This is a genomic window from Mariniphaga sp. (assembly GCF_041687215.1).
Classification (GTDB): domain Bacteria; phylum Bacteroidota; class Bacteroidia; order Bacteroidales; family Prolixibacteraceae; genus Mariniphaga.
On the sequence record NZ_JAWLCI010000046.1, the window covers coordinates 1 to 42,438 of the forward strand.

The 42,438-nt window shown below is 39.9% G+C and carries 39 protein-coding genes and 1 pseudogene; 7 read left to right on the forward strand and 33 right to left on the reverse strand.

What is annotated here, in order from left to right; all coding sequences use genetic code 11:
- Nucleotides 1-223: 223 nt before the first annotated feature.
- The 16 genes and pseudogenes from ACESMA_RS14940 to ACESMA_RS15015 form a co-directional block, all read right to left on the reverse strand.
- Nucleotides 224-346 (reverse strand): annotated as a pseudogene (locus ACESMA_RS14940) (IS66 family transposase); the annotation flags it as partial.
- Nucleotides 301-816, reverse strand: coding sequence for an FAD/NAD(P)-binding oxidoreductase (locus tag ACESMA_RS14945; RefSeq protein WP_372949690.1), 516 nt, complete (start codon nucleotides 814-816; stop codon nucleotides 301-303). The pseudogene ACESMA_RS14940 and the gene ACESMA_RS14945, both read right to left, overlap by 46 nt.
- A 24-nt stretch (nucleotides 817-840) precedes the next feature.
- Nucleotides 841-1,725 (reverse strand): PPK2 family polyphosphate kinase, encoded by an 885-nt coding sequence (locus ACESMA_RS14950; RefSeq protein ID WP_372949653.1) that lies wholly within the window; start codon nucleotides 1,723-1,725, stop codon nucleotides 841-843.
- Nucleotides 1,726-1,993: 268 nt separating this feature from the next.
- The gene (locus ACESMA_RS14955) at nucleotides 1,994-2,590 is read right to left on the reverse strand and encodes a chemotaxis protein CheB (protein ID WP_372949654.1); all 597 of its coding nucleotides are present in this window, start codon (nucleotides 2,588-2,590) and stop codon (nucleotides 1,994-1,996) included.
- Between the two features lie 113 nt (nucleotides 2,591-2,703).
- Entirely contained in the window at nucleotides 2,704-4,131 is a 1,428-nt protein-coding gene (pyk, locus tag ACESMA_RS14960; RefSeq protein ID WP_372949655.1) for a pyruvate kinase, read from the reverse strand.
- A gap of 87 nt (nucleotides 4,132-4,218) precedes the next feature.
- Complete coding sequence (glgP, locus tag ACESMA_RS14965) at nucleotides 4,219-6,765, reverse strand: alpha-glucan family phosphorylase (RefSeq protein WP_372949656.1); 2,547 nt, start codon at nucleotides 6,763-6,765, stop codon at nucleotides 4,219-4,221.
- A gap of 12 nt (nucleotides 6,766-6,777) precedes the next feature.
- Nucleotides 6,778-7,950 (reverse strand): glycoside hydrolase 100 family protein, encoded by a 1,173-nt coding sequence (locus ACESMA_RS14970; RefSeq protein ID WP_372949657.1) that lies wholly within the window; start codon nucleotides 7,948-7,950, stop codon nucleotides 6,778-6,780.
- 18 nt (nucleotides 7,951-7,968) lie between these two features.
- Nucleotides 7,969-8,667 carry a VIT family protein gene (locus ACESMA_RS14975; RefSeq protein ID WP_411289413.1) on the reverse strand — a complete coding sequence of 233 codons (699 nt, stop codon included), beginning with the start codon at nucleotides 8,665-8,667 and terminating at the stop codon, nucleotides 7,969-7,971.
- Complete coding sequence (locus ACESMA_RS14980; RefSeq protein ID WP_372949659.1) at nucleotides 8,664-9,422, reverse strand: SDR family NAD(P)-dependent oxidoreductase; 759 nt, start codon at nucleotides 9,420-9,422, stop codon at nucleotides 8,664-8,666. Before ACESMA_RS14980 ends, ACESMA_RS14975 begins: the two co-directional genes overlap by 4 nt.
- 35 nt (nucleotides 9,423-9,457) lie before the next feature.
- Nucleotides 9,458-10,600, reverse strand: coding sequence for a glycosyltransferase family 4 protein (locus tag ACESMA_RS14985; protein ID WP_372949660.1), 1,143 nt, complete (start codon nucleotides 10,598-10,600; stop codon nucleotides 9,458-9,460).
- Entirely contained in the window at nucleotides 10,597-11,241 is a 645-nt protein-coding gene (locus tag ACESMA_RS14990) for a PIG-L deacetylase family protein (RefSeq protein ID WP_372949661.1), read from the reverse strand. The genes ACESMA_RS14985 and ACESMA_RS14990 overlap by 4 nt, the downstream gene beginning before the upstream one ends.
- Before the next feature lie 260 nt (nucleotides 11,242-11,501).
- A complete protein-coding gene (locus ACESMA_RS14995; RefSeq protein ID WP_372949662.1) occupies nucleotides 11,502-11,687 on the reverse strand; it encodes a hypothetical protein in 186 nt (61 codons plus the stop codon).
- Between the two features lie 58 nt (nucleotides 11,688-11,745).
- Nucleotides 11,746-11,943 carry a hypothetical protein gene (locus ACESMA_RS15000; RefSeq protein WP_372949663.1) on the reverse strand — a complete coding sequence of 66 codons (198 nt, stop codon included), beginning with the start codon at nucleotides 11,941-11,943 and terminating at the stop codon, nucleotides 11,746-11,748.
- Nucleotides 11,944-11,946: 3 nt separating this feature from the next.
- Entirely contained in the window at nucleotides 11,947-12,447 is a 501-nt protein-coding gene (locus ACESMA_RS15005) for an outer membrane beta-barrel protein (RefSeq protein ID WP_372949664.1), read from the reverse strand.
- 20 nt (nucleotides 12,448-12,467) lie between these two features.
- A complete protein-coding gene (locus ACESMA_RS15010; RefSeq protein ID WP_372949665.1) occupies nucleotides 12,468-12,905 on the reverse strand; it encodes a hypothetical protein in 438 nt (145 codons plus the stop codon).
- Nucleotides 12,906-13,082: 177 nt separating this feature from the next.
- A complete protein-coding gene (locus ACESMA_RS15015; RefSeq protein ID WP_372949666.1) occupies nucleotides 13,083-13,607 on the reverse strand; it encodes an RpiB/LacA/LacB family sugar-phosphate isomerase in 525 nt (174 codons plus the stop codon).
- 330 nt (nucleotides 13,608-13,937) lie between these two features.
- On the opposite strand from ACESMA_RS15015, the gene ACESMA_RS15020 reads away from it, so the two are divergent.
- Together ACESMA_RS15020 and ACESMA_RS15025 are read left to right on the forward strand one after the other, a co-directional pair.
- The gene (locus ACESMA_RS15020; RefSeq protein WP_372949667.1) at nucleotides 13,938-15,233 is read left to right on the forward strand and encodes a hypothetical protein; all 1,296 of its coding nucleotides are present in this window, start codon (nucleotides 13,938-13,940) and stop codon (nucleotides 15,231-15,233) included.
- A 12-nt stretch (nucleotides 15,234-15,245) separates the two neighbouring features.
- Nucleotides 15,246-15,971 (forward strand): zinc ribbon domain-containing protein, encoded by a 726-nt coding sequence (locus ACESMA_RS15025; RefSeq protein WP_372949668.1) that lies wholly within the window; start codon nucleotides 15,246-15,248, stop codon nucleotides 15,969-15,971.
- Nucleotides 15,972-16,056: 85 nt separating this feature from the next.
- Here the strand turns inward: ACESMA_RS15025 and ACESMA_RS15030 are convergent, their stop codons facing one another.
- The 3 genes from ACESMA_RS15030 to ACESMA_RS15040 all read right to left on the reverse strand — a co-directional run bounded on the left by ACESMA_RS15030 (nucleotide 16,057) and on the right by ACESMA_RS15040 (nucleotide 17,713).
- A complete protein-coding gene (locus ACESMA_RS15030) occupies nucleotides 16,057-16,446 on the reverse strand; it encodes a HEPN domain-containing protein (RefSeq protein ID WP_372949669.1) in 390 nt (129 codons plus the stop codon).
- Nucleotides 16,443-16,766 carry a nucleotidyltransferase domain-containing protein gene (locus ACESMA_RS15035; protein WP_372949670.1) on the reverse strand — a complete coding sequence of 108 codons (324 nt, stop codon included), beginning with the start codon at nucleotides 16,764-16,766 and terminating at the stop codon, nucleotides 16,443-16,445. The genes ACESMA_RS15030 and ACESMA_RS15035 overlap by 4 nt, the downstream gene beginning before the upstream one ends.
- A 311-nt stretch (nucleotides 16,767-17,077) precedes the next feature.
- A complete protein-coding gene (locus tag ACESMA_RS15040) occupies nucleotides 17,078-17,713 on the reverse strand; it encodes a type II CAAX prenyl endopeptidase Rce1 family protein (RefSeq protein ID WP_372949671.1) in 636 nt (211 codons plus the stop codon).
- Nucleotides 17,714-17,861: 148 nt separating this feature from the next.
- Here ACESMA_RS15040 and ACESMA_RS15045 point away from each other — a divergent pair, with 148 nt between their 5' ends.
- The gene (locus ACESMA_RS15045) at nucleotides 17,862-18,548 is read left to right on the forward strand and encodes a murein L,D-transpeptidase catalytic domain family protein (RefSeq protein ID WP_372949691.1); all 687 of its coding nucleotides are present in this window, start codon (nucleotides 17,862-17,864) and stop codon (nucleotides 18,546-18,548) included.
- Here ACESMA_RS15045 and ACESMA_RS15050 read toward each other — a convergent pair.
- The 5 genes from ACESMA_RS15050 to ACESMA_RS15070 form a co-directional block, all read right to left on the reverse strand.
- Nucleotides 18,535-20,304: a murein L,D-transpeptidase gene (locus ACESMA_RS15050; protein WP_372949672.1), complete on the reverse strand. Its 1,770-nt coding sequence runs from the start codon at nucleotides 20,302-20,304 to the stop codon at nucleotides 18,535-18,537. The two genes, ACESMA_RS15045 and ACESMA_RS15050, sit on opposite strands and share 14 nt — an antisense overlap.
- A gap of 19 nt (nucleotides 20,305-20,323) precedes the next feature.
- Nucleotides 20,324-20,458: a hypothetical protein gene (locus ACESMA_RS15055; protein ID WP_372949673.1), complete on the reverse strand. Its 135-nt coding sequence runs from the start codon at nucleotides 20,456-20,458 to the stop codon at nucleotides 20,324-20,326.
- A gap of 138 nt (nucleotides 20,459-20,596) precedes the next feature.
- Entirely contained in the window at nucleotides 20,597-21,160 is a 564-nt protein-coding gene (locus tag ACESMA_RS15060) for a hypothetical protein (protein ID WP_372949674.1), read from the reverse strand.
- A gap of 3 nt (nucleotides 21,161-21,163) precedes the next feature.
- Nucleotides 21,164-24,085 carry a chemotaxis protein CheB gene (locus ACESMA_RS15065; RefSeq protein ID WP_372949675.1) on the reverse strand — a complete coding sequence of 974 codons (2,922 nt, stop codon included), beginning with the start codon at nucleotides 24,083-24,085 and terminating at the stop codon, nucleotides 21,164-21,166.
- Nucleotides 24,086-24,231: 146 nt separating this feature from the next.
- Nucleotides 24,232-24,453 (reverse strand): hypothetical protein, encoded by a 222-nt coding sequence (locus ACESMA_RS15070; protein ID WP_372949676.1) that lies wholly within the window; start codon nucleotides 24,451-24,453, stop codon nucleotides 24,232-24,234.
- A gap of 285 nt (nucleotides 24,454-24,738) precedes the next feature.
- Here ACESMA_RS15070 and ACESMA_RS15075 point away from each other — a divergent pair, with 285 nt between their 5' ends.
- The 4 genes from ACESMA_RS15075 (at nucleotide 24,739) to tnpA (ending at nucleotide 27,206) form a co-directional block, all read left to right on the forward strand.
- Nucleotides 24,739-24,909, forward strand: coding sequence for a hypothetical protein (locus ACESMA_RS15075; protein WP_372949677.1), 171 nt, complete (start codon nucleotides 24,739-24,741; stop codon nucleotides 24,907-24,909).
- A 64-nt stretch (nucleotides 24,910-24,973) separates the two neighbouring features.
- Nucleotides 24,974-25,645: an OmpA family protein gene (locus ACESMA_RS15080; protein ID WP_372949678.1), complete on the forward strand. Its 672-nt coding sequence runs from the start codon at nucleotides 24,974-24,976 to the stop codon at nucleotides 25,643-25,645.
- Nucleotides 25,646-25,802: 157 nt separating this feature from the next.
- Entirely contained in the window at nucleotides 25,803-26,480 is a 678-nt protein-coding gene (locus ACESMA_RS15085) for a porin family protein (RefSeq protein WP_372949679.1), read from the forward strand.
- Nucleotides 26,481-26,759: 279 nt separating this feature from the next.
- The gene (gene tnpA / locus ACESMA_RS15090; protein WP_372949680.1) at nucleotides 26,760-27,206 is read left to right on the forward strand and encodes an IS200/IS605 family transposase; all 447 of its coding nucleotides are present in this window, start codon (nucleotides 26,760-26,762) and stop codon (nucleotides 27,204-27,206) included.
- 385 nt (nucleotides 27,207-27,591) lie between these two features.
- Here tnpA and ACESMA_RS15095 read toward each other — a convergent pair whose 3' ends face one another.
- From ACESMA_RS15095 to ACESMA_RS15135, 9 genes are all read right to left on the reverse strand, one after another.
- Nucleotides 27,592-28,146: a helix-turn-helix domain-containing protein gene (locus ACESMA_RS15095; RefSeq protein WP_372949681.1), complete on the reverse strand. Its 555-nt coding sequence runs from the start codon at nucleotides 28,144-28,146 to the stop codon at nucleotides 27,592-27,594.
- Nucleotides 28,147-28,542: 396 nt separating this feature from the next.
- The gene (locus ACESMA_RS15100; RefSeq protein ID WP_372949682.1) at nucleotides 28,543-29,052 is read right to left on the reverse strand and encodes a sigma-70 family RNA polymerase sigma factor; all 510 of its coding nucleotides are present in this window, start codon (nucleotides 29,050-29,052) and stop codon (nucleotides 28,543-28,545) included.
- 177 nt (nucleotides 29,053-29,229) lie between these two features.
- Nucleotides 29,230-30,048 carry a flagellar motor protein MotB gene (locus tag ACESMA_RS15105; protein ID WP_372949683.1) on the reverse strand — a complete coding sequence of 273 codons (819 nt, stop codon included), beginning with the start codon at nucleotides 30,046-30,048 and terminating at the stop codon, nucleotides 29,230-29,232.
- Nucleotides 30,049-30,326: 278 nt separating this feature from the next.
- Complete coding sequence (locus tag ACESMA_RS15110; RefSeq protein WP_372949684.1) at nucleotides 30,327-32,639, reverse strand: BamA/TamA family outer membrane protein; 2,313 nt, start codon at nucleotides 32,637-32,639, stop codon at nucleotides 30,327-30,329.
- Entirely contained in the window at nucleotides 32,636-37,621 is a 4,986-nt protein-coding gene (locus ACESMA_RS15115) for a translocation/assembly module TamB domain-containing protein (protein ID WP_372949685.1), read from the reverse strand. The genes ACESMA_RS15110 and ACESMA_RS15115 overlap by 4 nt, the downstream gene beginning before the upstream one ends.
- Nucleotides 37,622-38,215: 594 nt before the next feature.
- On the reverse strand, nucleotides 38,216-39,274 hold the full coding sequence (locus tag ACESMA_RS15120) for a class I fructose-bisphosphate aldolase (protein WP_372949686.1): 1,059 nt from the start codon (nucleotides 39,272-39,274) through the stop codon (nucleotides 38,216-38,218).
- Nucleotides 39,275-39,451: 177 nt separating this feature from the next.
- A complete protein-coding gene (locus ACESMA_RS15125; protein ID WP_372949687.1) occupies nucleotides 39,452-39,922 on the reverse strand; it encodes a universal stress protein in 471 nt (156 codons plus the stop codon).
- A gap of 17 nt (nucleotides 39,923-39,939) precedes the next feature.
- Nucleotides 39,940-41,067 (reverse strand): DUF6600 domain-containing protein, encoded by a 1,128-nt coding sequence (locus tag ACESMA_RS15130; RefSeq protein WP_372949688.1) that lies wholly within the window; start codon nucleotides 41,065-41,067, stop codon nucleotides 39,940-39,942.
- Nucleotides 41,068-41,473: 406 nt separating this feature from the next.
- On the reverse strand, nucleotides 41,474-42,438 hold a 965-nt coding region (locus ACESMA_RS15135), incomplete at its 5' end, for a T9SS type A sorting domain-containing protein (protein ID WP_372949689.1).

Consider the following 42,438-nt stretch of genomic DNA (forward strand, 5'->3'; position numbering starts at 1 on the left):
CGTTTTTACTGTATTTTGTTTTTAATTTTTGGTTTAATGCTTTGTGAATTCCTTCAGCATTATTGGTTTCAATTTTTACTATCATTTTTTAAACATTATATGTACGCATTGTAATTATTTACCTGGTACTTTTTCCAGTTATAAAATTATGTCCTTCAAAAGTAGCACATAATTCTGAAAAAACATTTCGCTGATTCTTTCAGACAGTCCCGATAGCTACCGGGATGAACCCTTCAATTCCTGCATATATTTCGGCACCCTTGAAAGTACGAAAGTAGTTTGATATTTTTTGTTTGACCTTTACCGGCCTGATATCCCTTTCTGCAAGGTTGTTTGTAAATGGTACTTCCGGGTTGCCAGTTCAGCGTTGGGTTTTACACCCATTCCCAAAATAACAATATTGGCAGGAATGGTTTGTTTATCCGTTATTACCGATTTTATGCTGCCACCGGCATTTTTTTCAAACTTCACCAATTTCTCTTTCAGAAAAACCTTTACATGTTGCTCCGTCATGCACTTCAGAATAAGGTCAGCCATCTCAAGACCAATATAGCCACCACCCAACACTACTGCCCTGGTAGGTTTTTTCTTCTTTATGAAGTTGAAAACATTTATTCCGCTTTGAAGGGTAGAAAGGGCAAAAATTCCACTGGCATCCATATTCTCCATGTTGGGCACAAAGGGGGAGGCTCCTGTTGGAATAAGCAGGTCGTCCCAGTGTTCCCAAAAATCCTTTTCTTCATCAAAATTCCTGACCTTTACGCGCTTATTCTCAAGGTCAATTTCAATCACTTCGTGGCGAATTCGCACGTCAATATGCTGTTTTTGAAACCGTGTTAATCAATCATCTTTCTTTGAAAGTATTTCCTTGTATTTATCTATATTTTTCAGAAGATTAGCATCAGGTTGAGGTTCGGTTATATCATTATATTGTACCATTTTTTCATAAATGATTTTTGCCACAAGGTATCTTGCTGTGCGTTTGTCGTCGGCTGGTATAATATTCCACGGAGCTTGAGGAAAGGATGTTTTGTTTATAGCTTCTTCATAGTATTTCAGATACTCATCCCAAAGCTCTCTTTCGGTTAAATCGCCGGGTGCAAATTTCCAGTTTTTATCTTTTTTTTCCAGCCTTCTCAGTAACCGTAATCTTTGTTCCTCTTTGCTCAGGTGCAGAAAAAACTTAAAAACAATAATTCCGTTTTGGGCAATATGTTCCTCAAAATTTCTGATTTGGTTAAATCGTTTATCCCAAAAATCAGGTGGTATATCTTCCTCTTTTTCGATGCCCGGGATATTCTCGTAAAGCAAATACTGAGGATTTACCCGTGTTACCAGCACATTTTCATAATGACTGCGGTTAAAGATTGCGTACTTGCCTTTTTCCGGCAAAGCAACGCAGTGTCGCCATAAATAATCGTGTTGCAGTTCTTTTCTGGTTGGTGATTTAAAACTGTGAACCACCACGCCACGTGGATTAAACTTACTGAAAACTTCTCTTATCAGACTATCTTTACCCGATGTATCCATACCCTGCAGGCACACAAGCACCCCATAACGGTTGTGAGCGTACAAGGTGTTTTGCAGTTTAGCAAGCTTCTTCCCGACTTTTTTAAGTGCCTTTTTCTTTTCCTTTTTCGATTTGCCGGTTTCCAGTATTGTTGGAATTTCATTCAGCTTAACCGGGTTTGTAACGATAAAATCGGAGGTATTTACTTCTTTCATAAACATTAAAAATTAATTTATCAGATGAGTTTCCATAATAAACTGGTTTGAGCTAAGAAATTACAATTTATATAAAATAGGCAGCTAAACCAAGGATTATCAAAACTATAATAATACCTGTTTCCAATATTTTTAGTTGAGTTGTGAGTATTAAATTAACTGGATTACCTAAAAGATTATCAAAACTACTGCAATTTTATTAAGAATATTTCTCACTGTTTATAATCTATTGTTGTAGCGTGAAATCTATTCTTAATATCACAACTTACTAATCAGACGAGGATTCTGTATTGGCAATTTTTATAATTTTTTTGGCAATCTGCTCAGGTGAAAGAATAAAATCGATGCACCCGCTATCAATTGCAGTTTCAGGCATATCCGGATGTCCGGCTGTTTCGGGTTTCTGCGCAATGGTAACTCCCCCAACTTCTTTTATGCCACATAACGCATCTGCTCCGTCGCCATCATAACCGGAAACAATGACGGCGATAAGTTTGCCGTCCCAGTTTTTTGTTATTGAGCGCATAAAAACGGTAATCACATCGGGCCATCCCCAGGGTTTTGATATTGGTTTTAGCCGGAATTCTCCATTCAGAATATGTAAATCTCTTTTTTCAGGGATGATGAAAACATGGTTGGGTTCGATGACTAACTTTTCCGTTATCAGTTCAACCGGCATCTCAGTGTATTTTGGAAGAATCTCGTGTAAAAGAGTAGCTACCTCTCTCAGGTGGTTAACAATTACTATCGCAACACCCATATCAACAGGTAAATTTTTCAGCAGCCTGATATAGGAATCAAGTCCGCCGGCTGAACCGCCCACACAAACTACCGGGAAGTTTTTTGCATTATTTTTTGTTTTCATGTTTGCTAAATATTTTTTTGAGATAACTAAATTAAGCCTTAGAAAACAGGAAATTGTTACATAATTATTGAAAGAAGTTACATTATTCACACATTATCCGCTTACAAATTTCTTTACACATAACTAACCTTCATCATATTTGTGCTTCCCTGAAGTTTCAACGGAGTAGTTCCAACAAAAACCACACAGTCACCTTCGGAGAGCAATTTTTTATCTTTCAGAATTTTTACTGCCTCGGGAATAGCCTCATTTAAATAATTGTAAGTGTCTAAAAAGAAAGGCATTACACCCCAAACCAACGAAATTTTTTGCACGATATTTTTGTTATTGGTAAAAGCGAATATTTGGGATTTTGGCCGATGACTAGATATCCGGATTGCTGTATATCCTGAATGTGTAAATACTATGATTGCTTTAGCTCCCACTTGTTTGGCCAGTTTTGTTGCATTTAAGCATATCGAATCAGCCAGAAAAGTGGAATTTCCCCTTATTGGTTCGTGTTGTTTGTCAAACGGATTACCCTGGAATTCAGTATGAAAAATAATCTGTTGCATGTTTTTTATGGTTTCAACCGGATATTTTCCTATGGAGGTTTCACCGCTTAGCATCAATGTATCAGCGCCGTCAAGTACGGCATTGGCCACATCGTTTGCTTCGGCGCGGGTAGGTCTGAAATTGGTAATCATACTTTCCATCATCTGGGTTGCAATTATCACCGGTTTTGATTGCCTGATACATTTTTCAACAATTTGTTTCTGGTGCAAAGGAACCTCGTCAAACGGCACTTCCACACCCAGGTCACCCCGCGCAACCATAATACCATCGGCCGCATCAATAATCTGATCAATTTCAAGGAGCGCTTCCGGTTTTTCAATTTTGGCAATTACGCCGGCATCGTTGTTACTTTTGCTGATAAGCTTTTTTAATTCAGGAACATCCGAAGCCTTTCTGACAAATGACATGGCAATCCAGTCCACACCGTTTTCCAGCGCAAACATAGTGTTCGAAATATCTTCTTCCGTCAGGCACGGCAGCGAAACTTTGGTGCCGGGCAGGTTTACCCCTTTGTACGAAGAAAGCGGCCCGCCGTAAATAACTTTTGCCCAAACAGCATCTTTTTTATTGGTTTCAATCACTTCCAGCTTTATTTTACCATCGTCAATTAATATGACTTCACCGGCATTTACATCATTCGGGAATTCCTGATAGCTCATGTAAATATGATCTTTTTGCCCGACACGATTTTCATTAACAAAGGTTATCACATCACCTTCATTTAACAGAATCAAATTGTTTTCAATTGCGCCCACCCTTAGCTTTGGCCCCTGCAAATCGGCCAAAATGGCCACATTGGTGCACAATTCCCGGTTTAATTCTTTAATCAGACTGGTTAACCTCAAATATTCCTCTTTTGAAGAATGCGAAAAATTTATCCTAAAAACATCAACTCCCGACGTTATTAAATCAGAAATAATATTTTTAGAGGAAGTTGCCGGCCCTAAAGTCGCGATTATCTTTGTTTGTGATCTGATTTGCTTCATAGTGTTTTGTTTTATTCAGGAACGAATAAATACGTAGTTTGGTTGCCTAAATAAGATTTTAAATGTCTTAGCCGGGTGTTATCCACATTAATGTTGCCAAAGAATAAGAGCTGTTTCCAGAGGACCCGAAACACCGGAAAGGTTTGGTATTACACGTGGTGTATAATCTGTTGCAGGTCGGTTTGAGTTGACTGATGCGACAAAATGATATCCATTAGCTGTGCCATCTGATTTTTTACCTCGCTCCATATTTGTTATTTGCGGTGCGTTGCCGTTCATGCCTTCGGCAAAAAGTTCTACGCGCACGGTATCCGGGTTTACATCATTAAAATAAACCTGAACATCGAATGTATGCTGCTTTTCTGATGTTGCAATTTTTGTTTCACCAAAACGGATCGAATCCCAGTTTTCCTGAAGGTTTTGCAACTCGTTCATCATTTGTTTTCCCTTTAATCCCTTTTTGGCAACGCGTTTAAGATATGTTTTGGCAGCAGGCAGATAGTGCTGTTCAGTATATTCCCTTACCGTTCTGTCGGCTGAGAACTGCGGGGTTAATTGTGCCATACTTTCACGCATTCGCGCAATCCAGGATGAAGGGATTCCTTTTTCATTCCGGGTATAAAATTCAGGTACTACTTCATTTTCCAGTATGTTGTAAAGTTGTTCAGCTTCCAGGGCATCCCAGAAAGGATCATCTCCATGTTCGTTGCCATCACCCAGCGCCCAGCCAACTTCGGGATTGTATGCTTTGGCCCACCAGCCATCCAGTTCCGAAAGATTAATGCCGCCATTTACCAATACTTTCATACCACTGGTTCCGCTGGCTTCCCAGGGCCGGCGTGGTGTATTCAACCAAACATCAACTCCCTGAACCAGATTTTCTGAAACATGCATATCGTAGTCGCTGAGGAAAATTACAGGAGGATTCAGCTCATTCCGTCGTATAAATTCCATCCATTCCTTAATCAAGTCCATCCCTTTTTGATCGGCAGGGTGAGCTTTGCCTGCAATGATGAGTTGCACAGGGAATTCCGGGTTTGTTAACAAACGCAGCAATCGTTCGGGGTCGTGCAGCAATAAATTTGGCCTTTTATAAGTAGCAAATCGTCTGGCAAAACCTAATGTTAAAATGTTGGGATCAAACAGATTTTTTGCCTGTTCAATGGCATAGGTCGAATGCCCGGAGCTAAGCAATTGTTTTCTGAAATGTTCGCGGGCAAATTGAATAAGCGCTTTGTTTGCGTTGGTGCGCATTTCCCAAAGCCGTTCATCAGAAACCTTGCGGATGTCTTGTTCCAGGGTTTTGTTCATGCCCAGCCAACGGTCTTTTCCGCAAGCTTCAGTCCATATTTCGTCTGCCTCTTTTGAATCCCATGTTGGCATGTGCACGCCATTGGTAATATGACTAACCGGTACCTCGTTTGTTGGCCAATTCGGGAATAATGGTTCAAACATACTCCGGCTGACTTTCCCGTGAAGCCAGCTAACCCCGTTAACCGCTCCGCTTCCACGGATAGCCAGGTAGGCCATATTGAAACTTTCAGATTCATCGCCGGGATTTTTCCGGCCTAAACCCAGCAATTGCTGTCGCGATATACCAAGATTTTGTTCTGCGTATTCACCAAGGTATTGTTCTACAAGCGTTGATTTGAAAAGATCGAAACCGGCCGGCACAGCGGTGTGTGTGGTAAACAGGTTCCCGGCCCTGGTAACAGCCAGTGCAACATCAAAAGGTTGCCCGGTTTTCTGCATAAAACTATACGCACGTTCCAAAATGGCAAAAGCAGCATGACCTTCGTTTAGATGGCATACTTCAGGATGAATATTCAGCTCCTCCAGCAAACGCCAGCCACCAATTCCAAGAATCAATTCCTGTTTAAAACGAATTTCTGCATCACCACCATACAATTCAGCAGTTATCCCCCGATGAACAGGGAAATTTGCTACATCGTTGCTGTCGAGCAGATACAGATTTACCCTGCCAACCCGGGCCTGCCAAACTCTTAGCCAAACAGGATAACCGGGCAGTTCGATTTTTAAACGCAACCATTCCCCGTTGGATTGGCGCAATGGCCTTACAGGCAATTGCCCGGGGTCGTTAAACGGATAAAGGGCATGTTGCACACCATCGATATCAATTTCCTGGCGGAAGTAGCCTTGCTGATAAAGCAGGCCAATGCCAACAACCGGAACACCCAAATCGCTGGCTGCTTTTAACTGATCGCCGGCAACATTTCCCAAACCGCCCGAATATATGGGGAGGGCTTCACTTAACATGAATTCCATACAAAAATAAGCCACGCAGGTAAGGGATGATTTTGGATGTTGTTTTTGGAACCAGGCAGGCGCTGCATTTGATTTTTTCATTGATTTCAAGAGGAAATTAATCTTTCTCCGGAATTTCGGGTTATCGGTTACGGATTGGAATTTGTCCCTTGAAATGGTTTGTAAAACTGCCCATGGATTATGTGTGATATCCCAAAGTTCAGGGGCCAGTTGCCGCCAGACTTCATCGGCGGAGTGATCCCACGACCATCGCAGGTCGAGCGCCAGTTCGGAAAGTATGTTGACCTCTTTTTGCTTTTTGGGCAAATAACTGTAAACCGGTTTTTTTATTTTGTTTTTTTCCTTCATAATGTTTGAATGTTATTGTTTTCGCATTTCATCGAAAAATGGTGTACTTTTTTCTTCCACACATTTTGCGGCATAGAGGTACATTGAAGCGCTCCAGGTTTGCCAGTCGTTTCCTTTAGGTTTTCCGTCCTGAGCTTTAATCCACTCGTTAAATCCGAATTCGAGTTTGTCTGACCGTGTTAATTTGATGCATTGAGTGAGTGCAACCAGTTTTTCTTCGGCAAGTTTATACCTTTTTGCAGCAACAAGTGCAGCGATATAAAATCCGGCAATAAAAGGCCAAATTCCGCCATTGTGGTAATCGCCCGGTTGATTAAAAGTTGAATATCGTTCGTGCCAGTCGGGGTCTTCAGGCTTGATAAAAGGGAAAAAGTTGGGTGGAAGATTACCTGTTAATTCGCCTCTTTCGCACATTCCGGCACATTCTGCTTCAATCCACGAAACCATTTCTTCGGCCCGCGAAGGTGAAGCAATTCCTGAAAGAATAGCCAGACTGTTGCCAAGCAAATCGAAGCGCTCGCTGCTAAAAATTTTGTACGACCAAAAAGCGTAGTAAGGTTTGTATTTTACCACCAGACCTTCATGAACATGCCGGTGCATGGTTCCCCCGGTAACGGTGAACCGGCTCATGGCGTGGCGCATATTTTCTGCCGACTCGTGTTTGCCGAGCATTCGGAGGTAACTGTAAACCAATGTGTTTACAAACAGCCCGTACCCAATCACCCATTGCTCATCGCGCCAGTCGCTGGTGGGTTGTTGTGCAATCAAAAACCGGTCGGAAGGGCTCTGGTAATTCATCCAAACCAATGATTTTTCAACAGCTTCAGCAAGAAAATCAGCTTCACCTGTAACTTTTCTGAATATGCCGGTTGCCAATAAAAACAGTGGGGTAGTGTCACTTGCCCCACGATCATCGTTGTCGTGCACCAGCGATGGAATATGACCATGTCCGGTTTGGTTTTTTGCCAGTGTTTCCAGTACTTTACGAATGCTGTCCAATAATTTTTGATTACCGGAAACAGCTATCCCAAGAACAGAAATCATCAGATCCCTTGTATAGGGTTCCGGATATCCCCAGCCTGCTGTTCGGGGCAAACCGTGAAAAGGTCCGTGAGCATTATGAAGTAAAATTTCAAGTGCAGCTTTTTTTGCTTGTTCAATTTCTTTTATGTTAGTGATTTGCATGATTTTTATTGTTACAACCTAATTTACACTCACTCCAAACAAATATCCAATCAATGCTGACATAATCATGGCAATGGTTCCCCAGATACAAATTCTCACTACTGATTTGCTGATTGGAGACCCTCCAACTTTTGCTGCAACAGTTCCTGATAGAGCAAGAAACATAATTGAGAATCCATATTGGAAATATATCATTTGACTTAACGGAGCAAAAATTGAAATCAGAAGTGGAAATATTCCACCCACTATAAACGATGTTGCAGATGCAAAGGCGGCCTGCAAAGGTTTTGCCCTGGATATTTCATTAAGACCCAATTCATCCCGTGCATGCGCTTCCAAAGCATTATGGGCTGTAAGTTGTTTTGCAACCTCAATGGCTAAATCGCTGGTCAGTCCTCTGTTTTCGTATATTTTTGAAAGCTCATTCAATTCAATTTCCGGAATACTGTCAAGTTCATGTTTTTCCCGTTTTAAATCTGCAGTTTCAACATCCAATTGCGAACTTACAGAAACATATTCTCCGGCAGCCATTGACAAGGCTCCCGCAACCAGGCCTGCCAGGGTTGCCAGTATGATTGGCTCCCGTGCCACACTTGCAGCAGCAACTCCAATGGCTAAACTGGTGGTGGAAAGAATTCCATCGTTGGCTCCCAATACAGAAGCTCTTAGCCATCCGCTTCTTTTTACAAAATGATTTTCACGTTTCACTCTATTTATTTGCAGGTATAACCCCCATCGATAACCAATTCGCTTCCGGTAACAAATTTTGATTCGTCGGAAATCAGATAAATTATTCCGTAGGCAATGTCGATGGATTCGCCAACATGTCCTATCGGGTGCAGGCTATCCAACTGTTTTCTGAATTCCGGATTTTTTTTGCCTAACGCTTCAACCAGCGGTGTCCAGATAAAACCCGGATGTACAGAGTTCACCCGTATATTATCTTTGGCATAAATAAGCGCATCGGTTTTCGACATTAACCTGACCGCACCTTTTGAGGCATGGTAGGGAGGTAAATCTGCGGCACCGACCAAACCGTAAATGGAAGAAAGGTTTACTATGCTTCCGCTACCCGATTTTTGCATGTACGGAATGGCATGTTTCGTGCAGAAGAAGACTCCTTTTACGTTCACATTCATTACCGCATCCCATTCTTTTTCGGTAAGTTCATGGGTTGGTTTGTCAGCGCCTGCAATTCCGGCATTATTTACCAATGCGTCAATTTTCCCAAATTCCCCGACTACTTTGGCATATACTTTTTTAACTTCTTTTTCGTCTGCAACATCAAGATGCCAGAATTTTGCCACTCCTCCTGAATGGTTAATTTCTTCCGTTAATTCCTTTCCTTCTTTGTCAAGAACATCAGTTACGGCAACTTTGGCACCTTCTTTTGCCAGCAAAAGGCAGGTTTCGCGGCCAATTCCCAATGCGCCACCGGTAACGATGACTACTTTGTTTTCTGTTCTTTTCATGATTAACTTGTTTAAAATTGAATTATTATTCCCAATCAATATATTCCCAATCTGTCGTTAATAATCTGTACAAACCGTTTGGCAACCACCCGGTAATCGAAGTTTTCCACAACTCTCTCCCTGCCAGCTTTTCCCATTTTATCACGAAGAACATTATCTTTCATAAGTTTTAATAAATACCTGGCAATATCCTGCACATTTGCGCGGTAGTCCACTGTTCTGGGCACATTGAAAATTACTTTATGCTGATCTTCAAATCCCGATTCTTCGCCAATCATAACTTCGTTTACTGCAATTTTACGGGCAATTTTTGCCAGAAATGCGGTTTCGCCATGAATAAGTGTATCCAACATTCCCATAGCTTTTAAGCTGACAACAGGTTTCCCGCATGCCCCGGCTTCCACCTGCGGCATTCCGAAACCTTCCAGCCGGCTGGGCGCTGCATAAATATCACATGCGCCAATCAAATAAGGCATAAAGTTGCGCGAAATGGTATTGGTGGCATACGTTACATTTTTTTCAATTCCCAAATCGGTGGCCAATTGCAAATCGGCCAGGTTTTGTGTTTTGGTTCGTGGCTGCGGCCAAACTTTGCATACATATTTCCAGTCGGGCGCTTTGGTGTCGATAATAGCAAGCGCCTGCATCACTTCCTGGGCGCCTTTTGAGGCTGCATCACCGCCAACGGTGAGAATCATTAATTGTTCGGGAGAAACACCCAACGCTTCACGTACGGCCAGAATTTTTGGATCATTCTTTTCAAAAGGAATAAAAGTATCCGTATTACAACCCACAGGAAGCACTTCAATTTTATCGCCATCAATCCCATCGCGGACATACATTTCCTTTACCCAGTTTGATGTTACCAGAATCAGTGGAAGTGCGTTCAAAACTTCCTGATAGTTTGCAATGTAACCATCGGCAACCAGCCACGGAACAGGTTGCACACCATATCGTTGCGGATGCAGCACCAACTGTGGCGTGTGCCCCCAGTATCCAACTCCAACTACTACATCGGGCTCAAACCAGCGGTAATACCATTCCTTTTCCTGTGCCGATTCAAAATGCACCGGGTGGGCATCAATTCCCATCTCAACAAGTCCTTTGTATAAAAGGTCTCCCTGGGTGGCAAGTCCCCCGGGCGAGGGCGGATAATCATATAAAACCAAAACCTTCATCGGTATATTCCTCCGTTGTTTAACCATTTCCTTGCAAGAAACGGGTTGGTAAATTGCCAGAAAGCTTCTTCGCGGGGAGTTGTTTGAACTTCCCAACTCTCTTTTTCAAATCCGTAAGTTTCTCTTAGAATACTGTATTTTCTGAGCCAAATTCGTTTTGTAAGTGTACGGTATATTGCTGCGTTTTCCATTGGCCGCGGATAGTATTTTTTCTGACCATCTTCGTAAGCAAAAGTTCGTAGTTCATCGGCAGCAATTTTGCTTTTGTTCCAGAGTGTAATAACTGCTTTGCTTACTTCTTCGTGCCGCAAATGGCGGGTATATTCACCGTTTGGATTGTGAGAAAAAACAAGATCGTAATGTTTTTCGGGCAGCAAATTCAGAATAGTTTGTTCAACTTCTTCTTCATCCAGCGGATTTTGGTCGGGGCCGTCATCAAGGTCTCCCATATTTCCTTCCGATTTCAGCACTTTTAATGCGTTGTAAAATTTTGACGCACGATCAGTATCATCTCCCCGGCAAACCGAAACAATAAAACAATTCCATGACGGGTGGCTCAAAATTGTTCCACCGGCCCATAAAGTTTCGTCGTCGGGGTGGGCAACAATTATGGCAACGTTTTTAGGTGCTGGTTCATCCATTATATATTTTTCAGTGAGTAGTAAGAAAATTTTTAACCAAAATCTGTTGTTGATTATCGTTTGAATGGCCACTACAAATTCTTGTCTGTTTTATTAATTTCATTGCTTTTTGTTTTGTTGTTCAACTTTAACCCGTTGTGTGGCCCATAAAATTTTAATCCCCAGCAGCAAAAAAATTACTATGGGAATAATTAGATAAATGTAGATCATTTTAATGTTATAATGTTATTACTTTGTTTATTTATATTCAGGAATTATCCTCAAAATGAATCAATTACATCGATTATTTCTTTTCGGGTTTTCCCCAGTTTGCTTGAAATCATTTCCAGCAAATCATTTCTTGATACACGCCCCCAAATTAGATCAGCATTGTTAAGTTTCGGATATTTTTCCTGTAGTTTATCCTTGATTAATCTCCACTGGTTCATGTCAAATTTTGTTTCCATTTTTTCTGTTCTATATTCATTTTCCATTTTTTAAATAAAATGCTTGCTCATTTTTGATTTAATAAGTACGGTCCAGCGTATCAATTGCCTCTTCAAATTGTTTCTGTGTTTTTCCCAGTTTTGTTGCAATCAACTTAAACAAATCGTTTTTCGTTTCATGCCGCCAAAATAGATCGGCATTGGTCAGTTGTGGAAATTCATTTTTGAGTATTGGTTTTAGGTGGTCCCAATAGTCCAAACTGAAATTTGTTTGCATTTTTTAAAGTTTTATTGTTAATCCGAATTTTCCTCCTGAGAAGGCATTGCCACCGCCAAATTCTAAATTAACTCCTACCTTGTTGGAGAAATAGTACCGGCCACCAATTTGTCCGCCAAGTCCAAGTCCCGATGTGTGAGTACCTTCATAATCGTCTGGCGATCTCCAACTGTAAAAGCCAAGATTTAGCCCTGCATAAAAATCCCATGGCGATGGAATATTCAATACTCTGTTAAAATGGTAATTGGCATTTCCCTGAATTCCAATGACCGAATGTTTGTATTTATGATCGCGCCAGTTGTCGTTGTAAGAACGGAAAGATGCTTCGGCCCCGAGAGTTATGTCGGGATGTACTCCATAATCGAATCCAATATAAACGGGGACGCCCCACGATGAAAGCCCAACTCCTAAATTAATTTGAGATTCGCCTTTTGAAATGGGACTTTGTGCAAAAGCAAAGCCGGTTGCTAAAACCAGGATAATAGTAAAAATTTGTTTCTTCATTTTACAATTTTTCATTTTGATTATTTTACTTTAAAATTTTCGGTGGTTAATACTACCTGGCGGCCAGGAAATTGAGTATTGACGCCTTCTTCGGTGGTTATAAATATTTTTACAGGTTTATAAGAAGATACCGTTTCCAGCGATGCATTATGGCGTTTTGAAAAAAAGCTGGTCGAGCTTTTTAACTGTCCCAGATTTTCGGCATTTCCCTCGTCGGTTTCCATCCACACCACATACGTGGTTTTTGATGCCTGAACCCTTTCTACTTCTGCCAAATCCGACACTTCTACATTAATAATATAATTCTTGTTTTTGTCTTTTTCCACTTTAACATAACCATCGGCTCCCGGAACAACAGTTGAGTTGAGAAACGTGAATTTTTTTGCGCATGATGTGAATGGTATGATTATCATTACCGCAAAAATTGCTAAAAGGATACTTTTTACCGATCTGTTCATTTTTTGCGTTTTCATTATTTCTGTGCTTTAAATTTCCGCAACTGGCGGAACAGTCGTGAATGAATTTTCACCATTGCAAGTTCACAACTTTAAGGTTATAAAGCATTACATAATTCTTAATAAGAGTTACATCATTCCCACATTCATGACTGTTTACCAAAATATTGACTTTGAGAATTAAACCAAACTCTTTTCCGCTGATCGTGTTTTGTTTTCTCTTTTCAACGCCTTCACTTTTGCCAGACGATGGTTGGACGGTATGCCTGAAGAATAACCGGTGTTAAGAAAATTCATTACTTTTTTATCGGACAATGCGTAACCTGTGATCTGTCCACCCAAACACCTGACATATTCATCCTCATCTTCTTCTGCATTATTTGGCAAGTGTTCTTTTATTAAAACGGCAAACACCCCGGGTATTTTGTTTGCAGCCGCACAAGCTTGAACGCTGTTTCTGGCAGCCGGGTTCTGTATATCTTCACCTTCTGAAACCGCTTTTGCCAGTGGAATCACAAAATCAGGATAGTCGTTTCCGGCAACCAACTCATAAGCGCCAATGTCTGCTATCTCATACCCTGCTGCATTTAGGGCTGCTGTTAGTTTTGCCTTTATTTCAAACCATCCAAAATCGGTTGCAATACCTATACGCATCAATTCTCTTGTTTTGCTACCTGCCCTATTTTTATGCATTGCTGTTTCCATGTTTTTATTGTTTTTGCTGCTCTTTCATTGCGGTTTTTTACTTTTTATGCTTTTTACATTTTACTAAAAGATTTTTGTTGAAACCAAAGTTAAACCTCCGCGTTCGAATTTGGGTTACACATCTTTTTATATAAATTACATAATTCACACATTTAGGGTTGATATTGTTCAGTAAAACTTTTTATTCGTTGTATTGCAATATGAAAGCATTAACCTCTAAATCGCCGGGGAATTAAATACACTCAAAACACCTGACCGGTTTCTCCGTAAAATTCATAAATTTGAACAGCGAATGCGATATGTATTTTTTTTATCTGTATAATTGATTTCTTGAAAAATAAAAGCAGCAATACGGCAACAGAACCCGGCAAATTTTGGTTTGCGCTTGATAATGCTGCGAAAATATTTCCTGCTGTTATTACCAGTGAGGTTACTTCTGTCCTCCGCGTAACGGCTGTTATGAACCACCCGGTGAATATAAAAAATTTACAAATAGCAGTTTTGCAGGCTGAAAAGCGTTTTCCGTTTTTCAGGGTACAACTTAAAGAAGGATTTTTCTGGTATTACCTGGAGCATCTCCCGCAACACATTCCCATTGAGCCTGATGACAAACCACCCTGCAGGAAATTTCCCAATGGAAGCCTGTTAACACGAATCGCGGTTAAAGGCAATAGCCTCAGCATTGAATGTTCGCACATTTTAACCGATGGGAGTGGGGCGCTGGAATTTTTCAAAACCATACTGATTGTGTATTCAGGTGAATGCGGCGCTAAAATTCCGGCAGAATATCAGGTTAACAATAGGGTTGACCGGATTTCGGAAGAAGAATACGAAGATGCTTATAGCCGCTATTTTAAAGCAGAAATCCCGCCAATGGTAAAACGGTCTATGGCTTTTCATCTTCCTTATCCGTTAAAACCTGTACCCCGCTTTACGGTGCTCAAGGCCATTGTTTCGCTGGAACAAATAAAAGAGGTTGCTCACAAAAAGGAGGTAAGCATAACGGTCTATCTTACATCGGTTTATCTGTATATTTTGCAGGAAATTTTTGAAGGTTTGAATAAATACAGCAAGTACAAAAAACGAAAAAAGCTTCGGGTTCAGGTACCGGTAAATTTACGCAATATATTCCCCTCGAAAACCATGCGGAATTTTACCCTGTTTGTAATGCCTGAAATTGATTTGCGTCTGGGGCATTACACGTTCGATGAAATTATTAAATCGGTTTATCACCAAACAAAATTGGAAACCGATGAAAAACTGATTCATAAGAATATTTCGAGAAATGTAGGAAGTGAAAGAAAGCTGTTTGTAAGGGGAATACCTTTGTTTTTGAAAAGTTTGATCCTGCGCATGAAATACTACTCGCTCGGAACTAACCAGTACAGCGGAGTGCTTACCAATTTGGGTAAAATAGATTTGTCCGATGAAACCGGCAGGTTAATTGACTATTTTGTTATGACACCGCCACCACCTAACAAAAAACTGAAGTTAAATTGCGGTGTTGCCGGATTTGGCGATAAGCTGGTGCTGAGTTTTGGTAATATGACACAATCGTTTGAATTTGAAGAAAAGTTTCTGCAGTTTTTGCGCGAACAGAAGATTACAGTTGAATGGGAAACATAAAATTAACAGATTATGAAACGATGTCAGAATTGCGGAGTGGAATCAGAAGAAAATGCCAATTTTTGCTCGTTATGCGGGGAACCGCTTCTGGATAAAATCACTGAAAATTCATCCCTGATAAGATCGGGCAAAACACACCGGGAAGAAAAACTGTTGACGGATTATCAGCGCCTGACCGGTTTTCAGAAAAGAAAAATATTCTGGCAAATATCCGGGTTGATTCTTATTTCCGGTATAATTATCACCCTACTTATCGATTTTATTGAAAACAGAACCATTACCTGGTCGAAATACCCGGCGACGATTAGCCTGGTTTTATTTATCAATTTTACACTGAATACATTTCTGCGCAATAAAATTACACTTATGGTGGCTCTCAGTTTTTTGTCGGTTACCGGACTATTTATTCTGTTCGATGTGTATGCCGGCGACACCGGTTGGGAGATAAAACTGGGAATTCCTCTGTTGCTGGCTTTTTATATTACTTTAATTATACTCATTTACTTGATTCGCAATGCGAAACAAAAGGGTATGAATGTTATTGCATATTCAATGATTGCCGCTGGAGTGCTTTGTATTTGTATTGAAGGAATGATTTCCATTTATTTCCGAAGCTCAGTTTATGTCGGGTGGAGCCTGATTGTGATGGTTTCCGTTGTGCTAATTGCCATGCTTTTGTTGTTTATTCATTACCGGTTAAAAAAAGCCACCGACCTGAAACGTTTTTTTCATATTTAAATAAGTTACATTTTTTGGGAACAGATGATTTTTTGAGGGAACTGTTCGTTGTGGTGACAAAAAAGTAATTCTATTCAGACAATATTCAAAGAAAGGAGTTAATTCGTTCTATGAAATTAATCATATCTTTCTGCATGTCCTGAACATCTTCTTTTGAGAATGATATAAACGGTGCGTAATCGCCATCACTTCTGTTTTTGTATGCATCTCTTATAATTTTTCCATACTTCACGTCAATTTGCCGGGTTTTAATAAAAGTTTGGTTAAACCAGCCTATTAACTGCCCGTGCTTTGACGAAGAGAATTCGTATTTTAAAGCCAATGCGGTTAAGCTGTAAAAAATGCCATAATAAATTCTGTTTACTGCCACATTCAGCAAATCCATTTCTATCAATTTACTTACCTCGCCAATGGCCTGCTTTGCCTGGTCAAGTCTGTATTGAATTAGGATTTCGCGGTCGCTGTTACTTATCATGCATGTAACCCTTCTTTTAAGGCATTTCTAAAAACAGGATGTTTGCCTCGTATGCTATTTTTAAGTTCGAATTCAGAAATAATTTGTGTGTCAAGAAATATATTGTATTTCAGATCAAAATCGTAACACAAATCGTTGATGGCTCTTTGAACCTTACGATCATAGTTGGTATTGAGAACAACCAAAACATCGTAGTCGGAATTTTCAGTTGCATTTCCCTTGACTCTTGATCCGAAGATTACAACATCTGAAACAATATTGTTCAGCGATTCATTTAAATGCTGTTTTATTTCTTTTGCCAACTGCTTAGCACCAATCATATAATGTCATATTATTTGTTCAAAGATACTTCATTTACGGTTTTGCAACATTCTCTTGTCCTTCTGTTTTTTCGTAACGGTATCTAAGTTTTTTATTTTTAAACTAAATTCATATTGAAACAAACAAATATAAATAATTTGAAAGACTTTTTTACAAGTCAAAACATGACTTTGACCGGCTACTCAGGTCGTTAAAAAAATAAGGTTTTTTAGTGTTTGTTTTGTCTGCCAGATAGACACAAATTACAAATAAGAACCAGCAGTGGCGAATCTTCCAAAAGAATCTTCGGTGGGAGAATTCCCGCACCCTTTTAAAACACCGTCCATAGTTCATTCCACAAATCACGTCCCAGCACAAAAAACAAAAGCAAACTGGCCACCCAGCCGTGATACAAACCCAAAACCCAAAGGTTTCGCCATTTAAAATATGCAGCCAAAAATATAAGCTCCATAAAAAAAGTAAAAACCATTAAAGGCAGGCTGGGGTAATGAACCCAGGCAAATACCAGGGAGGTCAATAGAAAAATTCCGGATTTACTAAGATTTACCACTTTTATTTCCTGCAAATTTCCTGCAACCAGCGCCACCACCAGAAACTGCTGAATGATACCCCACGCCGGATAAAACACAAAAACCGGAATGACATGCCAGTTCAAAAAGATGGCATTGTAAAAAATGCCGTACCAAACAATGCCTGCAACCATTACCAACGCAAATGGTAAAAGAAATAGAAATGCCTGTTTGAAATGATTTTTCCGGAATCCCCATTCCTGCAAAATGAAGTTATTCTGCCGGTATCTTTTATAAATGTAAACCGACCAAAAAATGCATGCAGCCGCAATATAGAGCGCACGGAAATTCAGCCAGTCCATTAAAACATATTTAAGTAAACCTGTTGCCAAAACTGCTGCTATCTCAATCCATCGTCTTTTATCAGTTGTAATCACTTAAATATTAATTAACTGAATAAAAGTAGGTTAATAAAAATTAAAAAATGGGAAATGGCTGAAATATATTTTGGTACACGACGTTTGAATTGAAATAAACAATTACTTTTAGCCCATGCGGACAAAAAAAATCGTTTTAGTTTTTTTGATGTTGGTTCTGGTTTCTTCGGTAAATGAGTGGAGTGGTGCATCCAACAGAGCGGATAACCCAACGCTGTTGATTGAAAAATTTGAACGAACCATTACTGAAAATGCTTCCGGACTTCCTTCCACCGACTTACTTCAAACCGCACTTTCCGGTTACGAAATCCTGAAAAAAGAACAAACTATAACCCGACCCGAAGTGATAACCATTATTGATTTCAGCCTGCCGTCGAACCAGGAAAGACTTTGGGTGCTCGACCTTGCTGAGGCGAAGGTGTTGTATCATTGCCTTGTATCTCACGGGCGAAATTCGGGCGATGTGATGGCCGAAAATTTTTCCAACAAGCCAGGTTCCTACGCCAGCAGTCCCGGTTTTTATACCACGGGTGAAACTTATTTCGGAAAACATGGCTTTTCCCTCCGGCTTAACGGTATAGAACACGGAATAAACGATAAAGCACGGGAACGCGCCATTGTTATTCATGGAGCAGATTATGTGTCTTCTGAATTTATTGAGAAAAACGGCAGACTTGGCCGAAGTCTGGGGTGCCCGGCTGTGCCTGAAGAATTGAGCGCTGAAATTATTGAAACCATTAAAGAAGGAACATGCCTTTTTGTTTACGCTCCCACAGAAAGCTATCTTTCAAAATCGCCGGTTATCAGAAAATTACCTTCTTTTAAAAAGGGATAATTTTTATTTTTTCTGCTTGCGGTTTTTGTTTTAAGGCATTCATTATCAAATCATCCCTCAAATAAATGTCTTTTCTGAACTGTACACGTCTGTTGCCGTCGGTCCATGCAGTGAGGTACAATATCAGCACATCAACAGGGGTTTTAAGGCTTGCTATTTGTTCTTTGTTCTGCTGCATGGCCGTATGAATTTTTACGGAAGGCCACTCCGGTGAATCGGCCAGCAGCAATTCTGCCAGTTCAAAAGGTTTTTCAACTCTTATGCAACCCGAGCTCATGGCCCGGTCGTCGCGTGCAAAGTATCCCCTCGATGGAGTATCATGTATATAAACGTTATGGCTATTCGGGAACATAAACTTCACTTTGCCCAGTGCATTTTCAGAACCAGGGTTTTGGCGTACCATATAGGGGAAATTATTTCTGGATATTTTTATCCAGTCAATTTCGCTGTAGGCTATTTCTGAACCGTTGTACCTGAGCAGTTTCATATTTTTTTGTTTCAGGTATTCAGGTCCTTTGCGCAGTTCGGGAATTACATCGTTCCATAAAATAGTTGGGGGAACGGTCCAGTTTGGACTAAAAACAATGTATGTCATCCGTGCATCAAAAACAGGCGTTTCGCGGTAATCTTTTCCCACAATGGCCCGCATGTAAATAAGGGTATCAATTCCCTCAATCAGAACCATGTCAAAACCTGCAATGTTTACCATCAGGTACTTTCGGGGTTCATCTAACGGAAGCCATCTGAACCGTTCCAAATTAACCCTTAACTGGTTTATAAGTAAGCGCGGCCTGGTGTTCAGTGCAAGCAACGTTCCCTTTCCAATTACGCCGTCGGCATTTAAACCCCAGTCTTTTTGAAAATTCTTCAGTTGTTTTTCAAGTTCTTTATCATAAGTTACAGAAACACTGTCTGATAACGGATACCTCAGTTTTATCAGCCGTTTTTTTATTTTTGGAAGTAAAATGTTTGACTGGCCCGGATTAATTGTGGTATCTGAAATTAAGACCGGCCAGGGTTCATTTTCCAACCCAAGAAAAAATGCCAAATCTTCTTTCATCATCCAGTAGGAGCGGTACCTCGGTGCAAGCAAATTCAAACCGTTGGCAATATCACCGGCTGTCAGCGCTTCATCCAATTTGCGGTTTAACTGCAATTCCGGTTCTTTGCGTTGTATCGTCCAGGTTTCACCTTCTTTTTCTGAATCAACCTTGCCGTAATACAAGTGCAGTCCCAGCAATAAAAATGCATCGGTTAGCAAAACATCCAGTTTCATCATTTCTTCGTTATCCATTGCCTTAAACAACACGGTTTGATCGATGTACTTTTCGAGCAGGAATAAATGGTAATCGGATGGATGCAGTCCATGCCTGGTTGCCTGCCGGATATATTCCAAAAGCACGTAACCATTTTTTCCAAGCGCATTGGAGTTAATTCTGACAGGGATATCGGATTCAATCCAGGCAGGAGAATCTGAATTAATACGAACGGGTGAATTTGCGTTAATCCAGGGTGGAATATTCGAATTTATCCATATTGGGGCTTTGGAATTAATCCATGCCGGAGCATAATTGCGGTTTTGATAAAATTGCTGAAGTGCCTTGCCTGAATAAAGGTTTTCATTATCAATTTCGTACGATAAACCTGCGGGTTTATTATTTATGAATAGGCTAATGGATTCTGAAAGTTCATCAGCAGTAAGTGTGTAAGTTGTCAGCAAAATACATGCTGAAATTATAATTTTTTTTATTTGCAATTGGCGGGTTTTATGCGGTTTAAAAATTGTTGGCAGTAAAAATAATCTGGTTTTCCTGGTAAAAAATAGTTTTACCATTTTCGGCTGTTACAACTATTATATCAGGTAAAAACGAAGATGCCGTTTCCAGGGAGGCTGATTTTTGTGCTTTCATCTCTTTCAGTTTTAAATTTTGAAATTACTTCGATAAGCTAAAGGTAATTCATTCAGAATCCGAAAGCGTTATACAATTTGGGGAAAGAGTTACATCATTCACACATTTTAGAATTGCAAATTTATTATCGAAATTTAATTATGATTTATTTTTCAATCCAATTTTCGAAATATCGACGACCGACAACAGGCATTTTTGGTCATCCTCGGTAATTACGCCTTCCATATAAACCCGGCACAGAGGCTCTTTGTTATAGCCAAGCAACACTTCGCACGATTCTTTTGTGTTGCTGGTATATACTTTACTGAAAAAATCATTAAAAACCGGCCTTGATTCTTCTGAAACAAAAAGTTTAAAATTGCTGTTTATCAAGGTAAAGCGTCTTTCACCAAGCATTTCGGCACCGGTAAAGTTTAACTCGCAAATGGTTCCGTCAGATTCAAGAGTGAAATATCCTATCAGGGATAATTCAAATATTAAAATATATTTTTTCAGAGCCGATTCCGCTTTTTCGTAGGCCTGTCGCAACTCTTCATTTTGCATTTCCAGTTCAATCTGATGCACATGTAATTCGTGCAGAAGTTTATTTGCATTGATTTCCTTAAATGCATCGTTCTCTTTTTTATGTTTTTCAGTTAGTAGCTTTTCAGCTCTCTCACGCAATATTTTTGCATCGGTAAAATCAATTTCCTCGTTCATCATAACTTAATTGTTTTTTGTGAATATTATTATTTCTGAAGGTATTTCAAGTTGATTAAATAAAACATTAACCGACCATTCTGTTTCAGGTTCTTTTTCATCGGCTGCCATTACCTTCATTTTAATATCGTAAATTCCAGGTTTTTTTAGCAGTTTATTCATTTTTTGTTCCGTCCTTTTTCGAATTGCCTTAGGTATAAATAATTCTATAAAATTATGCTCTGTAACATCTTCCCGCTTTTTGCCAAAAAATGTTTCAGCCGCTGAATTAAATTCCATAATTTTCCAGTCGGCTGATATTTTAAGAATTACCCTGGAAGAAGTTTCAACGAGCAGCCGGTTTTCCTGATTCATTTTTAGCAATTTTTCTTCCACCAGTTTCAATTCTGAAATATCTATAAACGTAATAACCAGTCCGTCAATCCGATCGTCGAAGGTGCGGTAGGGCATAATGCGGATGGAAAACCACCTCCCGTCTTTGGTTGGAATTTGCTTTTCAATAAAAATGAGCGTTCTCAGAACTTCGTTTGCATCTTCTGGCAGGTCGGGGTAAATAAGTTGTGAAACCTGGTCGGTAAATGGACGTCCAATGTCGCTTTTTATGAGCTTAAATATTTTGGTTGCCTGATTGGTGTAGCGGCGGATATTTAATTCCTTGTCGAGAAACAACGTTGCAATATCGGTGCTGTTAAGCAGGTTTTTCATGTCGTTGTTTACCCGCGAATAGTCTTCCACTTTCGCCATTAATTCGGCGTTTACCGTCTGAAGTTCTTCATTCAGGCTTTGCATTTCTTCTTTAGAGGTGGTGAGTTCTTCGTTAGTTGATTGCAGTTCTTCGTTGGTTGACTGCAATTCTTCATTGGTCGATTTCAACTCTTCCTGCGAAGTTTGCATCTCTTCCGTAATATTTTGCATCTCTTCGCGGGTATGCTGCAACTCTTTCTCCAATTCGGCCTCCCTAATGCTGGCAACTGTTTTTCTTCCTTTTTTCTCTGGTAGTTTGGTGTTGGCAAGCTGCGGAACATCAGTAAAAATTATCAATAGCTTACCATTCAAAGGTTCCGGCTTACTAATCCAATGAATGGTTACATTTAAACTGATTGTGCCTCCGTTTGTGCCTATTTTAACGTGATGCAACACTACGGCTTCTTTGTTCCTTACCGCCTTACGGAATGCAATGGCAAAATCGTTTTCGAAGCCAGGCCGCAGCATGGCAAAAATATTCATGTTTGCTTTACCCACTGCGGGTTCCAGGTATTTTCCCGTTCGTCCGCTAATGTATAAAATATCGCCGTTTTCGTTTACCAAAACCCCGGCAGGCGAAAATTGATGCAGCAGCAGTTGATCGGCAAGTGTTTGAATGTTTGTCATTGGTTTTTCAGATTCAGTGTTTTCAAAGTTACCAGGTTTGGTTCGGGTAAATGAAGAAGGAAAGTCTAATAATTGTGGGTTCAGGTTGGCATCAGATCGTTTGAAAATTTTCTGTGATGAATCAACCGGAGTAAAAAGATGGCTTTGTTCACCAAGTGTTTCTGACGTTCCGAGCATTAAAAATCCTTTTTGGTTTAGGCTGTAGTAAAACAACCCGAGCAATTTTCGCTGTAATTCCGGGTCCAAATATATAAGCAGATTCCGGCACGAGATAATATCTAAATTGGTAAAAGGCGGATGCATAATAATGTTGTGTTGCGCAAACACAATCATTTCCCTTATTTCGGTATTTATTCGGTAACCTTCATCTGTTTTGATAAAAAACCGGTTCAGCCTTTTGGGCGACACATCGGTGGCAATATTATCAGGGAACAATCCTTTGCGGGCAGTATCAATCGCATCGCTGTCGATATCGGAAGCAAAAATTTGTAATGATATTCCTGCATTTGGGTTAATTTTTTCCAGCGTTTCCTTAAATATAATAGCCAGTGAATAGGCTTCCTCTCCTGTAGAGCAACCAGGTACCCAGGCCCTCAGTTGCGAATTGGGCTTTATTTTTTCAATCAGTTCAGGAAATACCTTTTCTTTCAGTTTTTCCCAGGCTGGTGCATCGCGAAAAAAGTTAGTTACTCCAATCATTAACTCTTTAAACAGGATGTGTACTTCCTTTGGATTTTCCTGCAAAAAATGAACATACGAAAATATTCCATCAATTTTATGAACGCTCATTCGCCTTTCGATTCGCCGGTAAACCGTATTTTTTTTATACAGCGAAAAATCGTTTCCGGTATGTGTTCGCAGCAAAATGATAATTTTTTCCAGTGCGCTTTTGTCTTTTACTTCACTATTCAGGTTTGATTTAATTAAAGGAATATGTTTAAGGAAATTAATAAGTTCAGCAGACAATTTTTCCGCCGGAGCCACTAAATCAACCAACCCAGAGTCGATGGCATTTCGGGGCATGCTGTCGAACCGGGCCGTTTCGGGTTCCTGCACCAGTGCAGTTCCGTTTTTTTCTTTTATGGCCCGAATTCCGCTGCTTCCGTCGGAGCCCATTCCTGAAAGAATAATGCCAACAGCATCCTCCTTCTGATCATCGGCCAGCGAGCGCAGAAAAAAATCGACTGGAAGACGAAGGCCCCGGGCTTCAACCGGATCAAACAAGTGGAGTACTCCTTTGTAAATGGACATACTTTTATTTGGTGGAATTACATACACACAGTCAGGTTTCACTTTCATAAGGTCTTCAGCCTGAAAAACCTTCATATTGGAAACCCGCTGAAGCAATTCAGGGAGCATTCCTTTTTGTGTAGGATCCAAATGCTGAACAACCACATAGGCCATTCCGCTTTTTTCGGGTACATTTTTCAGAAATTGCTCCAATGCTTCCAGTCCACCGGCCGAAGCACCAATTCCAACTATTGGAAACTTACTTGTTTTTATACCAGCAGCCTTTTTTACAGTAGAAACTTCTGGTTTTATTTTTTTAGTTTTCAATGTATATGATTTAATAAAATACTATTACTAAAATATCAAAAATAGATTTTTTTGTGGTATTAAAGTTACAATATTCAATACATTTAATATTACTGGCAGACAGAAGATTTCCTTTGCGCTGGGGAAAGTATTCCTATTAATTATGCCTATAACCATTTTCTTCTTCTTTTTGATACAATTACCCCGAGCAAAAAACCAAGAATTAAACCTATCAGTATCTGAATCCAGTTTAAATTGGCCAATGATCCTCCTCCATGCATTGCACCTGTTATCCACTTTGTTCCGCCCAGGAGCAGAAACGCAACAATTATTACAAGCACTGCAATAACATATACGGCACTCCGGTTAGATAAAATTCCCCTGCTCATCTTTTCATTTTTAAAATGCGAAAATTAGAAAACTTGTATAATTCAGGCGTTATATAATTCCTTGAAAAGTTTACATTATTCCCACATTTTTAAGAAACACCGCCGGAATGCGGCGTTTAAGACAAATTCCAAATTAAAATATGATGTTAACATAGAATTTGCCGTAACCTATAATGTGTGAATAATGTAACTCTTATTCTGAATTGTGTAACATTTCGCTGTTTTGGGCAGCTTACCTTTGATGAAAATAAATTAACTGTAAAGTATAATTCAAAATGTATTGATATGGCAACTACAAATAAATTAAAAATAAGCTGGAAAAATGATTTGCAGAAGTCAGTTGTTGAACAGGATGTACTGAAACTCAGGAACCAGTTAAAAACCATTCAAAATTCACCTGAATTAAAAATGGAAGATTACAGATTGAATACGCAGTTACGGGAACAAAAGATGTAAGAATTGTCCGGCTGTTTGGAAATAATGTATTTAAACAAATGTTATAAAAATAAAAAAACAGAAAATGAAAAAGTTAAGAATGGGTTTACTCGTGGTTTTAAGCACAGTGTTCCTTTTTACGGGTTGTGCTTCGTGGAATAAAACACAAAAAGGAGCAGCTATTGGAACTGCCTCGGGAGGTGCTGCCGGTGCAGTAATAGGTCGTGCTTCGGGAAATACTGCCCTTGGGGCAATAATTGGAGCTGCCGTTGGTGGTGGCGCAGGCGCTGTAATTGGCCGTCAAATGGACAAACAGGCTGAAGAAATTGCAAAAAATGTACCCGACGCAAAAGTTGAACGCGTTGGTGAAGGTATTGTAGTAGAATTCAGCAGTAATGTTTTGTTTGGTTTCGATGAATCGAATTTGTCGAATGAAGCCAAAACAAACCTGGATAAACTGGTTACCGTACTGAATAGTTATGCAGAGACCGATATTGAAATTCAGGGACATACTGACAGTAAAGGGAGTGTAGCTTATAACCAGACCTTATCGGAGCAACGGGCAAGAACAGTTTCAGGTTACCTGACGGGAGAAGGAATTGCAACTGACCGTTTAGTGATTAAAGGTTTTGGCGAAGAATTACCTAAATATGAAAACAATACAGAAGATGGCCGTACTCAAAACCGCAGGGTTGAATTTATGATTACTGCCAACGAAAAAATGAAGGCTGAAGCTGAAAAAGAAGCATCGAATTAATTTTTAATACCGATTAGCAATTGAATTGAGCCTTAAAATCGCTTCACTCTTTAAGTCTTTTCAATTGTCTATCGGCATTAACCATTCTAATTTAAAACTTCGCTTAAGGCTCAGTTTGAAAAATAATTGGTATAACACGTTACAAATATTTATAAAAATGAAAAAAAGACTATTTTCTTTGATTTTAATTTTTGCACTTACGGGTTCTATGGCATTTGCCCAGGGACTTGCCGGTTCAAAAACCTCCTTTGCAGTTCTTGGTGGCGTTAATTTACAAAACCTGAACGGAAAGGACATGAGCGGCAACAAACTTGAAAATGACATGCTCATTGGTTATCATGCCGGAGTCAATATTCAGCTTCCTGTTGCCCCTGAGTTTTACTTTCAACCGGGGTTGATGTTCAGTACCAAAGGAGCTGAAAATATAGGAATATTAAACAGCACATACAAGCTGTCGTACATTGAATTACCGTTGAATTTTGTTTATAAAGCCCCGGTGGGCAGTGGTTATTTTATGCTCGGATTCGGCCCTTATGTGGCTTATGGAATTGGTGGCAAAGCCATTTACGAAGGTGGCGGTGTTTCAGTTGAGAATGATATTGAATTTAAAAAGGAGGTGGCATCGGGCGACCCGCTTACCACAGTGTATGTAAAACCGTTTGATGCCGGTGCCAACCTCTTTTTCGGTTATGAGTTACCGGCCGGTTTGTTCTTGCAACTGAATACACAACTCGGATTGCTCGATATCAATCCTACAGACAACCGCATTACCGGTGAAAATAATTCAATACTTAAAAATACAGGTTACGGACTTTCGCTTGGTTACCGTTTTTAGTTCTATATATTTCAAGTTCACAAAAAAAGGCTGTCGTTGTTTTTCAACGGTGGCCTTTTTAAATTAAAAAAACCTTATTTTCAATCCTTAGCCTCAGTAACAATGCCAGTTTATAAGCTTATTATTTATCAGCAAAAATACCTTATTTCCAATTTTTAACCTCAGTAAAATGGCAAACCTCCGAATGACCTTGACCTTATTCCCTTATTTTGTATCTTTATGTTCTTAAAATAACACAAGTTAACACGAATCTTTAAAACTATTAAAAGTCAAACTGTTATGAAAATCGAATACAATAACCTTTATACACATTTCGTGTTTGTTACTCATCACAGAATAGCAATGATAAAACCACAATTCAGAGAGCGAATTGAAAAGTATATAACAGGAATTGTGAATAACAAAGGTTGTAAGATGTATGCCATTTATGCTAATCCTGAACACGTTCATTTTTTAATTTCCCGTTCTCCGGCCATCTCCGAAGAAACTATTGCTACGGTAATTGCAAACAGTTCAGAAAATTTTATAAACGATAATAATTTGTGTAGCGGGAAGTTCTCTTGGCAGCAATCGGCTTCTGCTTTTTCCGTCTCCAAAGGAGATATTGAAAATGTTTGCAGATATATTTTAAATCAACCAGAACACCATCGTAACAAAACTTTTGAGGAGGAATATAATGAGTTTATTCGTTATTATCAGAAAACGATAAATCCTTCAATTAGGTAATAAGGTTATGGTTTAGTGGAGTTTCGGGTGGTTACTAAGGTTGATAAAAGAAATAAGGTTTTAGTACAAAGAAAATTATTTTGCCTTGTGAAAATTCAGGATTCATAAAACCTTATTTTCAATTCATAACCTTAGTAATTTAGCAGACCCCGAACTGACTTTGACCTTATTCCCTTATTGTTTATCTGATTATTACAAAAGAAACAGAAACTTTTCAATTAGGTAATAAGGTCTTGATTCAGTGGAGTTTTTAGGCTGGTTACTAAGGTTAATAAAAGAATAAGGTTTTTTATTATGTGTTTTTACCATAATGAGCTACACTCCTAAAAAAAATAAAAATCTAAACAGAGTTGAAATTTGTTGGATACAGGAACAATAAATAGGTTTAAGTTAAATAATTGGAGTGGGGATTTCTATGTTTTCTATAAAAAGAAGGAGTCATTCCGGTAGATTTTTTAAACTGATTTGAAAGATGAGCCACACTGCTGTAGTGTAATTTAAAAGCCATGTCATCCAAAGTGTTGTCGGTGTAAATAAGCAATTCTTTAATTCGTTCTATTCGCTGTTCAATAATATATTTTTCAATGGTTGTTCCCTGCGTTTTCGAAAAAGTATTGCTTAGGGATGTGTAACTGAGATTGATTTTTTGACTGATAAAATCTGAATAATTAGGTTTGGGAATGTCATCCGTATGATACACCAACTCATGAACAGCCGCTTTAATATCTTCCACCAGGTGGTGTTTTTTATCTTCAAGTAATTCCAATCCGGCGCTCCTGAGAGCAATGTCAAGTAGCCGTAATTTCTCTTCGGGTAAATTCTCACTTAACTCCACTTCACCCAACTCAACGGTAATGCTGTAAACTCCCAGTCTGTTCATTTCTTCCTGAACAAAAGTTTTACAACGACTACTTACCATATTTTTAATTTTCAGAATCATTTATGTTTTTCACGTTCCAGCATCCTGCATTGTTATTGTACCTATTTTTATATTTTGAAACAGATGCCAGTAACCCAATTTAAAATTATAGTATTTGCAGTTGAAAAACATTACACAATTCTTTTAAAAATTTACATAGTTCACACATTGCCTCAACAAATAACAATTGACAAAAACCAAATTTCAAATAATCACGAAAATCAAAAAAACAGCAATTCCCGAAACAATCTTATTTTGAAAAATTTCGAATTTGAATTATTGGACCATTGGGATTTGTTTGCTATTTGTATTTTGGATTTTACTGTCATCCCCTCATTATTCCTAACAAAAATAATCAGGCAAAAACCCGCAATGACAATTCCTGCAATTCATACTTAATCCGACACCCGATTAGTATTAATTATCCGAATATTCCTTCAATGATTTTTTCAGCTTTTGTCGGGTGAAAAAGATTCTGCTTTTAACGGTACCAAGGGGTAAATCAAGCTCTTCCGCTATTTCTTTGTATTTGTATCCTTCAAAAAACATAGTAAAAGGGATTCTGTATTCGTCTTCAAGCGCATCAATGCTGTTGTGTATTTCTTTGGAACGGTAAAAAGAATCGGGCGCCGGATAAACTTTATCGTTTGAATATATTAAATGGAAATCGTTGTTTGAATTATCGAACGTGTTTCTTGTTTTTAAATTCCTTCTGTATTCATTAATAAATGTGTTTTTCATGATGGTATAAACCCATGCTTTGAAATTTGTGTCTTGCTTAAATTTGTCGCGGTAAGTCAGCGCTTTCAGCATGGTTTCCTGCAACAAATCGTCTGCGCGTTCCGCATCGGATGTTAAACGGAGTGCATAATAATACAGCTTGTCCCTAAAATTATTAAGTGCGTTATTGAATTGAATTTTGGTCATTACGTTTTAATTTTTAAATGCAAATCATAAATCAATCCCATAAAAATAAGCTAATTTGCAGGTTCACTACTTACACAATTTTCATCTGGATTTACATCATTCACACATTAACAAAAAAACACCGCACCCCAATACTGGAGTGCGGTGATGCAGCTTTTTAATACCAGCAATAAAATTTTACTGGTACAAAAGCTTATATATCTCCTGCAAATCAGGCGAAAGAATAATTTCAGTCCTGCGGTTTCCTGCGCGATCTTCAACTGATTTGTTAAGGTTTACCGGGTGAAACTCGCTTTTACCGGAAGCTGTAATACGCGCCGCATCAAAACCATAATCTTTGGTAAGAATACGAACGATGGATGAAGCCCGGGCGGTACTTAAATCCCAGTTATCTTTAAATCTTTGGGTTTTTATAGGAACATCATCTGTATGTCCTTCAATGTCCACTGTGAAATCGTTGGTGCTGTTCAGTACATTTGCCAGCGATTTTAGCGCTTCTTTCCCTTTCGGGTCAACCACATCGCTGCCCGATTTGAACAGCAGTTTTTCCTCGAGCGAAACATAAACTTTTCCGTCTTTCTGGTAAACATTCAATTCGTCTGTTTTATAATTTAACAGCGCTTTTGAAATTGAATTTTTCAGACTGGTGGTTTTGTCGTTTTGAGATTGAATAATATCCTGAAGTTCTTTTAAGCGCGTGGCCTGGTCCCTGATGGTCATATTTGATTCGGAAGAGAGCAACATCAGGTCATTTTGAATGGCATTATATTCTTTTTGAAATGTATCTTTTTCTTTTTGAAGGGAAGCCATTTCATCTTTTAATTTCATCTCCGCCATTTTGCTTTCATTCAGTTGGTTCAGTGCTGTTGTTTTCTCCATTTGCAGCTCATCTGCTCTTGTTTCGGAGGCTGCAAATTTTTTGCCCGATACGCAGGATGTAAATGCCAAACCAACTATCAGGGCAATAAAAGTAAGGTGGTAAATCGATTTTTTCATTTTGAACTTTTTAAGTGAATAATAATGAAAGTAAGGTGAGAACATTTGGAAAATTAAATGTTACATAATTTGAAATATTAATTACATAATTCACACCTGAACAAGAAATGACAATTGACAAAAAACAAATCACAAAAAATTTCCAAATGTCAATTCATTAAATTCCAATAATCTTCATCTTACCTGGAATTTTGAATTTTCGAAATTGGAATTTATTTGTTATTTCATGATTGATATTTGAATATTTTGACAAAAACACAAAAATTATTGTCAAGGCATTAAAACGGGTATCCGATGGCCACATTAAGAATCAGGTTGTCTTTTCGCCAGGCAGAACTGCCAAAGTCAATCTGTTTGGCAACCCAGCGGTGGTTTTCTTCGAGCCAGGGTTTTCTTAGCGGAAAGGCCAGATCGAACCGCAAAAGGAAGAAAGAAATATCGAACCGGATACCAGCACCTGCGCCTACAGCAATTTCATTCATAAACTGCGAAAACACAAACGGACTTCCAATGCTGGCAGGGCTCGACTTATGCAACCACACATTTCCGGCATCGGCAAAAAGGGCGCCTTTGAAAAACCGGTAAATGGTAAAGCGGTATTCTCCGTTTAGTTCGAGCTTAATGTCGCCTCCCAACTGAAGAAAACCCCTGGTGCTTCCATCCTGAAAGTGAGTGCCCGGCCCAACAGAATTGATTTGAAACGCACGCAGGCTATTGGCGCCGCCACTGAAAAACTGCTTTGAATAGGGCAGTATAGAAGAGTTTCCGTAGGGTTTGGCCACACCGGCAAAAAAACGCATGGCCAGCTTGTTGTTTGCATCAAGCGTATAATAACCGCGAAAATCGGTACTCAGTTTGGCAAACTGGGAATAGATGGAACCTGCTATGGTAGCCGGATTCCCGGACGAGGGTTTTTCGCCGCCGATTATCTTTGCCAGTGTAAATGCATTTCCTGCCGTTTCGGCCGTACCCTGAAAAAAGAACTGCATTTTTTTAAACGGCATAACCTGCTCGTTGTAAGTAAACGAATAGTTGGCACCGGCTACAAACTGCTCTTCATAACTTTTCTTTAAATACGGATTGGCTGCCAGCAACTCTTTGAAAACATCAGATTCATTGGCCAGTGAAGTAAAACTTAAACTTACCGGGCTAAAATCATGCTGTTTCCTTATATTTTCTCTCCACCGGTAGCCAAAACCCAATTGAAAAGTCTGCATATCGAAATAGTTTACCCTTTTCAGATAATTGTAGGAAAGCGAAAACCGTGTAGTGGGTATAAAGAGGCTGTTTTTAGTGCCGGGATTAAAAGGAGCAAGCAGTTGCGGAAAAGTGATTTCGAGCTGAGGATTAAAGGAATAGGAATATAAGTTTTCGGATTTACCGCTCAGTTGGGCTTCGTATGATCCTCCCAGGTTCAGGTTTAACAACTCGGCTCCTCTGAATGTATTCCGGTTCAACAGGCTCAGGTTTATCCTCGGCCCGGCAAAATTGTTCGATTTCGACACCATATCCATTTCTGCCCTGAATGTTCTGCGGGGCATGGTGGTCATCAAAATATCCACATCCAGCAAACCTGCAGCGGTTGAATCGCTATCGGCAAATTTTACCTGCACAAATTTGAAATTACCCATCGACATCAACCGGTTTAGCGTAATGTTATGATTTTGCCTCGAATAGACTTCGCCATTCCTGAGATAAACCGATTTTAATATAACCCGCTGCCTGATATTCTGATTTGAATTTGAGCCCCGAAACACAAAATTGCTGTATTGCAAAGTGTCTGCATATTTGTCTGAAATTTCCTCGGTTAAGGTGTAATCCTGATCAATAAAAACACGATTGATGCTGTAAACTGTCAGTGCTTCATCCGGAATACTGTCTTTTAATGTAAGTTGGACTGATACGACACGGTCGGCTGAGGATGTGTCGGCTTTAAAAAGCAAATAGTCGGGATTGAAATAGAAATACCCTTTGTTTTTCAGCACGGCATCAATCCGGCTTCTTTCGGCGCGCAAAAGTTCGAGATTATAATCATTGCCAGGTTTTATCAAGGTTTTTTCTTTTTCTGAAAGTATTGCCTGCTTCAAACTGTCGTCAGTAATGGCATAAGTTTGTTCGCCAAATGTATAAGGTTTGTGAATATAACTGGTGTAGATTATTTTGGCTTTGTGTTCTTTCTCAACAACCTCATAACCGGTAATCCCGTTAAAAATGCCAATATTAAACAGCCGCGCATCTATGATGCCGGAAGTTGCTCCTGGTTTTACATGGCTCAGATATACCGGTGCTTTTCCTCTTTTTCTGAGCCATTTTCCAAACCAGGTATGTGGGTTGTCGCTGGTTACCATATACAACCACAACCGGGGGCGCATTCCCAGATAACTTTTATTTGGTTCAGGGCGAATGCCGGTTTTAGCAACATTTTCAATAAATCTTGTTTTCTTTTTATTCAGATTTTCGTTGTATTTCAGTTCAACATCGGCGCCGGTATAAAGCTTTTCACCGGGTGGCAAATGCTTTAACCCGCTGCATGCCGAAAGCAGCAAACAGGCAAAAATAGAAATGCTGATATTTCGGATGTTTCGTTTCATGGCTTTTCTTCGATTTGGATTGAATCACTTTTCGTTTTCAGCCTTCTGAAAAAATTCTTCCAACGGCTGAAATCACGGACATAAACGATTCCAACTCCGGTTTCCACCAACTGGCCTTCGATTGCTCCTTCGTACTGGTTATGTCTGAACCCTTTTAGCCGGTAGCGGCCATCTTTTGTTAACCGGTATTCTATCTGAACATCGCTGGCAATGTCGGTTGCCTGGTTATGCCTGGCCCTTTCCCCTTCCACATCAATGGTGCCTCCGAGCTGAACCGAAAGCCGTTCATCAAAAAGTTGTTTTTTTAGGCCAATTTCCACCTGGGTTCGGCCTTCTGCCTGGCCCCCCTGATAATCTTCGTACGATTGGATATCAAAATTCATCTCGACACCGGGTATTAATTTCGAAGTCAACTGATTTAACTGGGCAGATAAGAATTTTCCTACCGTTGAGCGCACCAGAGTTGAAGTGCCACCCGATTCCGTTTGCAATGGATTTTCCTGAATAAAGCGGCCCAGCACCAAAAGGGCAAAAACCTGTTTGTTCAGCGCCGATTCATCTTCGTTCAGCAAGTTCAGCTTTTGGTTTACAGCGCCCCCTAAAATTCCTTTTTCATCAGGCGGCAGTTCTATTTCGAAACTTATAACAGGTTGCAGAATCGGGCCTTTCAAATTTAACAACACCCAAAACGGGTACTGTTGTTTATAGCCACCGCTTTCAGCCGCTGTCATTCCCGACATTTGAAAAGCTACAAGGTCGTATGGCGCAGCTCTTACTGTATATCTTGCATTGATAGCTATTACAGCATCCAATGGATCGCCGTTCCAGATGATGGTGCTTCCGGGCAAAATGTCAAATTTGCGTTTGACCACCGATTCGAGCGACACCAGATAACTACCTTCATCTAAATTATAGGCTCCGGTAAGGCTCATTTTTCCGCTTCTGTCAATCGAAAAACTCAAAGCAGCTTCGCCTCTCACCACCAGCGAATCGGTGGATGTTGGATCCATTAAAAGCCGCAAAGTTGCTTCTTTATCAATTTCAACAATGGTGGACAGGTCAAATCCCGTAAAACCTGTTGCCGGCGCTTCCGGTTTCACATCGCGGTAAAGAATCGGACTCATAGTTTCAGGACTGTTGAATTCAATAACATCTTCACCCTTATCGGTAGTAAGCCTGTCTTCGGGAACAACAAAAGTGAAATTGGAACCCCGCTTAATTCGCACATTTCCGTTGATAACCGATTGAGCCATTGGGCCGTTTATATTGATTCTGCTGTCGATGATCATGCGACCATAGTAATTTTCATTGTCACGCGAGGTGGTGTTGAGCAACAAAAAGTCGGTTGCCTCTACCCGCAGGGCAAAAACAAAATCGCTGAATTTATTCATCTGAACAGAACCATCGATAGTTGCTTTATTCTGACGGGAATCGGACAGGGTAAACGAATTAAAATAAATGCCTCCGGATTTAAACTGAATGGTTTCATTACTCAGGTGAAGCCGGTTATTCAGCACTGCCGGATTTACAAACACATCATTAAAAACCAGGTCACCGGTAATATCAGGTGAACCGGCAGCTCCCTGAATGGTTAAATCTCCTGACAATGTTCCCGAAGCTTCGGATATTTGTCCCATTGAAAATGCCTCGATGGTTTTCATCGAAAGCGACTGAATGGCTGTTTTTACATGTATTGAATTGTTATCGCCATCGGCCATAAAGTATCCCACGGCAGACAGGTTGTTGTCAGGCCCCGACAAATTCACATCCAGATCAAATCTTCCGGTTTCGGGGTTGGTTGCTTTAATGGTTACGTCGCCCACCGGAACCTCTCTGACCAGCAGGTTGCCGATTTTTGCATCGGCAATTACTCCATAAGAATTGTTTACCCGCTTAAGCAATGCACGTCCATCCACCGTTCCCTTTACAAAACTTGTATCTTTTTCGATAATCCGGGAAATATCATCCAGTTTGAAATTATTGAGTTCAATATTCAGGTCATCATTAAACTGCTGATTTACAGAAGCGACTCTGACCTGACTTACCTCATTTTTTATAAACAGGTTATGTATTAAAAACCCTTCGTCACCAAATTCTATATAGTTTTCCGGGTCTATTTCCCATTGATTATACATCAGGTGGAAATCGTCAGGCTCGAAGGCAAGTTTGTAGTTGCCATCCGATTTGGTTATTTGCGAACGGATTACAAACTTTTTTCTTTGGTCATCATCAATTGACGAAAGGCCGGCAAGCATGGTATTGTCTGACATCTTACCATCAATAAGAAAGTTATCCAGTTTTACCAGATCATTTGAAACCGTGCTGCTTGACGCCGACCAGACCAGTTCAGAAACATCAGATTTTACATCAATAACCAGATCAGCAATTTCTGTTGTTCCATAAACAATTCTGTTCATGGTTGCATTTAGTTTCAGGTCGTGACTTTCGCTGTTATAACTTCCCTGAATGATTCCCGGCTGAAACACATTTAGCTGTGGCAAAATAATTTGTGAAAGAATGGGATGATTATGAAGCTGAATCTCGAAACTAAAATCAGATGGTTTGTTTTCTACGGCTATTCCAACAGTGTCGGATAATGAAAAATAATGGTTGATAAAACGCGTAAGTTCCGATGGAATATCTACCGGAGAAATGGTCCCCGAGTAAGTTGCATCCAACAGCGGACTGCTAATATTAAATTCACTTTTACCCGGCTCATTTACAGAAGATAAAATAAGCGAATCGAGCACATAAACCCGTTCACCCTGAGCCACTGTAAGGTTCGAAATTCCAACTTTTCCATACAATTTATCAACAGTTCTGCCGTCAAAATTTGCCGTTACAACCAACCCAACTCGTATATCCTCTTTTGTAATGTTGAGGTTCTGAAGGTCGGCCCCGGGTACATCCAACCTGAACTGGTAGAATTCCTCTCCAGGCTTCAATCCCACGAAACCTTCAAAATTGAATATTGCATTCTCATCATCCAGATTTATTTTTCCCGAAAAATTCTGTCCGGCAAGAGTTCCATTTAATGTCAGGTTCTGGTATGTATATCTGTTGAGGTATAATTCCGTTACTTCGCCTTTTATATCGGCCATTACAGTTTCGCTGTCCAACCCCTGTCCCTCAACTTCGGCGGTTAAAGAAACTGGCCCATAAAGAACAGTATCTTTGAGAAGCCTGCCTGCATCAAAACTGTTTACACTAATAATACCACTGAAATTTTCATCCTTGTCAACCATTGCATCAAGGTTAATGGCCCCAAAACTGCTGGTCAAATCAATAGTTGATTCAAATGCCGTGATTTTTCCGTTGAAAACAACTTCCAAATTCAGATTTTCAGGCAATTCAATATTTTCCGGAATTGACGGACCTGCCAGCATTTCCAAATCATTTTTACCTGAATTGACTTTCAGGTTTGGAAAATTGTAAAAAGCTTTTTTAACATCGGGCAATCCGGCAATACTGAAATCTGTTTCCACCAAAGTATTTTCACCTGTTTTTATTATCAGGTCTTTTCCGGTCAGGTTGTTTAACGGTCCGCTTACGGTCCCGCTTACCATAGTGGTGTTCGTCAGGTTAGTAAAAAATGGCACGTTGATGAGGTCGTTACTGAAATAGAGAGCATCGGGATTTTTAAAGTTCACATTCCGCATAACCAGGTTCAGGTTGCTGAATTCATAATCCTGCGTAAACGTTTTGAGTGTGGAATACTGAACGTAAAAATCGGCATCAATGGTTGAGAGGGGGGTTTTTAGTTTTAATTTATCCGCAGTGATGGAAGTTTCATCCATACTAAAATTTGTTGAAAGGCTGTTGATTACAAATCCATTCTGGTCAACTGCACTGAATTCTTCCACAGCTATTTTAATAAGTTTTTTATCATAATAGAAATCTTTTGCATCAAAGGACATGTGCCTGAATTTCAAATAGTCGGAGTTAAATTCATTTTTTGCCTCAGCAACATCGCCAACCTGGTAAATAAAATCATTGTCGGTTATGTTCATCTGGTTTACTGTAACTTTCCAGTTGTTTCCTGAAGACGAAAGGGAATCTGCAGCCATTGAACCGGTTAAAAGTTCCGGCTCGAAATTGTGGTATTGAATATCGCTTTTCGCTACGATTAACCGGTCAGAAACCAAAAGTTCTTTTTGTATGTCAATCAAAGCATCTGCCAGCCCTAATTCATCTATTACCGAAATAACCGAAATAAAACTGACTGAATCGGCATATTTGACCGAGGAATTGTTTATCTGTAGTTTTTTTGCGGATACTTTGGGCAGAATTTTTTTCTGGTTTTTTGATGATGATGTGTTTGTTGTTTCAGTCCTCTGTACATCAACTGTTAATCCGCTTAAAAGCAGCTCATTAAATGCATATACCGATTTTTTGGGAGCGATTTCCATAACCCTGATATCCGAATTTGGTATGGCTGCGAATACATTTATTCCGCCATGAACATCATTGTAAGTGAACAACACGTTTTTCAGTTTTACCTTATCGAGATTGAATGTCCATTTGGTAGGGGCGGACGTATTTTTATCCGCCTGTTTGGTGTTATTGCTGAATGTTGTTATCAGAAAATTGTAGTTGAACAGCGGTTCGGTTTGGGTGCTGTATAGTTTGATGGTAGCGTCTTCCAGAGCCAATGAGCTAATGTTTATTTTGCTTGAAAACAGGTCGTAAAGCGCTATGTTAACTTTTACCCTTCCGGCATAAACTAAAGTGTCGGATTGGGTATCTTCCAGGTAAATTCCTTCCAAAACGATTGCTTTGGGGAATGAGATGCCCACATTTTTAATTTCCACCCTGGTATGGGTTTTACCGCTTACATAAGAAGTGGCATAATCAACAATTTTATTTTGAACGGAGGGAATCTGAATAAGCAGGGCAACCAGAATAAAAAGCATTACAAAACCCAGGGCCACCCATAAGGCCACCCTGACTATTCGTTTTATAATTCTACCGGACTTACTCATGCTGATAATGACAAAGAAAAAATTTATATATAGCTCAGGCGAAGTTGAGCACTTTTACCGGTATTTGTGTTACATAACTATTGAAAAGAGTTGTATTATTCACACATTCGCTATTATTAAGAGGGTTTTATCGTAGAACAATAAGGTAATAAGGTAAAAATCAAATGTATAACTTTTTTACTAAGGTTAATACATTGAAAATAAGGTTTTTCTGTTTTTAAAAAAACCTTATTTTTTCCATCAAACCTACTATATAACTAAAACAGAAAGCGATAGCGTCGCGATAATATTTGTAGAACAAATGCTATAGATTTAGAAAGAAGGTGCAGCGCACCGCAATATCTCTTATGTTACGGTGCGCTGCACCTTCATGGTATCATTCAAATCTCAATCTACAAATATCAGGGTGCGCTGCACCTGTTGCCTTTAAGTTATTCTTTTTGATGTTCGTTTCAAATACCGGGGGGAACTTAGTAAAAGGCGAACAGGGGAAAACTAACCTTATTACCTTATTAATAAGGCAATTATTTTGATAGCTATCGGGGCTGACAACGTCAAAAAAATTAGAAATACAAAATTTAGAAGCACACTAATTCATACTTCCTTTTCCATTTCGGAAGTGTATTCCCCCCGGCGGGCTGCATAATTGCATTTGCTCCGGTGATAAAGGGCTTTTTGTGCTTTTTCTGCATTTGCATTTTTTCCCCGCCATATTTCCAAAGCAGGTTGCTGAAGTGCACGGCCATAAGAAAACGACAACTCCCATGGCAACTTTGATTTGAACCGCTGGTTCATGGCATTTAGGCGGTCTGTAGCCAGTTCAGCGGATTGGCCCCCCGATAGAAAGGTAATCCCGGGAACTGCGGCAGGAACGGCACGCAAAAAACATTTTACGGTTGCATCGGCCACTTTTTCGGCTGTTTCCTGTTTCGGGCATTTTAATCCGGGAACTATCATATTGGGTTTCAGAATCATCCCCTCCAGTATTACCCCCTGCACAAAGAGCTGATTAAAAACCGTTCGCAGCACTTCTTCAGTTACTTCAAAACATTGCTCCAGAGTATGGTTGCCATCCATCAGTACTTCGGGCTCCACAACGGGAACCAATCCTGTTTCCTGACACAGTGCTGCATACCGGGCCAGAGCGTGGGCATTGGCTTCCATACAGGCGCGGGAAGGAATGTTATCGCCGATTGTAATCACCGCCCGCCATTTAGCAAACCGGGCGCCCATCTGGTAGTATTCAACCAGACGTTCGCGTAAACCGTCGAGGCCTTCTGTAATTTTTTCACCGGGATGGCCTGCCATTTCTTTTGCCCCGGTATCAACCTTAATTCCGGGAATTATTCCAGCATCGGCAAGGACTTTAACAATGGGCCTGCCGTCTTTTGTTTTCTGGCGAATGGTTTCGTCGAAAAGGATGGCACCGCTGATAAACTCTCCAAGGCCAGAAGTTGTAGCCAACAATTCCCGGTAAACCCGGCGCATTTCCTCAGTCTGGGGTATTTCTAATTTTGCAAATCGTTTGTTGGCGGTAGGCAAACTTTCATCCATTGCCAGCAGTCCTTTGTGGTTTGCCACCATCGAATTGGCTGTACTGATAAGTTCTTTTATTTCCATTGGGTCGATATTAATTTTACCAAATTTATTCAAAATCTCAATTTTTTTCCATTTTCAGCAGTTTTAACTGCATTGCCCAAGTATGATCCAGAGAACTACAAAAACTACAATAGTACCAAGGCATCCTCCGCCAAGTTTCCAGGCACCTAAACCTGCTATTAATCCTCTAAATAAATTATTCATTTGTATTATTTTTTATGTAAATAAATTTTATTCCTCCGATTTGATGGGAATGATAAGCAGAGGTATGTGGGTGTGCTTTATCACTTTTTCAGTAATACTTCCCAGTAACACATTTTCCAGCCAATTCTGGCTACGGGAGCCAATGGCAATTATATCTGCCGACTTATTTTTTGCGGCCTCCAGAATAGTTTCAGCCACATCGCCCTCTTTGACCATAGTATGAATGGTTTCATCGTTGAGGTGATGTTTTATTTGATTGAGAAAATGCCGGGATGCCTTGGACAATCCTTCTTCACTGTCAAATTGAATCTGACTGGTATCCATATAACCCTGCATGCCCACTATGGGAGAATATTCGGGTGAGGAATAATGTTCAGGATTTGTAATTACATGAAGCAAAATAACTTCTGCATTCATATCTTTTGCCGTTGCATACCCAATTTCTGCTACTTTTTGTGATGTCGGATTATAATCCAACGCAATCAATACCTTTTTCATTTTCTTTTTGTTATTTGTTATCTGCGTTCCGATTTTCTTTCTTTAACTGGTGTTACCGGCGCCGGCTGTCTGGTTCTTCTCGGAGTTTCTAAGGGAACTCTTGCTGGCGGGGCAGTTTGCACCTTCACATTTTCACTTTTGTTTATCTGTTGAGTTTCACGTACCGGCTGACTTTGGCGCCTTGGGGTTTCTGCCGGAATTCTTGGGGGAGTTGTTGGCTGTACCCTTTCAGTCTCACCTCTTTTAATCTGCTGATTTTCGGGAATATTCTGACGCTCAGGCCTGGCATATTCCGGAACAGATTCGCGTTGTTGCTGAATAGTCCTGTTTCCATCAACAGGAAGTTGCCTGTTTTGAGGAATATCACCACGCACCGGCCTGCGAAGCAATTCCCCCTCAACGGGTTCCCTGAATTGCGGCCGGTACAAACGCAACTGGTTGTTTTTTAGTTCCTGCCCCGGCATATCATTATCCCGCACATTAACAGACCTGATTCTGGTTCCGGTATTTCTTTCAACCTCGCTTTTATTGGGACCTGAGTTGTAAGAAATCTTTCGCCGGCGGTCATAACTTGTATTATCAATAACCGATGAATTTTTCATAATCCGCATGTAATCAGAGCGGTTAACGTAGTAATTGTAAATGTCGTGTCTCCCAAAATCGTTGTTTCTTACAAATATCCAGTGATCGTTGTAGCCATATTGGTCGGAGTAGATACCGGAATATATGCCGTACCTGGGGCGCATTGGCTGCCATCCGTAGTAGCCACCGGAATGTCTCCAGTTAACCCACGAAGGTCCCCACTCGTAATCTGGTATCCAGAGCCAGCCGTAAAACGAATCGTAATCCCATCGCCCGTAATGGAATGGCCCCCAGCCCCAACTGTAATCAGACATCCAGGTCCAGCCATACCGGGTGTGAACCCAGTAACCATTGGTTGAGTAGGGTGAAAAGTTTGGACCAGCGTCAGGTATCCACACATTACCGTAATTTGGATAATCTAACCATTGGCCATAAGGGCTTAACTGGTCATAAAAAACCTGGTAACTGACATTTTCGTACTGAGCTGAAGCCTGTTTTTGAAATACTCCGGCAGATATAACCAGTGCAACTGTTATTATTAAAAACTTCATTTTTGTTCTCATGGCAAATTGATTAAAATTTACTGATAATAAAAGGATTCCGTAATATCGTTAAAACCCTGGTCCTGATTTAAATCATTAACCTGTGGTTCAAACAAGATTGCGGTCCACAACTTACAGTGTAAATTTAGGCTATAAGGGGAGGGGAGTTGTTACACATTTTCAGAATTGTTTTACATCATTCCCACTTTTAGAGGCTCATCAAATACGCTTTTCATCGGAAAACTACCGGCGCCGGTTTTCCAATTTCAAAATCGCGGAAGCCGAAATCGGTGGTTTGAAAGGAGTTCAGCTTGAAAATATTGTTCCCTTTACCGGGAATTACCGGATAGATATAAATGGATACTTTACCAGGGATAAAAAAAAACAGGAACCCGAAGATTCCTGTTTTCCTGTATTCAATTTTTAACTATTCATTTTTTAATATCAGCTTACGTGTGAAGTGGTTCCCATCCAGATTCATTCGAATGGTGTACAATCCGCTGATGTAATCCGACATATCCAACTGAACTTTAGTGGTCATCTTGTATTCTTTTCGGAAGACTTCAGCACCGGTGAGGCTTATTACAACTACCTCGGCATTCTGAATCCCGGTTGAGCCAAAATCGAGGGTAACCGGTCCGCGCGAAGGATTGGGATAAACTTTAATATCAATACTTTTGAAGCTTTCGGGTGAATGCAGCAATGCAGATTTATTATTTTTTGATTGACTACTGCTACCCACATCAGTACCGGACTGTACTTTCAGGTTACCTCCGTCGAGCAACTGTTCAATAGTTTCAACTCCATTCCAGTTGGAAGAGAAAAGGAGGATATTTCCATCCCAGATCGTAACGCCTATCTTGTCGCTGCTTCCCGGTTCTCCACAATCGGTTAATGTGGCTTGTAACTGCAGATTACCCATGATCTCAATTGGGTTTAGCGGGTCAGTAACATCCGTTAAATTGGCTTTACTGGTAAATTCTGCCAAATCACATTCTCCTTCACCTCCCAGGTTAATACCGAGCGATTCGGTTGCATTGGTTTTAAACCGGTATATGTGTACAATTCCATCCGATTCCAGTCTGCGGACAATAATTGTCATTTTTCCACTGAGGTTCGTTCCTTTTTTATTGAATTTTACGTTAAATCCAAAGTTTGTTTTTCTTCCGCCATTTGCAGAATAAATGCCGTACGAGTTTTCTTCAATAATAAATCCACCACCGGTTATGAAATCTCCTTCCGGTTTGTAAATATTTATAATAGTAGCATCGGAGCAATTAGCATTGTTGGTATAATACCCGTTTATGCCAAGTGAGATTTCATAAATCTCGGCAGATGAAGTGTTGCCGATATCGAAGGTATGTTCCAGTGAAACATAACCGATGGTTGGGT

Bases quoted from the DNA above. Each gene is read 5' to 3' on its own strand.
- ACESMA_RS14980 (WP_372949659.1), bottom strand. From the start codon at position 9,422: ATGAAAAGAACAGAAAACAAAGTAGTCATCGTTACCGGTGGCGCATTG.
- ACESMA_RS14955 (WP_372949654.1), bottom strand. From the start codon at position 2,590: ATGAAAACAAAAAATAATGCAAAAAACTTCCCGGTAGTTTGTGTGGGC.
- ACESMA_RS15095 (WP_372949681.1), bottom strand. From the start codon at position 28,146: ATGATTCTGAAAATTAAAAATATGGTAAGTAGTCGTTGTAAAACTTTT.
- tnpA (WP_372949680.1), top strand. From the start codon at position 26,760: ATGAAAATCGAATACAATAACCTTTATACACATTTCGTGTTTGTTACT.
- ACESMA_RS15070 (WP_372949676.1), bottom strand. From the start codon at position 24,453: ATGAGCAGGGGAATTTTATCTAACCGGAGTGCCGTATATGTTATTGCA.
- ACESMA_RS15085 (WP_372949679.1), top strand. From the start codon at position 25,803: ATGAAAAAAAGACTATTTTCTTTGATTTTAATTTTTGCACTTACGGGT.
- pyk (WP_372949655.1), bottom strand. From the start codon at position 4,131: ATGAAGCAAATCAGATCACAAACAAAGATAATCGCGACTTTAGGGCCG.
- ACESMA_RS15005 (WP_372949664.1), bottom strand. From the start codon at position 12,447: ATGAAGAAACAAATTTTTACTATTATCCTGGTTTTAGCAACCGGCTTT.
- ACESMA_RS14995 (WP_372949662.1), bottom strand. From the start codon at position 11,687: ATGGAAACAAAATTTGACATGAACCAGTGGAGATTAATCAAGGATAAA.
- glgP (WP_372949656.1), bottom strand. From the start codon at position 6,765: ATGAAGGAAAAAAACAAAATAAAAAAACCGGTTTACAGTTATTTGCCC.
- ACESMA_RS15075 (WP_372949677.1), top strand. From the start codon at position 24,739: ATGGCAACTACAAATAAATTAAAAATAAGCTGGAAAAATGATTTGCAG.
- ACESMA_RS14985 (WP_372949660.1), bottom strand. From the start codon at position 10,600: ATGAAGGTTTTGGTTTTATATGATTATCCGCCCTCGCCCGGGGGACTT.
- ACESMA_RS15010 (WP_372949665.1), bottom strand. From the start codon at position 12,905: ATGAACAGATCGGTAAAAAGTATCCTTTTAGCAATTTTTGCGGTAATG.
- ACESMA_RS15060 (WP_372949674.1), bottom strand. From the start codon at position 21,160: ATGATGAACGAGGAAATTGATTTTACCGATGCAAAAATATTGCGTGAG.
- ACESMA_RS14950 (WP_372949653.1), bottom strand. From the start codon at position 1,725: ATGAAAGAAGTAAATACCTCCGATTTTATCGTTACAAACCCGGTTAAG.
- ACESMA_RS15035 (WP_372949670.1), bottom strand. From the start codon at position 16,766: ATGATTGGTGCTAAGCAGTTGGCAAAAGAAATAAAACAGCATTTAAAT.
- ACESMA_RS15115 (WP_372949685.1), bottom strand. From the start codon at position 37,621: ATGAGTAAGTCCGGTAGAATTATAAAACGAATAGTCAGGGTGGCCTTA.
- ACESMA_RS15025 (WP_372949668.1), top strand. From the start codon at position 15,246: ATGAAACGATGTCAGAATTGCGGAGTGGAATCAGAAGAAAATGCCAAT.
- ACESMA_RS15030 (WP_372949669.1), bottom strand. From the start codon at position 16,446: ATGATAAGTAACAGCGACCGCGAAATCCTAATTCAATACAGACTTGAC.
- ACESMA_RS15015 (WP_372949666.1), bottom strand. From the start codon at position 13,607: ATGGAAACAGCAATGCATAAAAATAGGGCAGGTAGCAAAACAAGAGAA.
- ACESMA_RS14970 (WP_372949657.1), bottom strand. From the start codon at position 7,950: ATGCAAATCACTAACATAAAAGAAATTGAACAAGCAAAAAAAGCTGCA.
- ACESMA_RS14990 (WP_372949661.1), bottom strand. From the start codon at position 11,241: ATGGATGAACCAGCACCTAAAAACGTTGCCATAATTGTTGCCCACCCC.
- ACESMA_RS15100 (WP_372949682.1), bottom strand. From the start codon at position 29,052: ATGACCAAAATTCAATTCAATAACGCACTTAATAATTTTAGGGACAAG.
- ACESMA_RS15110 (WP_372949684.1), bottom strand. From the start codon at position 32,639: ATGAAACGAAACATCCGAAATATCAGCATTTCTATTTTTGCCTGTTTG.
- ACESMA_RS15080 (WP_372949678.1), top strand. From the start codon at position 24,974: ATGAAAAAGTTAAGAATGGGTTTACTCGTGGTTTTAAGCACAGTGTTC.
- ACESMA_RS15130 (WP_372949688.1), bottom strand. From the start codon at position 41,067: ATGAGAACAAAAATGAAGTTTTTAATAATAACAGTTGCACTGGTTATA.
- ACESMA_RS15055 (WP_372949673.1), bottom strand. From the start codon at position 20,458: ATGAAAGCACAAAAATCAGCCTCCCTGGAAACGGCATCTTCGTTTTTA.
- ACESMA_RS15045 (WP_372949691.1), top strand. From the start codon at position 17,862: ATGTTGGTTCTGGTTTCTTCGGTAAATGAGTGGAGTGGTGCATCCAAC.
- ACESMA_RS15000 (WP_372949663.1), bottom strand. From the start codon at position 11,943: ATGCAAACAAATTTCAGTTTGGACTATTGGGACCACCTAAAACCAATA.
- ACESMA_RS15105 (WP_372949683.1), bottom strand. From the start codon at position 30,048: ATGAAAAAATCGATTTACCACCTTACTTTTATTGCCCTGATAGTTGGT.
- ACESMA_RS15125 (WP_372949687.1), bottom strand. From the start codon at position 39,922: ATGAAAAAGGTATTGATTGCGTTGGATTATAATCCGACATCACAAAAA.